Annotated in this window: 51 protein-coding genes (1 of these 51 cut by a window edge); 32 read left to right on the top strand and 19 right to left on the bottom strand. The window is 44.1% G+C overall.

Annotated features, from left to right (window positions below; genetic code table 11):
* Positions 1–16: 16 nt before the first annotated feature.
* Positions 17–1,261: a family 20 glycosylhydrolase gene (locus NBH07_RS00965; protein WP_010184305.1), complete on the bottom strand. Its 1,245-nt coding sequence runs from the start codon at positions 1,259–1,261 to the stop codon at positions 17–19.
* A gap of 100 nt (positions 1,262–1,361) precedes the next feature.
* Between NBH07_RS00965 and NBH07_RS00970 the strand changes: the two genes are divergently transcribed.
* The 3 genes from NBH07_RS00970 to NBH07_RS00980 all read left to right on the top strand — a co-directional run bounded on the left by NBH07_RS00970 (position 1,362) and on the right by NBH07_RS00980 (position 5,544).
* Positions 1,362–1,859, top strand: a complete 498-nt coding sequence (locus NBH07_RS00970; RefSeq protein WP_009017861.1) for a hypothetical protein — start codon at positions 1,362–1,364, stop codon at positions 1,857–1,859.
* Positions 1,856–2,767: a ThuA domain-containing protein gene (locus tag NBH07_RS00975; protein ID WP_036630952.1), complete on the top strand. Its 912-nt coding sequence runs from the start codon at positions 1,856–1,858 to the stop codon at positions 2,765–2,767. Before NBH07_RS00970 ends, NBH07_RS00975 begins: the two co-directional genes overlap by 4 nt.
* Before the next feature lie 533 nt (positions 2,768–3,300).
* The gene (locus NBH07_RS00980) at positions 3,301–5,544 is read left to right on the top strand and encodes an ATP-binding cassette domain-containing protein (RefSeq protein ID WP_009276768.1); all 2,244 of its coding nucleotides are present in this window, start codon (positions 3,301–3,303) and stop codon (positions 5,542–5,544) included.
* A gap of 75 nt (positions 5,545–5,619) precedes the next feature.
* Here NBH07_RS00980 and NBH07_RS00985 read toward each other — a convergent pair whose 3' ends face one another.
* The gene (locus NBH07_RS00985; protein ID WP_008780437.1) at positions 5,620–8,442 is read right to left on the bottom strand and encodes a DUF8487 domain-containing protein; all 2,823 of its coding nucleotides are present in this window, start codon (positions 8,440–8,442) and stop codon (positions 5,620–5,622) included.
* A 110-nt stretch (positions 8,443–8,552) separates the two neighbouring features.
* Between NBH07_RS00985 and NBH07_RS00990 the strand changes: the two genes are divergently transcribed.
* From NBH07_RS00990 to NBH07_RS01080, 19 genes are all read left to right on the top strand, one after another.
* Positions 8,553–9,464, top strand: a complete 912-nt coding sequence (locus tag NBH07_RS00990; protein ID WP_250833452.1) for a tyrosine-type recombinase/integrase — start codon at positions 8,553–8,555, stop codon at positions 9,462–9,464.
* Positions 9,465–9,988: 524 nt separating this feature from the next.
* Entirely contained in the window at positions 9,989–11,101 is a 1,113-nt protein-coding gene (gene nusG, locus NBH07_RS00995) for a transcription termination/antitermination protein NusG (protein WP_009017865.1), read from the top strand.
* A 54-nt stretch (positions 11,102–11,155) separates the two neighbouring features.
* The gene (locus NBH07_RS01000; RefSeq protein WP_009017866.1) at positions 11,156–11,545 is read left to right on the top strand and encodes a hypothetical protein; all 390 of its coding nucleotides are present in this window, start codon (positions 11,156–11,158) and stop codon (positions 11,543–11,545) included.
* Positions 11,542–12,684, top strand: a complete 1,143-nt coding sequence (locus NBH07_RS01005; protein ID WP_005856244.1) for an MraY family glycosyltransferase — start codon at positions 11,542–11,544, stop codon at positions 12,682–12,684. Before NBH07_RS01000 ends, NBH07_RS01005 begins: the two co-directional genes overlap by 4 nt.
* A 51-nt stretch (positions 12,685–12,735) precedes the next feature.
* Positions 12,736–13,497: a DNA-binding domain-containing protein gene (locus NBH07_RS01010; RefSeq protein WP_005856246.1), complete on the top strand. Its 762-nt coding sequence runs from the start codon at positions 12,736–12,738 to the stop codon at positions 13,495–13,497.
* Between the two features lie 328 nt (positions 13,498–13,825).
* The gene (locus tag NBH07_RS01015; RefSeq protein WP_009017867.1) at positions 13,826–14,347 is read left to right on the top strand and encodes an acyltransferase family protein; all 522 of its coding nucleotides are present in this window, start codon (positions 13,826–13,828) and stop codon (positions 14,345–14,347) included.
* An 87-nt stretch (positions 14,348–14,434) separates the two neighbouring features.
* A complete protein-coding gene (locus tag NBH07_RS01020; RefSeq protein WP_008778277.1) occupies positions 14,435–15,964 on the top strand; it encodes a polysaccharide biosynthesis protein in 1,530 nt (509 codons plus the stop codon).
* Positions 15,965–16,075: 111 nt separating this feature from the next.
* Complete coding sequence (locus NBH07_RS01025) at positions 16,076–17,227, top strand: glycosyltransferase (protein WP_005868195.1); 1,152 nt, start codon at positions 16,076–16,078, stop codon at positions 17,225–17,227.
* The gene (locus tag NBH07_RS01030) at positions 17,224–18,285 is read left to right on the top strand and encodes a hypothetical protein (protein ID WP_005856270.1); all 1,062 of its coding nucleotides are present in this window, start codon (positions 17,224–17,226) and stop codon (positions 18,283–18,285) included. Before NBH07_RS01025 ends, NBH07_RS01030 begins: the two co-directional genes overlap by 4 nt.
* Before the next feature lie 8 nt (positions 18,286–18,293).
* Entirely contained in the window at positions 18,294–19,196 is a 903-nt protein-coding gene (locus NBH07_RS01035) for a glucosamine inositolphosphorylceramide transferase family protein (RefSeq protein ID WP_005856272.1), read from the top strand.
* Positions 19,193–20,368: a glycosyltransferase gene (locus NBH07_RS01040; RefSeq protein WP_156682637.1), complete on the top strand. Its 1,176-nt coding sequence runs from the start codon at positions 19,193–19,195 to the stop codon at positions 20,366–20,368. Before NBH07_RS01035 ends, NBH07_RS01040 begins: the two co-directional genes overlap by 4 nt.
* Before the next feature lie 9 nt (positions 20,369–20,377).
* Complete coding sequence (locus tag NBH07_RS01045; RefSeq protein WP_005856277.1) at positions 20,378–20,797, top strand: FAD synthase family protein; 420 nt, start codon at positions 20,378–20,380, stop codon at positions 20,795–20,797.
* Positions 20,798–20,806: 9 nt separating this feature from the next.
* On the top strand, positions 20,807–21,637 hold the full coding sequence (locus NBH07_RS01050) for a LicD family protein (RefSeq protein ID WP_005856279.1): 831 nt from the start codon (positions 20,807–20,809) through the stop codon (positions 21,635–21,637).
* A 48-nt stretch (positions 21,638–21,685) separates the two neighbouring features.
* Positions 21,686–22,501, top strand: a complete 816-nt coding sequence (gene rfbF, locus NBH07_RS01055; protein ID WP_005856281.1) for a glucose-1-phosphate cytidylyltransferase — start codon at positions 21,686–21,688, stop codon at positions 22,499–22,501.
* Positions 22,502–22,516: 15 nt separating this feature from the next.
* On the top strand, positions 22,517–23,584 hold the full coding sequence (gene rfbG, locus NBH07_RS01060) for a CDP-glucose 4,6-dehydratase (protein WP_005856283.1): 1,068 nt from the start codon (positions 22,517–22,519) through the stop codon (positions 23,582–23,584).
* Positions 23,585–23,591: 7 nt separating this feature from the next.
* Positions 23,592–24,500 carry an NAD-dependent epimerase/dehydratase family protein gene (locus NBH07_RS01065; RefSeq protein WP_005856286.1) on the top strand — a complete coding sequence of 303 codons (909 nt, stop codon included), beginning with the start codon at positions 23,592–23,594 and terminating at the stop codon, positions 24,498–24,500.
* Between the two features lie 11 nt (positions 24,501–24,511).
* Positions 24,512–25,081, top strand: coding sequence for a dTDP-4-dehydrorhamnose 3,5-epimerase (gene rfbC / locus NBH07_RS01070; protein ID WP_005856288.1), 570 nt, complete (start codon positions 24,512–24,514; stop codon positions 25,079–25,081).
* Between the two features lie 3 nt (positions 25,082–25,084).
* A complete protein-coding gene (locus NBH07_RS01075) occupies positions 25,085–25,882 on the top strand; it encodes a hypothetical protein (protein ID WP_005856290.1) in 798 nt (265 codons plus the stop codon).
* Positions 25,883–26,104: 222 nt separating this feature from the next.
* The gene (locus NBH07_RS01080) at positions 26,105–26,917 is read left to right on the top strand and encodes a glycosyltransferase family 2 protein (RefSeq protein ID WP_005868212.1); all 813 of its coding nucleotides are present in this window, start codon (positions 26,105–26,107) and stop codon (positions 26,915–26,917) included.
* A gap of 44 nt (positions 26,918–26,961) precedes the next feature.
* Here the strand turns inward: NBH07_RS01080 and NBH07_RS01085 are convergent, their stop codons facing one another.
* Positions 26,962–27,099: a HepT-like ribonuclease domain-containing protein gene (locus NBH07_RS01085; RefSeq protein ID WP_095231483.1), complete on the bottom strand. Its 138-nt coding sequence runs from the start codon at positions 27,097–27,099 to the stop codon at positions 26,962–26,964.
* 86 nt (positions 27,100–27,185) lie between these two features.
* Here NBH07_RS01085 and NBH07_RS01090 point away from each other — a divergent pair, with 86 nt between their 5' ends.
* The 6 genes from NBH07_RS01090 to rho all read left to right on the top strand — a co-directional run bounded on the left by NBH07_RS01090 (position 27,186) and on the right by rho (position 34,786).
* On the top strand, positions 27,186–27,359 hold the full coding sequence (locus NBH07_RS01090) for a hypothetical protein (protein WP_005856296.1): 174 nt from the start codon (positions 27,186–27,188) through the stop codon (positions 27,357–27,359).
* A gap of 120 nt (positions 27,360–27,479) precedes the next feature.
* Positions 27,480–29,237, top strand: coding sequence for an aspartate--tRNA ligase (gene aspS / locus NBH07_RS01095; protein ID WP_005856298.1), 1,758 nt, complete (start codon positions 27,480–27,482; stop codon positions 29,235–29,237).
* A gap of 111 nt (positions 29,238–29,348) precedes the next feature.
* Positions 29,349–30,446 carry a Nif3-like dinuclear metal center hexameric protein gene (locus NBH07_RS01100; protein WP_009017869.1) on the top strand — a complete coding sequence of 366 codons (1,098 nt, stop codon included), beginning with the start codon at positions 29,349–29,351 and terminating at the stop codon, positions 30,444–30,446.
* A gap of 1 nt (position 30,447) precedes the next feature.
* Positions 30,448–31,212 carry a zinc ribbon domain-containing protein gene (locus NBH07_RS01105; RefSeq protein ID WP_005856302.1) on the top strand — a complete coding sequence of 255 codons (765 nt, stop codon included), beginning with the start codon at positions 30,448–30,450 and terminating at the stop codon, positions 31,210–31,212.
* A 73-nt stretch (positions 31,213–31,285) separates the two neighbouring features.
* A complete protein-coding gene (gene tilS / locus NBH07_RS01110) occupies positions 31,286–32,602 on the top strand; it encodes a tRNA lysidine(34) synthetase TilS (protein ID WP_005856304.1) in 1,317 nt (438 codons plus the stop codon).
* A 201-nt stretch (positions 32,603–32,803) separates the two neighbouring features.
* Positions 32,804–34,786: a transcription termination factor Rho gene (rho, locus tag NBH07_RS01115; RefSeq protein ID WP_005856306.1), complete on the top strand. Its 1,983-nt coding sequence runs from the start codon at positions 32,804–32,806 to the stop codon at positions 34,784–34,786.
* Positions 34,787–34,882: 96 nt separating this feature from the next.
* Here the strand turns inward: rho and NBH07_RS01120 are convergent, their stop codons facing one another.
* Positions 34,883–36,163, bottom strand: a complete 1,281-nt coding sequence (locus tag NBH07_RS01120) for a DEAD/DEAH box helicase (RefSeq protein WP_156682504.1) — start codon at positions 36,161–36,163, stop codon at positions 34,883–34,885.
* A gap of 136 nt (positions 36,164–36,299) precedes the next feature.
* Between NBH07_RS01120 and NBH07_RS01125 the strand changes: the two genes are divergently transcribed.
* Positions 36,300–38,168 (top strand): PAS domain-containing sensor histidine kinase, encoded by a 1,869-nt coding sequence (locus NBH07_RS01125; RefSeq protein ID WP_005856310.1) that lies wholly within the window; start codon positions 36,300–36,302, stop codon positions 38,166–38,168.
* A 2-nt stretch (positions 38,169–38,170) separates the two neighbouring features.
* Here the strand turns inward: NBH07_RS01125 and NBH07_RS01130 are convergent, their stop codons facing one another.
* From NBH07_RS01130 to NBH07_RS01195, 14 genes are all read right to left on the bottom strand, one after another.
* On the bottom strand, positions 38,171–38,995 hold the full coding sequence (locus tag NBH07_RS01130; protein WP_005856312.1) for a transporter substrate-binding domain-containing protein: 825 nt from the start codon (positions 38,993–38,995) through the stop codon (positions 38,171–38,173).
* Positions 38,996–39,004: 9 nt separating this feature from the next.
* The gene (locus NBH07_RS01135; RefSeq protein WP_036628696.1) at positions 39,005–41,086 is read right to left on the bottom strand and encodes a putative porin; all 2,082 of its coding nucleotides are present in this window, start codon (positions 41,084–41,086) and stop codon (positions 39,005–39,007) included.
* Positions 41,087–41,190: 104 nt separating this feature from the next.
* On the bottom strand, positions 41,191–41,733 hold the full coding sequence (locus NBH07_RS01140) for a 2-oxoacid:ferredoxin oxidoreductase subunit gamma family protein (protein WP_005856316.1): 543 nt from the start codon (positions 41,731–41,733) through the stop codon (positions 41,191–41,193).
* An 18-nt stretch (positions 41,734–41,751) separates the two neighbouring features.
* Positions 41,752–42,516 carry a thiamine pyrophosphate-dependent enzyme gene (locus NBH07_RS01145; RefSeq protein ID WP_005856318.1) on the bottom strand — a complete coding sequence of 255 codons (765 nt, stop codon included), beginning with the start codon at positions 42,514–42,516 and terminating at the stop codon, positions 41,752–41,754.
* Positions 42,517–42,528: 12 nt separating this feature from the next.
* On the bottom strand, positions 42,529–42,699 hold the full coding sequence (locus tag NBH07_RS01150; RefSeq protein WP_005856320.1) for a hypothetical protein: 171 nt from the start codon (positions 42,697–42,699) through the stop codon (positions 42,529–42,531).
* A gap of 5 nt (positions 42,700–42,704) precedes the next feature.
* Entirely contained in the window at positions 42,705–43,784 is a 1,080-nt protein-coding gene (locus NBH07_RS01155; RefSeq protein WP_005856322.1) for a 3-methyl-2-oxobutanoate dehydrogenase subunit VorB, read from the bottom strand.
* 14 nt (positions 43,785–43,798) lie between these two features.
* Entirely contained in the window at positions 43,799–44,026 is a 228-nt protein-coding gene (locus NBH07_RS01160) for a 4Fe-4S dicluster domain-containing protein (RefSeq protein WP_005856324.1), read from the bottom strand.
* 65 nt (positions 44,027–44,091) lie between these two features.
* The gene (locus NBH07_RS01165; protein ID WP_226766767.1) at positions 44,092–44,193 is read right to left on the bottom strand and encodes a helix-turn-helix domain-containing protein; all 102 of its coding nucleotides are present in this window, start codon (positions 44,191–44,193) and stop codon (positions 44,092–44,094) included.
* A gap of 174 nt (positions 44,194–44,367) precedes the next feature.
* Entirely contained in the window at positions 44,368–45,285 is a 918-nt protein-coding gene (locus tag NBH07_RS01170; protein WP_005856327.1) for a DUF368 domain-containing protein, read from the bottom strand.
* 17 nt (positions 45,286–45,302) lie between these two features.
* Positions 45,303–46,760: a tetratricopeptide repeat protein gene (locus NBH07_RS01175; RefSeq protein WP_005856329.1), complete on the bottom strand. Its 1,458-nt coding sequence runs from the start codon at positions 46,758–46,760 to the stop codon at positions 45,303–45,305.
* Positions 46,761–46,770: 10 nt separating this feature from the next.
* On the bottom strand, positions 46,771–48,510 hold the full coding sequence (locus NBH07_RS01180; RefSeq protein WP_008778287.1) for a glutamine--tRNA ligase/YqeY domain fusion protein: 1,740 nt from the start codon (positions 48,508–48,510) through the stop codon (positions 46,771–46,773).
* Positions 48,511–48,562: 52 nt separating this feature from the next.
* Positions 48,563–49,816, bottom strand: coding sequence for an Nramp family divalent metal transporter (locus NBH07_RS01185; protein ID WP_005856333.1), 1,254 nt, complete (start codon positions 49,814–49,816; stop codon positions 48,563–48,565).
* 348 nt (positions 49,817–50,164) lie between these two features.
* Positions 50,165–51,484 (bottom strand): sensor histidine kinase, encoded by a 1,320-nt coding sequence (locus NBH07_RS01190; RefSeq protein ID WP_005856335.1) that lies wholly within the window; start codon positions 51,482–51,484, stop codon positions 50,165–50,167.
* The gene (locus NBH07_RS01195; protein ID WP_005856337.1) at positions 51,474–52,823 is read right to left on the bottom strand and encodes a sigma-54-dependent transcriptional regulator; all 1,350 of its coding nucleotides are present in this window, start codon (positions 52,821–52,823) and stop codon (positions 51,474–51,476) included. Before NBH07_RS01195 ends, NBH07_RS01190 begins: the two co-directional genes overlap by 11 nt.
* An 86-nt stretch (positions 52,824–52,909) precedes the next feature.
* On the opposite strand from NBH07_RS01195, the gene NBH07_RS01200 reads away from it, so the two are divergent.
* Complete coding sequence (locus NBH07_RS01200) at positions 52,910–54,307, top strand: MFS transporter (protein ID WP_005856339.1); 1,398 nt, start codon at positions 52,910–52,912, stop codon at positions 54,305–54,307.
* A gap of 5 nt (positions 54,308–54,312) precedes the next feature.
* On the opposite strand, the gene NBH07_RS01205 is transcribed toward NBH07_RS01200, so the two are convergent.
* Positions 54,313–55,659 (bottom strand): MATE family efflux transporter, encoded by a 1,347-nt coding sequence (locus NBH07_RS01205; protein WP_005856341.1) that lies wholly within the window; start codon positions 55,657–55,659, stop codon positions 54,313–54,315.
* Between the two features lie 319 nt (positions 55,660–55,978).
* On the opposite strand from NBH07_RS01205, the gene NBH07_RS01210 reads away from it, so the two are divergent.
* Together NBH07_RS01210 and NBH07_RS01215 are read left to right on the top strand one after the other, a co-directional pair.
* Positions 55,979–56,542 carry a Crp/Fnr family transcriptional regulator gene (locus tag NBH07_RS01210; RefSeq protein ID WP_008780459.1) on the top strand — a complete coding sequence of 188 codons (564 nt, stop codon included), beginning with the start codon at positions 55,979–55,981 and terminating at the stop codon, positions 56,540–56,542.
* A gap of 85 nt (positions 56,543–56,627) precedes the next feature.
* On the top strand, positions 56,628–57,671 hold the 5' portion of the coding sequence (locus NBH07_RS01215; protein WP_039848689.1) for an MATE family efflux transporter. The gene runs 336 nt beyond the window's last position; only the first 1,044 of its 1,380 coding nucleotides appear in the window; its start codon is at positions 56,628–56,630; its stop codon lies beyond the right edge, outside the window.

Raw genomic sequence — 57,671 nt, forward strand, 5'->3', positions numbered from 1 at the left:
ATGACCTAAATTACATTCACCGATTCTCCAAGGTCTTATATTTCTCGATTAGTTTCTTGACCGTGACAGCGTCTGAGACCTCTTGCTTATAGGTAGTCGGGTTATAATAGGCCTCAAGGAAACTGTCTGCACCGGACCAGACTGTCTCGATAATTCCTTGGAAATGGCGAGACATTTCCGGATTTGAATGCTGGCGGAAATGGATCATATCATCTACCTGTTGAAGCGCTATCTGAGGTTTACGCCAAGGGCAAGTAGCAACGTCGAAGCCTTTCATGGCAAAGTAAACAGCGGTTTGCTCGGCACGCTCATAATGCCAGTCGCAGATAAAAACATCTTTCGGGATCAAGTCGATCGCACGGTAGGTATTGTTCATGCTGGCTTCCCAAGCGCCGATCCCGGTAGTTTTGCCATCGATCAGGCGGTCTCCCCATATCATCAATCGTTTGCCTTGTGAGGCTAAGTGGTTTTGTATTTTAGTGACCTCACCGGCATATAACTCAGCCTTGTCATGTCCGCCGCAACGGACGCAACTATCATGTCCGATATAAAAGACCTCGTCCATTCCGGCATGGAATAATTGAGTTTCGAAAACATCCGTCAACTCGTCTACTAAAGCGAATACGATTTTATGTACTTCCGGATGAAGCGGGCAGTAACTTTTACAATAAAGTCCGTCTGAGTTGGGCCAACCCGTATAGTTCTTGGTATCCACGTGTGGCGTCTCGTCGAACTCCGGATACTCACGTAATAAAGCGTAGGTAGTCTCAGCCCATGATTGATGCCCCAAGAGATTGATCTGGGGAGCGATACGTATTCCGTTATCCCGGCAAACCTTTACGATCTTTTTCACATCCTCTCGTGTGAGTGGGGTCGGATCCCTCAGTTCTGGATGGGACTCATAGGCATAATTCCAGTCTACCCGTAGAATCAACAAGTTGAAATGACTGGGAGCCAGTTCCTCTTGGACGAACTTCAAGAATAGATCCAACTTCTGTGCGGATGGAGCGGCGATGGCCAAGCCTCGTACGGGCATGATACTATCTAAACGGTTTGTCTCTGATTGGGCGGAAACTTGGGCTGAACCTATAGCCCATATAAGCAAGAATAGTCCGATAATCTTTTTCATATAGCGATATGTTTTAATGTTTAAATTTTTAATTTGATGTACGCTTTCGAAGATCATCACGCACATCGTGACGGCCCGGAGGATGTCGATGGCTATGTTACGTTGCGTAAAATCTATTGGTTGATCGCTCATAATATATTTAGACTAAAGGTGAATTTAATACAAGACAAATATAATCAATAAGAGACATATCATTACATTTGTGCCTTATAAATATGAATAATAATTAAAAATGATAGACATGATAAGACGATTGATTTATTGGGTTCTCCTACTTTTCGTTTGTATGGGCGCCCATGCCCAATTCCGGGTGACAGCCCATCAAGAGGGTTGGGACCGGATTCCTCCGCAAGCGCAAAAAGACGGCTTTTGGTTTCAACAATCCGTTTTAGCGAATATGGATGATGATGCCGCTATGGAAGAGGTCATGCTTTTCGGGCGGGATAATGGGCATTACCCTACTTTCGACCTGTTTAAGTTTTATTACGTGATCGTGGATAATTATACGAAAGAGATCCAATATATATCGGATGAGATCTATGTGACGGATAAATATGCGCTTACGGTGGAGGATCGCAATAATGACGGGATCTCCGAGTTATATATCGATTATTTCAAGGATGGGAAGTTTACGGTTGATGAGCGAGGATATAATTTGCGGACCACCCGTTGCTACGACCGTATCGAATGGAGCCCCGAGAGTAAAAACATTAAACCCCAACAACCATGAGAAAGTATATCTATTTTATAGCGCTTATCTGTTGCGCCTTATCAGCCTCAACCTCTTACGCCCAGAAAAAGGTGATAAAAACGATGATGATCGCCGGGCAAGATGGCAGTCATTATTGGCGAGGTGCTTGCGAGGCCATGAAGCAGATCTTAGAGAACAGTGGAATGTTTAAGGTGGATTTCGTCTTTACCCCGGATTTCGGAGGAGATATAAATACCTTTAAGCCCGATTTCGCTAAATATAACTTGGTTGTTGTTAATTACGGAGGTGAAGTCTGGCCCGAGCCTGTCCAAAAAGCTTTCGAGAACTATGTAGCGGATGGTGGTGGGGTCGTGATTATCCATTCCTCCGTGGTACCTATGGCCGGTTGGAAAGCGTACAACGAGATAATCGGCATGGGAGCTTGGGAGGGTCGGAACGAGAAAGACGGCCCTTACCTGTATTGGAAAGAGGGCAAATATGTATACGATTATACACCCGGTCATGCGGGTTATCATGGCTTGCAGCATGAGACGATCCTAGAGCATCGTGCGCCGGAGCACCCTATTTTGAAAGGTCTGCCTATAAGATGGAAACATTTCAAGGACGAGATTTATACCCGCTTGCGTGGTCCGGTACGGAATGTGGAGATATTGGCTACCGCTTATGAGCGTGGACGCCATGAACCGTTGATGTGGACGGTGAAGTGGGGGAAGGGGCGTGTCTTTGTCGATCTGTTGGGGCATTGCGGCAATGACCCGAATATGATTTACTCGATGGAGTGTACGGGTTTTCAGGTAACCTTACTAAGAGGGGCTGAATGGGCAGCCACCGGGGAAGTGACGCAAGAGGCCCCTCGGGATTTCCCATTGGAAGATACCTGTACGCTCCGTCCGGAATTCAAGGCTCCTTTCCATGCGACGAATTAAATGCCTTAATAAGATGGTGTCTTTCGACAGAATAATCAAATTGACAAATTGTAAAGTTAAGTCCCGGAGAATCGATTTTTCCGGGACAAAGTACGGCTCGCTCCTAAATACGCAAGAAAAAATCAGTAATCGTCTGTTAAATAGATAGATGTCAAAAAACAGCCTTTCATTCTAGCGAAATTAGTTCATCGTAATTCATATCTTATGGGTTGTTTGGGCTATCTCATAGGGGTACGATGGGGAAATGATAGGGTTATGATGCCTATTCATGACAGTTCATAACCCTATTCATGACTGCTTTCGATGCCCAACGTGACTATTGGCGTTGCCTAACACGACTAGTTGCGTAGGCTTTCATGACCTATCGTGTATAAAAAGCGGCCTTTTTGAGTAAAAAGCGCCATATATAGCTATCCTCTTTCCTCTACTTGGTAACCTCTCTCAAAAGGTAGTGTTACAAGATACGCTTTATATCTATTAAAAAGACAGGATTAGATCGTATCTTTGTCATTCGTTCATTAAAGTCATTGGTTATGTCAAATCAAGAATATATCAAGATCGAGGGAGCTTATGAGAATAACTTGAAACATATCTCTCTGGATATTCCGAAGAAGCAAATCACTATATTCACCGGGGTCTCGGGTTCCGGAAAGTCTTCGTTGGTATTGGATACCATCGCCGCCAGTTCACGCCGGGAGTTGAATGAGACGTTCCCCAGTTTCGTGCAGCAATACCTGCCCAAATATGGCCGTCCGCATGTAGACCGGATCGGGAATCTGCCGGTCGCTATCGTGATAGACCAGCGGAAGCCCGCTCCCAACGCCCGTTCTACGGTGGGGACTTATACGGATATCTATTCGTTGCTCCGTCTGTTGTTCTCACGGGTGGGTAAACCCTTTGTCGGATATTCGGATACATTCTCCTTTAATCATCCGCAAGGCCGTTGTACCCGTTGTGACGGATTGGGGGAGATTCGTGAGCTGGACGTGCATAAGCTGGTTGATTTTGATAAATGCCTGAACGATGAGGACGTGATCCATTACGTCACCTTCCAGCCCGGCCAATGGCGATGGATACGTTATGCTTGCAGCGGCCTTTTCGATCTGGATAAGAAGATCCGGGATTATACGCCGGAGGAGTTGCGCTTATTCCTTTATTCCCCGCAAATCCGTTTGAAGAATCCTCCTGCCGACTGGCCGAAGACGGCGAAATATGAGGGCTTGGTAACCCGTATGTATCGCAGCATCATCAATTCCGAGGAAGGGAAGATCCATCAAAAGGTCTTGGAACCGATGGTTACGATGGGAATCTGCCCGGATTGCGGTGGGACCCGCTTGAACGATAAGGTACTTTCTTGCCGGATCAACGGGAGAAATATAGCCGAAGTAACTCATATGGCGATCCCCGAGATAATCGCTTGGCTTCGGGAGATTGATGACCCGTTGGCGAAAGACATGAAGCAGGCGATCGGAGGCCGGTTATCCGCCTTATTGGAGATCGGTTTGGGGTATTTGACGCTGGATCGCTCCATGGAAACCCTTTCCGGCGGGGAGGCGCAACGCTGTAAGATCGCTAAATATATCAACTCATCTCTTTCCGATATGCTTTATGTGTTGGATGAGCCGAGCGTGGGCTTGCATAGCCACGATATCCATTTATTGAAAGCCTCGGTCCGAAAGTTGCGGGATCATGGGAATACGGTCTTGCTGGTGGAACATCATAAGGAAATGATACAGATCGCCGATCATATCGTGGATATGGGGCCGGGTTCGGGTATGGAGGGCGGCCGTATCTTGTACGAGGGAGATTATGCGGGCTTACTCCGTAGCGATACCTTGACCGGCCGTATGCTAGGAGAAAATACCCCTCTGAAGGAAAGCCTCCGGATCCCGTCCGGTTGGTTTACGGTAAAGCATGCCCGTCTTCATAACTTGAAGGACGTGACGGTAGATCTTCCTATGGGAGTACTGGCGGTGATCGCCGGTGTAGCCGGTTCAGGGAAAAGCTCGTTGATGGAATGCTTCCGCCGGGATTTCCCCGAGGAGGTGATTTATATCAGCCAAAAGAATATCGGGATCAGCTTGCGTTCCACTCCGGCCACTTATCTGGGAGTTGCGGATGATATTCGTAAACTTTTCGCTAAGGAAAGTAAGGCTGGGCTTAGTATGTTCACGTTTAACGGAAAAGGCGGTTGCCCGGTTTGTGGGGGAAAAGGCGTGATCGTGTCTGATATGGCTTTTATGGATTCGATCGAGACCGTTTGTGAGGCTTGTGGAGGATTGCGTTATTCCCCGGAAGCCTTGCGGTATACAGTGGATGGTCTTACGATCGCCGAGGTGATGGACTTGACAGTCCGCAAGGCTTCCCTTCGTTTTGCGGGAACGGTGATAGCGGAGAAACTCCGTCCGCTTATGCTGGTTGGTCTGGGGTATTTGCATTTGAACCAAGCCTTATCCACATTATCGGGAGGTGAGTTGCAACGGGTGAAACTGGCGTCTTATCTAGGAACCCAAAGCAAGGTCTTTGTCTTGGATGAGCCGACGGATGGCTTGCACGTGAAAGATGTCAGGCATATTATCTCCTTATTCGATTCTATGGTAGATCAAGGCAATAGTGTCTTTTTGATCGAACATAATCTGGATGTCTTGAAAGCGGCGGACTATGTGATCGAGATAGGTCCTGGAGGCGGACTAATGGGGGGTGAGATCTTGTTTAGTGGTACTCCCAAGGAGTTACTATCCTGCGAGCGTTCCGTTACGAAAGACTATCTTGTTTGATGATTATGAATATTATAGGGAAAGAGACGCAGCACGCTGCGTCTCTATGTGAATATACGTCAAAAGTGAGGTCGCTTACTCATCATACGAGATATTCCCTAATTCCTTAATCTTCGAATCTCCGACTTGATGCGTGAATAACTCAATCAATTGAGCGGGCGTTAATGTCATCTGAGGCGAGAACTCGGAGGAATCCATATAACTTAATAAGCTATGGTATAATTGGCGGACTTCCGGGTATTCTTGTTGGGTTTCCAAGTCTGTCATACAGATTAATAACTTGCCCGGGCCGACATTGAATTCTTGGATCATCCCTAATTTATGATTACGCTCCACGTTATCGATCACCTGTACGATTGGCCTGTAATTATCCGGAAGCTGGTCCAGTATCAACGGATGGCTATTCTTTATCATCGTGAACCATTGCCAGTTTGTATGGAAATCCGTCGGGAAATGAGCGAAAACCGGATGAGAGGGATTCATTAATAATCCGAGGGTACCCGGAGAGACCGGTTTCTTTACCCATTCGCAGATGGACTTAAACATCCGGTAATTCCAGTAATCTGTCTGGAATAATCCTTCTACCGTCACGTTCTTGTAAGTCTTGGCATCCGGGAACCACAATACTTTCGCCCCGTTCGCCAATAAGTTCTCGGCCTGTTTATCCCATTTCTTAATAACATTGATATCCGTAGGGATTTGCACGTTATTATGTTCCGGATAAATCCATAACGGATAATGATTGTGATAATCCGTGCCCTCGATCGCCAGCCGTAAAGTATAGGTCTCAGCCTCTTGAATGGCAGGTAAAGCGATATTTAATGGGCCTACCTCGGCCAACGTACCTTGATTGATTTGCAGCGGTATGTTGTTTTGGGCGATTACTTGATCTTGACTATTCGTCAAGGTCCAAGTTAGATGTTTCCCTTTTAAAGTGGTAGGTGTATAGTTCGCTACCTTGATGGAGCCTTTGAGCGCCTCATTCCCAGAGTAACAGAATTTAGGTAGGAGAGCCAGTAATACGACATCATCGCAAGACTCTTTCCATTCCTTGGCGGTTATCAAGCCCTTATTATCCATAAAAGCGTCCAAGATACCGACTAACGCCGTGCCCTGTCCCGGATAATCCTGTAAATCCAATAATTGGAAGCCGGCCATTCCCGGAGTACGGAACGCCATTTCCATCTCGGCCCGGTAAAGTTGCGCCATCCATTTACCGGAAGCCTTGAAGAAATCATCCGCTTGTCCGGCCATACCGGACTCGCCCAGTCGTTTGCGGAATATCTCCAGATTCCAAGGTTTTAGTGCCCCGGTATATTTCTTGATTTCCTCATAATTCGGATAACATTGGAATTGCCCGGTCTCATGTCCGATGATAGGCAATGAACATTGTTCGATAGCGGATTCGAAATTCATGACCGAGTTTGGATAGGTATGGTTGATATAACCGCCATCCTCCGCATCTGCGAAAGAGAAGGAACCCCGGGTATGGTTGCTGAATACGTTAGCGCCGGGGACTCGACAGGTCGTGAAGTAATCGTCACCCGCCGCAGGGCCGTTGAAGCCTAGATAGTCATTCGATCCAGATGCGTATAAATGCCGTCCGTCCTCACTACGGAAACGGGCGATCATGTCTACCATCGCTTCTTGATCCCCGGAAAGCTCGTTGCCGATCGCCATCATGACGAAAGAGGCGTGATTCCCGTAAGCCTCCTGTATTTGTAATCCTTCTTTGGTGAGGAAATGGATCAAAGTGGTATCGCCCTTTTCCATCTTTCCCCAGAAAGGTAGTTCCGGTTGGAGGTAAAAACCTTCGATATCGGCCGCCTCGAAACAAGCTTTAGGAGGACACCATGAATGGAAACGGCAATGATTGATACCGTATTCCTTGGCGATGCGGAAATAGCGTCTCCATGCTGCGGTATCCATCGGTACATGGCCTGTAAGCGGAAATACGCAAGCATCGTGTTTTCCACGAAGGAAGGTGGTCAATCCGTTGATGTTGAATTGTGTTCCTTCTGCTTTGAAATCTCTTAATCCGAAAGTAGTACTTTGGCTATCTTGGATATTCTCTCCTTGGATGTTCGCGGTCAAGCGATACAGGGTAGGGGAGAACTCGCTCCATTCCAAGGCGTCATCACCCATCGGTATTTGGAATATGATCTCGTCTTGTTGAACTACGATATTCTTATTGAATTTGATATGGTGCTCTAAGCCTGTGTTGAAAGCCTCCATCTCTATTTGAACGGCGGCTACGATCATTTGCTCGAATGGATTTGAAAGCTTTATTTTTACGTCCACCGTTTTTTGATCCGCATGTGGATATACTTGTATCCGGCGGATATGGAATTGTGGACGGGCTTCCAATTTCAGGTCTCCGATAATACCGTTCCAGTTTGTCTGCGTGGATTCCGTATAAGCGTGTGAATTGTCCAATAATTGGGGCGGAACGCTCAAACCGTTATCGACTAGAATAGTCAAGTGATGCTTCCCAGCCCGGAGATATGCGGACAGATCGTATTCTTGAGGGGTGGAAATATGGTCGGATGAACCGACATATATGCTATCTACCCATATTTGGGTCGGTTTTGTTCGCTCCAAGATTAACCAAATGCTCTTGCCTTCCCAATTCTCTGGAATCGTGATCTCTTTCTGATACCAAGCCTTACCTTGATAGCGGAAGGGCCTAGACAAATGAGTTGTCTCCTCCTTATCATTGTTAGGGTATCCTTTTTGGTTGGTGTCCGTGGTACCCGGTAATTGAACTTGCTCGGTGACATCTGTTGAATCCAATCGTAATTCCCAGCAACCGGCAAGCGATAATTCCTCTCTACTCTCTTTGGGAGTTTGGCATGCGAATAGCATGAGCATAAGTGGAATACTCCAAAATCTCTTCATGGTAATGTTTTTACTCTAAATATGGTTTACTTAATTAATAGTGTACAAAGGTAGTATTTTTGGCCTTTTTATTAAGGAGAAGATATGAAAAAAGAAGAAGATTTTGTTTTATGGGCCTGTCCATCTACATGGCTTGTCTGCGTGAGAAAAAACGGTATTCCACGGCGAAGAGTTATCAAGATGCCTTGAACTCGTTCAAGTGCTTTTGCGGTATGGAGGCGATTCCTTATGCCTATATTAATAGGAACAGGCTTTTGTGCTATCAGTCATGGTTGTTGGACAAGGGCCGTTCGTTGAATACGGTGTCCACCTATATGCGTCGGATTCGTCACATTTATAACTTGGCCGTGGAGGCGAACGAGGCTCCCTTTGTACCCAACCTGTTCAAAGATGTCTTCACGGGCGTTGAAAGCAAGCGGAAGAAGGCGTTGCCGCGAGAGATGCTGGAGCGTATGTTTAACGCCCCGTTGGAGGATCCGTCCTTGCGGCGTGTACAGTTGACCGTTCGGTTGATGTTCGCGTTCAGCGGGATAGCGTTTGTGGATCTCACGCATTTGAAATGGGAGAATATCCGGGATGGGATATTGCAGTATCACCGACAAAAGAGCGGGTCTCTCATACAGCTGGAGATTCCCTCCGGGGCGTTGCGGCTGTTGGATGAGTTGTCCGCTTGTACGGCAAAGGAATCCCTTTATTTATTTCCTTTTTTGAGTGGAAGGAGAACCGGTGAGGCGGCCTACAAAGAATATAACAGGACCCTGTCCCGCTTTAACCGTGACTTGAAGTTGTTGGCGAGATCGACAGGCGTTACGCTTCCGGTCACCTCATATACGATCCGTCATTCATTCGCCTCGTTCTTGAAGGAACAAGATGTATCGATCGAGGTTATCAGTGAGTTGTTGGGGCATAAGTCTATTAAGACAACACAGATCTATTTGAAGAGCTTCTCGTTGGAACGTTTGTCGACAGTGAACCGGAATTGTTTTGAGAGCGTGTGTAAACCGATACCCAAAGTGGGGTAAGAGGCTTGCTACTCGGGAAGTAGCGTATTCTTTCACGGCGCAAAAGTAATAAAAAATAACAAATAACAAGCAATCATAAGGCTTAGTTTGTTCATTAGTTTGTGCTCCGACCTTGATTCTCCTTAAATCTTCGTTCTTATTCCTAGTGCATAGACATGGCAATAGAGACGAAATGATCTCGTATTTCCTACATCATCACGTCCCTCCTAAAAATCGAACATACATTCTTGTAGAGACGGGGCGTGCCCCGTCTCATCCCCTCAAAATGGTATTCTAAATTACTGTCAGACGGTGGGAGACGGAGCACGCTCCGTCTCTACAACTGGGTAATAACCATTTTCCAACCTTTTAAGCTACTTCCCGAGTAGCTTAATATTTCAAGCGATGGTGATTTTCAGAAAAGCCATTTTTAAAGACATAAAGTGTTGTTTATCAGGAGTAAATATGGTTCTCTTGGTAGGGCTTTGAATTGTCGTGAGGCTTGAGTGGAGATCCTGCTATAATCTTAGGAAAAGATAATCATAATGATGAATGTTTTGAGAGACGGTCGCTCGGAGAGGGGTACGGCGCGGGTTGGCAAGCGTCATGACCTGAAGACTGTACGCTGGTACGTGCTCACGCTTCCTACTACGGGTGTGGCACGACGCGACAGGATCAGCCCCGCTAAAAGCTTGGATGCCGAGCTTTCCCGGCGCAAGCGTCGTGGGGAGACGTTGTTCGAGTATTTCGCCCCCTCCTATGTGGAGGTGAGGAAGGTGGACGGAAAGATGGTCAACACGAAACGACCCCTGCTGTTCAACTACGTGTTTGTCCGGTCCTCGGTTGAGGAGATCTTCCAGATGAAGCGCACGCTTCCCCTATACAATTTCCTTCCCCGGGTCTCTTCCGGAGGCATGACTCATTTCCCTTATCTGTCGGATGACGAGATGGGGAATTTACGTTGGGTGGCGGAATCTTATTCCAACGAGCTTCCGGTGTACGTACCGGACAGCGACCGCTTGCTGAAGGGCGACCGTGTGCGTATCACGTCCGGTTATTTTACCGGTATGGAGGCGGAGGTGGTGATCCAGCCGGGTGGCGGTCATAAAGATGTGATGGCTCGTATCCTCGATTGCATGTGGGTCCCCTTGTTGGAGGTGAAGCCGGGCGAGTACGAGCTGATCGAGCTGAACACCAAGGGCAAGCACGTCTATACCCATCTGGACAACGACCGCCTGCGGGAAGGCTTGCACGATGCCTTGGGACGTTACCATGCCTCCGGCAACGTATCAGAGGAGGATACTCGTTTGGCCCGTGAGGTGTTGAGATCCTACGGTTCGCTCCGTGCGGAGACGGACGTGATGCGTTGCAAGATCTACTCATTGCTTCTTTCTGCCTACAAGTTGTTGGGCGATGAGGAGGAGTTCACACGTTTGCATGACACGATGCGTGGTATGCTCCCGGTGGTGAAAGCTCCGCAATCCCGTGCCTTGTTGCTGGTGACGCTCTACGGTTGCACGGACAGCGCCCTTTACCGGCAGATGGCGCATGAGGTGGTGGATCCGTGGCGGGGTGAGTCCTCGCCCAAGAAAAGCAAGTTATCCTTGATCCGCCGGTTGGACGATTACGACGGGTGGCTCAACCATGAAATAAGTTAACAGTAGACAAGTGACAGTTGACAGTTTAAATCATAAATCATAAATCAAAAAGAAATGTCTTCCCTTCCTTCCGGCGTTCGTTTGGTGCGGTTGCTGAACGAGCATTTAAATGATATCATGAACCGCGAGCGTGCGAACCAAAACTCGATTCACCTGTATTGCACGGGTCCTTACTGGGTGGCATTTGAGCGCTCGGCCTATCAGTTGCGCCATGTGTTCCCGGACAGCGAGATTACGCCAATGCGTTTGCTCGGCTACCCTTTTCCTGTGGTGATGGTGTCCGTTACGGATCGTTCGCTCCGCTCGTATGCCCGCAAGCACATCTTGCGAAGAGACGACATAGATTACAAATTATTAACAGCATCCCAACTCTCCCATGAGGACTACCAAGCGTGGCATGCCGGCGAGGTGAAGGGGTTGCCTTCATTAAGTGAGATCGTATGAGTGAGGTGCAAATTCTATTATTGTTATTACTGTCCGGATATCTGATCTCCGTGTCTTTGGGCATGGTGATCATCCCGAGGATCTTGGTGATCTCCCACAAGAAAAGACTGTATGATGTCCCGGATTCTCGAAAGGTACACACGACCCCGGTTCCCCGCTTGGGTGGCCTGTCGTTTTTTCCCGTGGTCTTGATGTCGTTTGCCTTGGTGATAGGCTTTCGCCTTTATCTGTGGCCCTCGGATCTGTCTAGCTTCTCGATCGAGATGCTCCATGAGTATCTTTTCTTGTTCGTGGGCATGACACTTCTTTATCTGGTGGGTGTCTGCGATGACTTGGTCGGGGTGGGTTACCGCTACAAGTTCATCGTACAAGTCGTGTCGGCCCTCCTGCTGGTGTTGTCCGGCAATTGGCTCGATACGCTGGGAGGCCTATTCGGGATCTATTCGGTCCCGGCCTTGCTGGGTGTGCCAGTCACGGTTTTCGCCGTGGTTTATGTGACAAACGCTATCAACCTGATTGACGGGATCGATGGTCTGGCCTCCGGTTTGTGCTGTATCGCCTTATCGGTCTTGAGCGTGTTCTTTTTCATTCAAGATCAATGTGTTTATGCCTTGCTCGCTATCTGTACGCTGGGAATCCTCATGCCTTTCTGGTGCTACAATGTCTTTGGCAATGCCAACTGCGGGCATAAGCTCTTCATGGGCGATGCTGGGAGTTTGACGTTGGGCTACGTGATCAGTTTCCTGATCATTCATTTATGCGTATCGAATAGTACCTCTACGGAGCGTTCGAATCCTTATTTGGTGATTGCCTTTTCCACGGTCTTGGTACCGTTGCTGGACGTGGTACGTGTGGTGCTGCGCCGCCTTCGTGAGCACAAGAACCCGTTCTTGCCGGACAAGAACCATTTCCATCATAAGTTGTTGCGCACGGGTATGCGGGTGCGGATGGTGATGGTGACGATCATTTGCGTGTCCGTTTTCTTTATCGCATTGAATATTGTATTGGCTAATCATTTGAATGTCAATTGTATATTATTTTTAAACCTGTCTCTATGGACGGTTCTTCACTTGGTGATCGATTGGCTGATCGCCCGGAATCGGCAGAAGAGGGAATCGGCATTCGACAAGAGGTTCTAGACAAGGAAAGCCGGGAAGGGCAATTCCGTCCTTCCTATAAATCAAAATACCATGAAGAAAGTATTGAAAGGCTGGCTCATCGATAATGCGGTGACCACCGACAACAAGACGGACAAGATCTTGTTACTGGCCTCGGCCGGAAGTTTAACTTTGGATGACGTGTTGGAGGAGATGTACAAGCAAGACACCGGTCTACGCCCGGAGACGATGCGTCACTCTGTGACCCTCTACCATCGGATAGTAATGGACTTGATCTTAAACGGCTATAGCGTGAACACGGGTCTGTTCCGTGCCGTCCCCCAGTTGAAAGGCGTGGTTGAGGGCGGCGCTTGGAACAAGGAGAATAATTCCATCTACGTCTCTTTCACGCAAGACAAGGCTCTGCGCGAGGCGATCGCCAAGACCGTGGTGGAGATCCTCGGCGAGAAGTCTAACATCATGTACATCTTGGAGACCGAGGATCGTAAGACGGGCTTGAAAGACGGCAGCGCCACTGCGGGTCACAACTTCTTCGTCCGTGGGGCGATGTTGAAAGTGGTTGGCGACCACGAGTCGGTAGGTGTTACGCTGACCGACTCCAAAGGTGCCACCACGAAACTGACGGACGACCAGATCACCATCAACAACCCTTCTTCGCTCACGTTGCTCCTGCCGGCTGATTTGGCGGAAGGTGAGTACACGCTGACTGTGACGACGCAGTATGGTAGTGCGGGTCACATACTGAAAACGCCTCGTAGCGTAAGTACGCAAATTTGGGTGGGCGGAAAGCCTGCTGATGGCGGTGGCGATAGCGAGAGCCCGGATGAGATCTGACATATTTGGTAAATCGCTATTACCAGTACAGATAAATCACTATTACCTGTACTGGTAAACCACCTTTACATGATAAGGTAACAGGGATTTCTCGGTTGAGTATGCTTTGGAAATAGCTTGTACATTGGTGAGACCACGGTGTGATCTGATAATGGGTGTAGGAATTATGTGAATAAAGTTCCTAATAACATTACATTGGACACAGATAATGTTAAAATCAAAATTGATTGTTAATATGACTAGGTTTAGGGTACTGCAAAGAGCCTCCCCTAGAGTGTACGCCTTGTATTGAGTTTGCATAATATTTAAATGATTTATTAATAGAGAGATGAGAGAACGTATTGTTGCCTTCGACTATTTAAGGGCTCTTGCTATTACCGGTATATTGCTATGCCATTTTTGTCATAATTATAATTCAATTTCATTTTTAGGACATTATTTCGGAGGTGTCTTTGTAACATTGTTTATCGCAATGTCTGGTATGCTATTTGGTATTGTATGGAATAATAATAGCCGGATGGAATATGATATGTCTTTTCTGAAACAAAGATTTTTTAAACTTTCAGTTACATATTATCCATTTCTGATTTTAATGTTTGCATTCCTTTATTTTGTGGATGATTATCATTTCAATGTAAAAAATCTGTTCCTAATAAATATGTTTCATTTTTGTTTTTTTATTAGTTTTGAGATATATTTGATGTTTGAGGTTGTTAGTGAAGGACGTTATTCCTTAATGCGTATTATAGATAATCCTTTTTTTGCTTTTGTAGTGTATGTGATTTCTAGTGTATTATTGGGTTGTATATTGCATTTTGTTGTAAAATACATAAAAAAATATGTGCTTTAATTGCTCTTAAGTCATGAAATATTATTCTCTGCATTGTCTGGTGTGTCTTAATAAAGTGTGTGCTTTGGATTGTTCGATTACGATTTTATGTCTGCAAATTCCGAAAACAATAAGCGAATAGCTAAGAACACGTTGTTCCTCTACATGCGCATGCTTCTGATTATGGGGGTGACGCTGTACACCAGTCGGGTCGTGTTGAGGGTTTTGGGTGTAGAGGATTTCGGCATTTATAATGTGGTGGGAGGGGTAGTTTCCATCATGAGCTTTTTTATTTCTAGTTTATCTAATGTTACCCAACGATATATGAATATAGGTTTGGGAAAACAAGACTTAATGGAGACAGGATGTGCTTTTAGACAGAGCCTAACCCTCATGTGGCTGTTATCCGTATTATTATTGCTGTTTGGTGAAACATTGGGACTTTGGTTTGTATACAATAAGTTAGTGATACCTCCAGAGAGGTTAGGTGCTGCCGTTTGGGTATATCATTTTTCATTGATCTCCATACTTTCCGCTATTAATCAAGTCCCATTAATGGGGGCTATAGTTGCGCATGAGCGAATGAATATATATGCCTATCTTGGTCTTTTTGAGGCTTGTGCTCGATTATTCATAGTCTATTTGCTTGAAGCTTTTGGAACAATCGATTCGTTGATATTGTATGGTTTGCTTATGGCTATAGTTTCTGTCTTCGTCTGGCTAATTTATGCGATATATAGTGTAAGGTCATTTACCGAATGTAAATTTAGGTTTTATTGGAATTATAGTTTGGTCGCAGAGATGTCAAAGTTTATAGGTCAAAATTTATTTGGCTGTTTCGCTTGGTCTGCAGGTGTACAAGGAACAAATATCCTTTTAAATATATTCTTTGGTCCCGCTGTAAATGCGGCACGAGCGGTTTCTGTGCAAGTAAGCGCAGTTGTTACACGTTTTACTGAGAATATGATGACAGCGGTTAAACCTCAAATAATTAAATCATATGCTTCCGGTGATTGTGAATACATGGTGACACTAATTGAGAAAAGCTCTAAATATGCTTATTTCTTAGCGGCCTTGATAGCTATACCTGTAATGGTTGAGATAGAGTTTATACTGGAGGTTTGGTTAGGTGAGGTTCCAAGCCATACTATATCATTCACTCGTCTTGTTCTGTGTGAATCCTTGATAGGAGTATTTATACCACCTCTATGGATGGCGGCAAATGCAACTGGACATATAAAAAACAGTCAAGTATATGGTAGAATGTTCACGTTGGCGATATTACCTATAAGCTATCTTTTGTTAAGATTGAATGCTAATCCGCTTGTCCCATTTATTGTTGCGGTTTTAGCAAATGTAGGATATTGGTTTTATAGTTTGTGTGATATTCATAGGCAAATACAGTTGAATATGAGAAAATACTTTCGAGATGTTGTTAGGCCTATATTAATTTTTACATTCTCATTGGTGTTAGTCGGTTCTATATTGATGTTAATCGAACCTAATGATTCAGTTTTTCGTTTCTTGATAGTTTTTTCGCTTTCCGTATTTATTGGCTTTAGTGTTATTTATAGTTTGTTGCAATCAAGTGAGCGTATGATATTGCATGCGGCTCTAAAACGATTTGTTGTTAAATAGTTGTTTTTGTTATTAATAGAGTAAAAATAGTATATAAGCAATGTAGGGTTATTGAATCATGTTAAGTAACTAGAATATATTTGATGTAATTTGAATTTAAATTATTTATATATGACTTGTGGCAATAAAAAAAGAATTCTGTTCGTGATGCAAAGCCTTTATGATGGTGGAGCGGAAAAATTATTGGTGGATATGCTTAATAATTTTGATTATAGTAAATATGATATAGATCTTTTGTTAGAACATGATTTTGGAAATTATGCAAATCTAGTGCCTTTAGAAGTGAGAAAAATAATATTATTCTATAATATTAATAGACCCTTATTAGAAAGAATGATAGGAAAAATAATGTCCTATTTTGGTTTATATTATTTTTATATATTATTTTTTAGAAGACAGATAATAATTGATAAGATGAAAGGTGAAAAGTATGATACGATAATATCTTTTTTAGAAGGACGGAGTTTGGTGTATCATAGCTTTATATTGAAGCAAGGAATTAGGCATTTATCTTGGGTGCACGTAGATCTGTTTAATTTCCATTGGACAAAAAGGTATTTCAAAAGTAATAAGCATGAGAAGAAATGTTATGAATTAATGGATGATGTGATCTTTGTGTCTAATGATGCGAAAAATAAATTTCAACAACTTTTTAATGTGACTACATCCACAAAAGTAATATATAATTTGATAGATTGTAAGACAATTGTCTTGCGGGCAAATGAGTTTAAAGTTGAGAAAAGGAAATTTACGGTTTGTCTAGTAGGAAGATTGGTTAGACAAAAACAATTTGATAGTATTATAAGAGTTGCTAGAATTTTTGTAGATAATGGATATGATATAGATTTTTGGATTGTTGGTGCAGGTTGTTTGGAGTCAGATCTTAGTAAAATGATCCATGATTTACATTTGGATGATAATGTACACCTTTTAGGTTATAAGCCTAATCCTTATGTCTATATAAAGTGTGCGGATTTATTTGTGAGTTGTTCTTTGGCAGAGGGATTTTCTTTAGTTGTGGCGGAAGCATTATGTCTGGGAAAAGCAATTGTGTCTACAAAAACAGTTGGTCCAGTAGAGCTTTTAGGGTCAAATTCCGAGTATGGGGTTTTGGCAGACAATGATGATGAATCTCTGTATAATGCAATTAAATTATTTGTCAATGATTATAATAAGGTCTTTGTCTATCAAGATAAAGCAGCAAAACGTTCTTTGATGTTTGATGTTGAAAAAACAATGAATGAAATATATAGTATTTTATGACTGGCTCATTTGTTATTAAGAAGAATAGAATTTTAGAGATATTGTTCTTTATTATAATATTTCTTGTTAATCTTAAAATGACACTAAATATATCAGACTTTGCTACAGCTAATTTATCTATACTTATTATTGGTATTTCTTTTATTTCGTTGCTTTTTACAAAGATAGATGATAATATTTATTGGATAGTTCTATTTTTTATACTTTCATTGTTTCGTGTGGAAGCATCTAAAATGTTGTTTGTGTCATTGCTGGTATCAATATCTAGGAATCTTTATATTGATAAAATGGCTAAATATTCTTTTTGTCTAACTGTATTATTCTTAATTATAAATTACGGTTTATTGATTTTAGGAGTGTTGCATGAAGAATATTCTGATTTTTTCTATAAGTCTGGAGGCGTTGTTAGTGATATGGGATATGGAAATCCTAACCTGTTTTCATTGTATTTGTTTTTCTTGGTTATTTTTCTTGTGGTTTTAAAGAAAGAAATTAATACATTTCTTGTCGCTTTTATAGTCTTTGTTATATATGAATCATTTTATTCTCGTACGGTTCTGTTCTCTGGCTGTATTCTGCTTGTTTTATCTTTTGTTCAAAAAACAAATTTAAAAAAATGTTTCTTTAATAAATATATATTGTTGTCTTATCCATTTGTGATACTATTCTTTTTTATTGTTGTTTTGTTTAATGAATCAGAGTATTCTTTTATTCATGAAATTAGTTCTGGTAGATTAAGGTATTCTTTGCTCGTATTTGGCGAATTAACTCCGAATAATTTGTTGATTGGTGCAACTAATATTGATGAGTCTATTATAATAGATGTTGCGTATATATCATTGCTGCTGTCTTCTGGAATTTTTTCTTTAGCATATTTGTATAATCTATATTGTAAGGCTGTTTCTAAGTTTGATTATAATTTGATTCTCATTCCTGTAATGCTTCAATATTTATTTTTGAGTTTGTCCGAAAGTGCTATTATTAATACATATCTTTGGGGAGGTCTGTTTTTTTGGATAGTAATGTCGGGTAAGTATTCTTGTGGTAAAACCAATTAATTATTTATATGTTTTTTGATTTAAAGAAAAAAATATCTTATAAAGAATGGAATGTGGGATTTTTTAATGCTATTCCAGAAGATTTAGTCAGTGATAATATTGATTTGTCTAATATCACTTGGTTAAGGAGAGACTCTAAATTTCATTGTTATGCAGATCCATTCATTTTAAATGTATCTGACTGCACTATTGATTTGCTTGTAGAAGATATCTTGTTAGGTAGTAAAAATGTAGCAACAATATGTCATTTGTCTGTCGATAAATGTACAGGTGAAATAATTGAAAAATATACGTTGATAGATGATAATATACATAACTCTTATCCCTTGATTATTAGAGGTGATACTCTTGATGAGGTTTATATTGTTCCTGAAAATTCGTATTCTACAGAACTTAATGTTTATAAGTATAATACTTTGTTACATTCTTGTGAACATTTCAGTACTATGCTTCCTGTTGCAGTTGCGGATGCTACAATCTTGCCTTATAATGGAGCCTTTTATCTTTTTGCAACTTCAAGAAATGCATATAATAAGGATTTGTATATGTGGACTTCAAATAATAGATTATATGGATACGATTTGTCTCCAATATTAATAAAATCTAATTTGTTTGGGAGCAGAATGGCTGGTGATTTCATGTACGTAAATAATACTGTATACAGACCAGCTCAGGATTGTTTACAAGGGTATGGTAAAGGTATTATTCTGTATAAAGTTGAGGATATTTCAGATAAGTCCTATAATGAAACAAAAGTAATATCCCTTTATCCTGATTCCTCGTCATATTACTCGGATGGTTTGCACACGATAAATTTTTATAAAAGCATATGTGTTATAGATGGTTATAAGAATCACTATATTCCTTTTCAGAAAATATATCGTAAATTATTTGATAAGTATAGATCATGAATATCTTGTTTATTAGTTTATTAGATCCTTCTGAATCAGGTAGTGGCAATCAAAAAGTCACTTTGTTGTCTGCCAAATATTTGTCTAGTGTTGGAATTCATTGTTTTATAGCTTATTTTAAAGATTCTGAATATAGTTCCTCTCAATTAGTCTTTGATGCGAAATTTAAAATTGATTATAATGATTTAGATGGTTTCCGTTCTTTTCTTATTGATAATGAGATTTCTATTATTCATAATCAGGCATCAAGAGCTGTTAATATGAAATTCCTTGGTCAAGCTGTTGCGGGATTAAAAGTGAAAATTATATCAGTTTTGCATAATCTTCCAGGAACAGAGAATATTAGATATAATAAGCAATCTCTTTTGTTTCAAGTTCTTAATAGGCGGATTTCTTTTAAGTGGCTTATTTATCTTTTATTGTTATTCTTCTACCCTATTACTCGTTTTCTAGTTAAATATACTACCAAAAGGAAGTATAAATCTATCTATAAATACTCAGATGCTTTAGTTCTCCTATCTGATGCTTATATACCCATTTATAGATCTATTGCTAATTTGAAGGATTCTTCTAAGATGGTCTCAATTCCCAATTTTCTCTCATTTGATTATGTTGAGCGTAACTATTCTAAAACAAATGAATTGCTAATTGTGGCTCGATTTGATGAAATATCTAAGCGTATATTACTAGCATTAAAAATTTGGAAACATTTTTTATCTACTTATGACGTGAGAGATTGGTGTTTAACTATAGTTGGTTATGGAGAGTGGGAATCTGTTTATAAAGACTTTATAAATAAAAATGATATTGTAAATGTGAAATTGGTTGGGCGTGATGATTCAAAGAAATATTTTGAACGTTCGTCAATACTAATGTTTACCTCTTTATTAGAAGGTGCTCCACTAAGTCTGCTTGAAGCTATGCAGATGAAAGTAGTCCCTATTGCTTTTGATGATTGTATGGCTATTCGAGGTTTCTTAATTAATGATGTTAATTCAAAAGTTATTAAGTCTTTGGACATATCTGAATATTCTCGCTCGATTTATGACTTAATTACTAATGAAAAATTGCGTTGTAAACTTTCAGATAATGCTTTTAATTGTCTCCATTATTTTACTGTAAAAAATGTTATGCTAAGGTGGGTGGATTTGTATAATAGTTTGTTGAAATAATATATAATTATGTGTCACGAAAATTTTATTATTGGATACACTTCTGGAGTGTTTGATATGTTTCATATTGGTCATTTAAACATACTAAAACGAGCTAAGGAATTGTGTGATTTTTTAATTGTTGGTGTTAGTACCGATGAATTGGTAAGAGAGTATAAGCATAAAAGTCCTATAATCTCTTATGATAATCGTAAGGCAATTGTTGAGGCTTGCAAATATGTAGATAAAGTAGTTCCTCAAGTTAATCGAGATAAAATGTCTGCTTATCATCGTTTGCATTTCGATGTGATGTTTGTTGGTGATGACTGGAAAGGTAATTCTTTGTTTCAGGAAGTAGAAGCTGAGTTGAATAAGAATGGAGCTAAAGTTGTTTATTTTCCTTATACTAAAGGTATTTCTTCTACTATATTGCGTGATAAACTAGTTTAAATTACTACTATGAATGTTGATATTAAAGATTTTCAATATAAAATATTAGAAATAGCGTTTTATTTTGATGAGTTTTGTAAGAAATATGATATAGAATATTATTTAATGGGTGGAAGTGCTTTAGGTGCTGTTAGGCATCATGGCTTTATTCCATGGGATGATGATTTTGACGTTTTTATGACTTTTAATAATTATCATAAGTTCCTTCATTATGCTTCTATACATCTTGATACAGAAAAATTTCATCTTCAAAGAGAAAATTCTACTGAGTGGCCTTTGTTTTTTTCTAAGTTAAGAATGAATGGAACAACTTGTATTGAAAAAGGATATAATAAAATGCATCAAGGTATTTATATTGATATAATGTGTTTGTATAATGTATCACCTAATAAGTTTGTTCGTTATATTCAATATTTATCCGCTCAAATTTTAAAAGCTACATCTCTTTATTTGGTAGATTACGATTCTGATAGCTTTTTCAAGAAAGTATTTATTAATTCTTGTCATTTTGTTGTAGGTACTACAGCAAAAAACTTTTTATTCAAAATATTGAATCACTTTTCAACTAAAAATACGTTACTTGTTGGCCATTTTTTTGGAAAGGCTCCGTTTCCCAAAACGAGTTTTCCTCGTAAATGGTTAGGAATTCAGCGCTATGTGAATTTTGAGAATCTCCTTTTACCTATTCCTTTTGAAGCGGAAAAATATCTTTCTCTTAGGTATGGTAGCGATTTTATGAAAATCCCTAATTCTGATATTTTTACAGAATATCCTATTCATGCAGTTTTTGTTGATATACATAATGATTATACAATTTATAAAGACAAGTTTAATTCTTAATTATCTTAGCTTTAGCTGATTACTTAACTGAAAAATCTTTTCTTTATCATGAAAGTAGTACTTCTTGCAGGAGGTTTCGGTTCTCGTATATCTGAGGAATCTCAGTTCAAGCCGAAGCCAATGATTGAGATTGGTGGTATGCCAATCTTGTGGCACATTATGAAAGAGTATGCCTATTATGGTTATACCGAGTTTATCATTTGCGCCGGTTATAAACAGGAATATATTAAGGAGTGGTTCGCCAACTATTTCCTTCATAACTCTGATGTGACTTTCGACTATCGTGGTGGCAACAACGAAATGACCGTTCATCAAACTAATATGGAGCCTTGGAAAGTCACAGTCGTTGATACGGGCTACAACACTATGACTGGAGGTCGTATTAAGCGTATCCAGAGATATATAGAGAATGAGACTTTCTTGATGACATACGGCGATGGTGTTTGTGATGTAGAAATTGATAAATTGGTGGAGTTTCATAAGAGCCATGGCAAGCTTGCGACCCTTACGGCCGTCAAGATAGCACAAGATAAAGGAGTCTTAGATATTACTAAAGATCAAGCCGTAAGGGCTTTTCGGGAAAAGAACGCCTCTGATGGCGCTCCTATTAATGCCGGCTACATGGTGTTGGAACCCGAGGTTTTTGATATGCTGGAAGGGGGTGACTCTTGTGTCTTCGAAAAGACCGCACTAGTCAAGTTGGCGCAAGAGGGTCAGTTGATGTCTTACATCCATACTGGTTTTTGGCAGTGCATGGATAATATACGTGAGAAATCTATGCTTGAAAAACTGCTTGCCGAGGATAAAGCTCCTTGGAAGCGTTGGGAGCGCTCTGTTCCGGAAATACCAGATTACGCAAAATAATAAGTTATCATACGAATGGGAAATATATTGGATTTTTATAAAGGCAAGAGGATTTTCCTTACAGGCCATACCGGCTTTAAGGGCTCTTGGATGTGTAGGATGCTCGCTAATGCCGGAGCGATCGTTACAGGATATTCACTGAAAGCCCCAACAGAACCATCGCTATTTCGAATTGCCAATATTGAAGATGACATACATTCCGTGATTGGCGATATACGAGATTATACCTCTCTAAAGAAGGCTTTTGATGAGTCTCAACCAGAAATTGTACTGCATCTTGCCGCTCAGCCCATTGTTAGAGATTCTTATAAAGATCCTGCCTATACCTACGAGACAAACGTGATGGGTACCGTGAATATTCTTGAGTGTGTTCGCAATAATTGTTGTGTGAAGTCTTTCTTGAATGTCACTACGGATAAAGTGTATTTGAATAGGGAGTGGAGTTGGGGCTATAGGGAGAATGAGGAATTGGATGGGTATGATCCTTATTCAAATTCCAAATCCTGTTCGGAGCTGGTGACTCATAGCTACAAGCGTTCTTTCTTCACAAATATTGATGGTCTGCCTATTATTCCTATTTCTACTGCTAGAGCGGGTAATGTGATAGGTGGTGGAGATTTCGCCAATGATAGAATAGTACCTGATTGTATCCGTGCGGCTGTAAAACATGAGGATATTGTTGTGCGTAATCCATACTCTACCCGTCCTTATCAACATGTTCTAGAACCTTTGTATGCTTACCTGCTGATAGCGATGAAGCAATATGAGGATATCGGTTTTGCGGATTATTATAATGTAGGTCCCGATGATGTGGATTGTTTTCAAACAGGCGCTCTTGTTGAGCTATTTGTGAACAAGTGGGGCGAAGGTATGAGGTGGGTGAACAAGTATGACGGTGGTCCTCACGAGGCTAATTTCTTGAAGCTTGATTGCTCTAAATTGAAAAAGACTTTTGGATGGAGCCCTCGATGGAATCTGGATGAGGCAATGGAAAAGATTGTTGAATGGAGTAAGGTTTGGCTAGCAGGTGGGGATGTTCGTGTTTGTATGGATAAACAGATAAATGAATTTTTAAACGTATAACGATAATATGAAGAACGTAATCGTCACAGGGGGCAATGGTTTTATAGGTAGTTCACTTATAAAGAAATTGATAGAAAAAGGTACTAGGGTTGTTGCTGTTGATATTACCTTTCATGGCAATCGTTTGCCTGATTCAAATCTTATTACGAGGATAGAATCAGGGGTGAATACATCTCTAGTCGAAAGACTGCCAGTAATTGAATATGACTCTTTCTATCATTTTGCGTGGAAAGGTGTAAATGGGGCTGATAAAGCAGATCCTACGGTTCAATTATCAAATATTCAGATGGCAGTAGATTGCGCTAATATTTGCAAGAGGCTAAATGTGAAAAAATTTCTTTGTGCGGGTACTGTAGCGGAGAATGTAGCATTTAGTTTGTCGCATCTGAAAAAAACGACTGGTGGAATGATGTATGGTGTGGCTAAGCATGCTTGCAGAATAATTTTGGAAGATTATTGCAAGAATATCGCTCAACAGTTTGTGTGGATGCAGTTCTCAAATATATACGGTGTAGGTAATAAAACGGGCAATTTGGTTAGTTATACGTTAGGTGAGTTGATGGCTGGTAAAGAAGCAGCATTTGGTCCTGCTTTACAACCATATGATTTTATTTATGTGGATGATCTTATAGAAGCTGTATATCGTCTAGGCTTTAAGGAAACTAATAAGCCATTCTATTATATAGGCTCTGGCAATCCTAAAGTCTTGAAAGATTATCTTATTCGTATAGGAGAACTAGTTGGTTGCGCAGATAAGGTAGGGATAGGAGTCCGTGAAGATGATGGTGTAAAGTATACAATGGATATGTTTGACAATAGTAACTTGGTTAGTACTATTGGAGAATATGCGTCTATAGACTTTGATAAAGGCATTAATAAAACTATTAATTGGCTTAAAAACTCTTTGATGTTATAGCGGAATTAGTCATGATACAGAAATTTGAATTCAAGGGACTTGATATGAAGGGGGCATATGAGATAACTCCCTTCTATGCCACAGACGAACGTGGTGGCTTTATAAAGGATTACAATATTGATGCATTTAAGCAAAATGGTATAGATCATGAACTTAAAGAGGTGTTCTATACCATTAGTAAAAAGGGTGTAATTCGTGCGATGCACTTCCAGCTTGTTAAACAGCAAGCCAAGCTTGTTCGTTGTATAAGTGGCCATGTGTATGACGTAATCATAGATCTTCGCCCTGATTCGCCAACATTTGGTAAATGGCAAGGTTTTGATCTGACCGGAGAGAATCAGAAGGCTCTATACATACCTCAGTATTTTGGCCACGGCTATTTGGTGCTGGAGGATTCTGTCGTTAGCTATAAATGTGGTGAGGTGTTTTATGGTGAAGGTGATGCCGGCATAATGTATAATGATCCGGATATGGCTATAGAGTGGCCTTTCGATAAGATTGGCGGTATTGAGAAATTGATCATTTCTGACAAGGATAAAAACTTGATGAGTTTGAAGGAATATATAGAAAAAGTACAATAGCTGATGGATAAGCGACTTTCTATTTATGTTAGTTCTCCTGATTCGTATTCTGATGTGCTTGCCGTATTTTTAAAAGGGTATCGGAGATATTGGAGTGATTGTCCCTATGAGTTTATTCTAACCACCAATACCAAATCGTATGAAGGTATTACTTGTATATGCAATAATAAGCAAAATGATACTTGGGTTGAGCGTACTATAGCGGCTTTGCCAGTTATAAAATCGAAGTATGTAATGTTGATGTGTGATGACATTATCTTGAGTGACAATGTTGACAATTCATTAATAGAGCGGTTACTTGACTATATGGATAGCCACGAGATAAGGTATTGTAATTTAGGCCCTACTCCTAAAGGATCTAAAATTAAATCTTTTCCTTTATTGCGTAGTGTCAATAAGCAAATCCCCTATGCTATCAATCTTCAATTTGGAATATTTCGAAAGGATCTTTTTGTTGAGCTGTTAGGCGATGGCTCTCTTAGTGCATGGGATATTGAAAACTCAATAAATGAACAAGCCGCTGTTGCTCCATCAGAGGATTATAAAGATGTGGTGGCAGTTTCAGAATATATCTTGCCATATATACATGGAGTATATAAAGGTAAATGGATTAGGCATGCTGTTGAAAATTTGAGTAGATTGAGCTTGTATATAGATTCTGGTAGAGGCATTGTTCCTCTCTCTCAACAGATAAAGATTGATATGACTAATTGGCTTCAGTGGAAAATATCACCTAAGCAACGGAGAGCGCTAAAAAATGTCTTAAGTAGAGTGGGTATGAAATTTGCAACGAAGAGATGAGCTGGTGTAATGTGGTTATGAAGAATGTTTATGTTTTTTAATTCTGTAAATCAGAGAGTTGTTTTTTTTATGAGGCAGATTAGGATCATGAGAATGAGAAAGATAGATTTGAGACGGTTCTTTACGTACAGACTCTGTAAAGAGTCAATCTTCAAGTGTTCCGGATACATCTTATATGTACATATAGAAATTTTTCTTATATAATACTTTTCCTGAAAGTCTATGTTATTTTCCGTATTACTTTCTTTATATCATAAAGAGAGCCCACTATTTTTACGTCAAAGTCTGACCAGTATCTTCACGCAAACGCTATTGCCTATAGAAGTTGTCTTGGTGGAAGATGGTCCTTTGACGGATGAGCTGTATGCGGTCATAAAAGAATTCACAAGCCAGCATCCTGAGTTAAAAGTGATTTCTTTGCCCACCAACCGAGGTCTCGGCAAGGCTCTTAACGAGGGGCTGAAGCATTGTTCGTATGACCTTGTGGCTCGTATGGACACGGATGATATCGCTAAGCCGGATCGTTTTGAGAAGCAATTGGCGATATTTTTGGAACATCCGGAAATTGATGTAGTGGGGGCTTGGATCGATGAGTTTGAAGGGGAGGTATCAAATGTACTTTCCATGCGGAAAGTGCCGGAGCAGCATGAAAATATCTTGAGGTTTGCCAAGGGAAGGTGTCCGGTGAACCATCCGGTGGTGATGTTTCGGAAGTCGGCCGTGCTAAAGGCTGGAGGATATAAGCATTTTCCTTTGTTCGAGGATTATTATCTGTGGGTACGGATGCTGATGAATGGTGCCCGGTTCTATAATATACAAGAGAGCCTGCTCTTTTTCCGCTTCTCGCCGGATATGTTTCGGCGGCGGGGAGGATGGCGGTATGCCGTAACGGAAGTGAGGTTGCAGACGCTGTTTTACAAGATGGGTTTTATCGGCTTTTTCTCCTTGCTAAAGAATGTCTGTATTCGCTTAGTGACCCGTCTTCTCCCTAATGGCTTGCGTTCGTTGCTCTATAAGAGGCTCATCCGGGGGTAAATAGCTTTTTGTCCTCATCCACAGTATCGCTCACGGAAGGTGTCTCAAATATCAAATAACATTTTATCAATAGTCATTTTTATGGCTGGCAGATTATTTTTCATCACATCAAACACTATAACAGCGTCTATATCGAAATAATGATGTGCTATAATGTCTCGCATTCCCATAACTCCTTCCATGTTCACGGACAATGTCGCTATCGCTATAAACCATTGGCAGTACTTGCTTGTTTAATAGCCATTATTACGTTAATAAAATAGAGAATATGAGAACAAATGATTCAAAAACATCCGTAGACTCTAAATTGGAGGAGATGGAGGAAAAGTATCCTGTAGAGCAAATCGCTGTTAAAAATGAGAAGAAAATAACGGCCAAGGATGTAAAGGAGGCTGTGAAAGAGATTAATCCCGATACGGACAGCTTGGGTAGCAGAGGGTAAAACGTATTTTAATTTGCTTAAAAGAATAATTATTAAGATTTATAGTATTATCTTTGTGGTTGCGGTTTGTAATAAACCGAGGTATAAAGATTGGTAAATCTAGCAAATTAAATAATAAAGATGTATAGAACAAGAACTTGTGGCGACTTGCGCCTTGCGGATGAAGGTCTGGTGGTTACACTGGCCGGTTGGGTGCAGAAAACCCGCAAAATGGGAGGAATGACATTTGTCGATATCCGCGACCGTTATGGTATTACTCAGTTGGTATTTAATCAGGAGGTTGATGCAGCTCTTTGCGAAAAGGCGAATAAACTGGGCCGTGAATTCGTGATTCAGGTTACGGGTACGGTTCGTGAGCGTTCCAGCAAGAATGCGCATATCCCGACAGGTGATATTGAGTTGATCGTTTCTGAATTAAATGTCCTGAACACTGCGCTTACCCCTCCGTTCACGATCGAGGAGGAGACAGATGGTGGTGATGACTTGCGTATGAAATATCGTTATCTGGACTTGCGTCGTGCTTGCGTTCGTAAGAATCTGGAACTTCGTCATAGAATGGCGTTCGAGGTTCGCCGCTATTTGGATGAGCAAGGTTTCTTGGAGGTAGAGACTCCGGTTCTTGTAAATTCTACCCCGGAGGGTGCCCGTGACTTCGTGGTTCCTTCCCGTATGAACCCGGGACAGTTCTACGCTTTGCCTCAGTCTCCACAGACCTTGAAGCAATTGTTGATGGTTTCCGGTTTCGACCGTTATTTCCAGATCGTAAAATGTTTCCGTGACGAGGATTTGCGTGCGGATCGCCAGCCGGAGTTCACGCAGATCGACTGTGAGATGAGCTTCGTGGAGCAAGAGGATGTCTTGAATATGTTCGAGGGCATGGCGAAACATTTGTTTAAGGTAATCCGTGGTGTCGAGTTCAAGGAGTCGTTTATGCGTATGACTTGGCAAGATGCTATGAAACAATATGGTAGCGATAAACCGGATTTGCGTTTCGGCATGAAGTTCGTCGAGTTGATGGACATCATGAAAGGCCATGGTTTCTCCGTATTCGATAACGCTGCTTACATAGGGGGTATCTGTGCGGAAGGTGCTGCAAGCTATACCCGTAAACAACTGGATGCGCTGACTGAATTCGTGAAACGTCCGCAGGTAGGTGCTAAAGGTTTGGTTTACGCCCGTGTGGAAGCGGATGGTAACGTGAAATCAAGCGTAGATAAATTCTATAGCCAAGAGGTTCTTCAAGAAATGAAGAATGCGTTCGGCGCTAAGCCGGGTGATTTGATTTTGATCCTTTCCGGCGACGATGCGATGAAGACTCGTAAGCAACTTTGCGAGTTGCGTTTAGAGATGGGTAATCAATTAGGCCTTCGTGACAAGGATAAGTTCGTTTGCTTGTGGGTAATCGACTTCCCGCTGTTCGAATGGAACGAGGACGATCAACGTTTCTACGCTATGCACCATCCGTTTACCTCTCCGAATCCGGATGATATACCGTTGTTGGACACGGATCCGGGCGCTGTTCGTGCGAATGCGTATGATATGGTTATCAATGGCGTTGAAGTGGGTGGTGGTTCTATCCGTATCCACGACAGCCAATTACAGGATAAGATGTTCAAGCTGTTAGGATTCACCGAAGAAAGAGCGCAAGAGCAATTCGGTTTCTTGATGAATGCGTTCAAGTACGGAGCGCCTCCTCATGGAGGTTTGGCTTATGGCTTGGATCGTTTCGTGTCTTTGTTCGCCGGTTTGGATTCTATCCGCGACTGTATCGCTTTCCCGAAGAACAATTCTGGACGAGATGTTATGCTCGATGCTCCGGGTGTCTTGGATCCGGCCCAGTTGGACGAACTGAATTTGATCGTTGATATCAAGAAATAATCCAATCTGAAATTCCATTCGAATGGGAATCTTATTCCATCTGAATGGAATTTTCTTTTCTTCCGAAAGGAATTACTTTTTCTCCCGAACATAAATCAAAAGATATTTAGCATGGTAAAGGTTAAAGATATATTGAGAGAAATCGAGCATTACGCCCCGCTGCCGCTTCAAGAAGGTTTTGACAATGCGGGTGTGCAAGTTGGCGACGTGAACCAGTATGCGACGGGTGTGTTGCTATGCCTAGATGTTACCGAGGAGGTGCTTGATGAAGCGATCGAGATGGGATACAACCTGATCATCTCTCATCATCCTTTGGCCTTTAAGTCGTTTAAGTCGTTGACTGGCTCCAATTATATCGAGCGTTGCATGATGAAGGCGTGTAAGTATGATTTGGTGGTTTATGCCGCCCATACCAATCTTGATAATGCCGTAGGAGGCGTGAATTACCGTTTGGCAGAGTTGATCGGCTTGCAAAATGTACGGATCTTGAGCCCCCAAAAAGGCGCTTTGCTGAAGTTGGTGACGTTTGTCCCCGAGGCTTATGCCGAGATCATGCGGAATACCTTGTTCAATGCCGGTGCGGGAAGTATCGGGAACTATGATGCTTGCAGTTATAATTTACATGGCGAGGGAACATTCCGTGCCAATGCGGGATGCAATCCGTTTTGTGGTGAGATCGGCGAGTTGCATGTAGAGAAAGAGGTGCGTATCGAGATGATCCTTCCGGCATTCAAGAAGACGGCGGTGACCCGTGCCCTGTTATCCGTTCATCCGTATGAGGAGCCGGCTTTTGATTTTTATTCGTTATCAAACACATGGGAACAGGCAGGTTCCGGTGTAGTGGGAGAGTTGCCTGCCGAGGAAGATGAGTTGAGTTTCTTGTTGCGGATCAAGGCCCTGTTTAACGTCGGTTGCGTGAAGCATTCCCCATTTACTGGTAAGCCTATCCGAGAGGTCGCTATCTGCGGAGGCAGCGGCGCTTTCTTGATCAAGGACGCTATCGCGTATGGTGCCGATGTCTTTATAACGGGGGAGGCGAAGTACAACGATTTTTACGATGTGGAGGACCGGATTCTACTGGCGGTTATCGGTCATTATGAATCGGAAATCTGTACAAAAGACATATTTTATAACATAATATCGAAAAAATTCCCTACCTTTGCGGTACATTTTTCGAATGTTAATTCAAACCCAGTAAAATATTTATAGAATGGCTACAGATAAACAATCAGCTGAAAAGGAATATACGGTTGAAGAAAAGCTTTCTACGCTGTATCAACTTCAGACGATGATGACTGAAATTGATAAGATCAAGACCCTTCGTGGTGAGCTTCCTCTGGAGGTTCAAGACTTGGAGGACGAGATCGCAGGACTGGAAACACGTCTCCAGAACTATCAGGCGGAGATCAAGGAGTTTGAGGCTTCTGTTGTTGAGCAAAAGCATAAGATCACGGAATCTACCACATTGATAGATCGCTATAAGGCACAATTAGATAATGTGCGTAATAACCGGGAGTTTGATAACCTGTCCAAGGAGATCGAGTTCCAAGGTTTGGAAATTGAGTTCTCAGAGAAGAAAATCCGTGAGTTCGGAGAGGCGGTAGACGCTAAGAAAAAAGATATCGCTGAACTGACTGAGAAGCTGGAAGGCCGTAAGGCTGACTTGGTTCAGAAAAAGAGCGAGTTGGAGCAGATCATTTCCGAGACAAAGCAGGATGAGGAGAAACTTCGTGAGAAAGCGAAGAAGCTGGAAGCCACTATCGAACCTCGTTTGTTGACCGCTTTCAAGCGTATCCGTAAAGGTGCTCGTAACGGTTTGGCTGTTGTTTATGTGCAACGTGGCGCTTGCGGTGGTTGCTTTAACAAGATCCCGCCTCAGAAGCAATTGGATATCAAGTTGCGTAAGAAAATTATTGTTTGCGAATACTGTGGTCGTATTATGATCGACCCGGAATTAGCAGGTGTAGAAGATTAATTCAAAAGATCTATAAGTAATGGCTCTAGCTAAAACCGGCTAGGGCCATTATTGTTTTTAATACAAAGATGTTATGATACATACGATACGTTTATATATAGAGAAGTACCGGCTGTTATCCGAGGATCGTCCGGTTTTGGTCGGATTGAGCGGTGGTGCCGATTCTGTGGCTTTGTTGGGCGTATTGGTGCGTTTGGGATATCCGTGTATAGCGCTTCATTGTAACTTTCATTTGCGTGGGGAGGAGTCGGATCGGGATGAGGCATTTGCCTGTGAGTTCGCGGAATCTTTGGAAGTACCCTTTCATAAGATAGATTTCGATACGATCTCTTATGCCGGAGAGAGGCATCTCTCGATAGAGATGGCTGCCCGTGAATTGCGCTATGCTTGGTTTGAGGAGATGCGGGAGCGGCTGGGAGGGCAGGCGACCGCCGTCGCCCATCACCGGGACGATAATGTGGAGACGGTCTTGATGAATTTGATACGGGGCACGGGAATCCGGGGGATGAGCGGGATCCGTCCGAGGAATGGTTTCATCGTCCGTCCTTTGCTGTGCGTAAGCCGTGAGGATATCTTGGCTTGGCTGGCGGATCAAGGCTACGCCTATATGGTGGATAGCACGAATTTATCGGATGCTTATACCCGTAATTTCATCCGCTTGAATGTGTTGCCGCTTTTGGAGGAGATAAATCCATCGGCCCGGAATACCATCGCACGTTCCGCCGAGCATCTTTCTGCCGCAGAGACTATATATATATATGTATTGGAACAAGCCCGGAAAGAGGTTGTCGTATCGGATGATCGTCTTTCTATCGGGGCGTTGATGCGGTTTCCGGCTCCGGAGACGATTTTGTATGAGTTATTAAAAGAATATGGTTTTACCCGTCTGGTCTCGGACGATATTTTCGCTGCCTTGACCAAGGAGCCTGGTAAGCTGTTTTACTCTTCCACCCATCGTTTGCTGAAGGATCGGGATTATTTATGGATCACTTCTTTAGAGAAGAAGGAAAAGCGAACCTTCGTTTTAGATCCAGAAAAGGGCATTAATCATGAACCTATTGAACTATCTTTCCAAAAACTTGTTATAACTATAGATTTCCCTATCGAGAAGAATAAGCGGATCGCTTATTTGGATTATGATAAACTCGATTTCCCTTTAACATTGCGGACTTGGAAAGAAGGCGATTGGTTTATTCCCTTCGGAATGAAAGGACGTAAGAAGTTGAGTGACTATTTCTCCGATCATAAATTTAGCCGGATTGAGAAGGAGCGCACATGGCTTCTTTGTAGTGGCGACGCTATCGTTTGGGTGGTAGGAGAAAGGACTGATAATCGTTTTCGTATAGACGAATCAACAAAGCGTGTGCTAATTGTGAATTTTTTGGGCTAAATCCTCGTTTATTGTAAAAATATTCTTACATTTGCGAAGATTTACTCCGCAGATATGTTACTAATGGTTCAAATTAGCTGAACAATCCGGTTATTACATGAAAATTATAATTTAATAAAGATACAATGATACCATTGGGCGTACGTCGTGTTTGCATATGTGATCCGTGTGTATGTGCCATTTATATTATTACTTCGCAATATGCAGAAATATAACATTCTAGAACTAAATGAAAAACTTCTTCCCGAACTTCAAAGTATCGCGGAAGAGTTGGGAATAAAAAAAGTTAGCAGCTTAAAGAAAGAAGAGTTGGTTTATCGGATTCTTGATGAGCAAGCGATCTCCTATGCCGGCATTCAGGCTGAAAAGATGAAAGAGAAAGAGGCTAAGAAGCCTGTAGAGGGCCGTAAGAGAGGCCGTCCGGCTAAAGCCGCTTCTCCTAAAGTGGCGAAGGCTGAGACTGCCGAAGCTGCAGAGAGTGCCCAACAGGCTTCGGAAAAGCCAGTGGCTGCTCCGGCTGACAAGAAAGAGCAAAAAGAGCAGCCTGAACGTAAGAAAAGAGTCCGTATCGAGAAAAAGGAAAAGGTAGCGGGCGCTATCGCTCCTTCCGAGGATAACAAGGAAGTGGTGGTTTCGAAAGAGCCGCAAACGATCTCTATGGTAACGGAAATCTCGGCCGTGGAAACTCCGGCGGTAGTAGAGAGCCCGGTGGAGAAACCGTTGTTGCCTCCTGTTGTGGCGGAACTTGAAACGGAAGAAGAAGCCGCTTTGCCGGAAAATACGACTCCGGTAGAGGTAGCGGAAGAAACCACTTCACCACAAGCGACGGAAGAAGAGCCTAAGCGCATCGTATTTCGCCATCCGGACGCTAAATCCGTATTGGATCAGATTTTCCCGTTCTCCGCTCCGAAACCCGAGGCTAACAAACCTCAACCCGAGGCCGCTCCCCAGCAGAATAATCCTCGACAGAACAATCGACAGAATAATCATAATAACAACCGTAATAACAATAACGCTAATAACAACCAGCAGGCTCAAGAGAAAATGTATGAGTTTGACGGCATCCTTACAGGAACCGGCGTGTTGGAGATGATGCAAGATGGTTACGGTTTCCTTCGTTCTTCAGATTATAACTATTTGACTTCACCGGACGATATTTATGTCTCTCAATCCCAGATCAAGTTATTTGGCTTGAAAACGGGTGACGTGGTAGAAGGCTCGATTCGTCCGCCGAAGGAAGGTGAGAAGTATTTCCCGTTGGTGAAAGTGGACAAGATCAATGGCCGTACGCCGGAAGAGGTTCGCGACCGGGTTCCTTTCGATCATTTGACCCCGTTATTCCCGGATGAGAAATTCATGCTTACGGCACGTAAATCACCGAAAGTATACGATAATATCGCCGTACGTGTGGTTGATTTATTCTCCCCGATCGGAAAAGGGCAACGTGGTTTGATCGTCGCTCAACCGAAAACCGGTAAGACGATGTTGTTGAAAGATATTGCGAACGCTATCGCTTACAACCATCCCGAGGTTTATATGATTATATTATTGATCGACGAACGTCCGGAGGAGGTTACGGATATGGCTCGTAGCGTAGATGCGGAAGTGATCGCTTCTACATTCGACGAACCGGCTGAACGTCACGTGAAAATCGCTGAGATCGTATTGAACAAGGCGAAACGAATGGTAGAATGTGGTCATGATGTCGTGATTCTTCTGGACTCGATCACTCGTTTGGCTCGTGCTTATAATACGGTACAACCGGCTTCCGGTAAGGTGCTTTCCGGTGGTGTGGACGCAAATGCGTTGCAGAAGCCGAAGCGTTTCTTCGGTGCCGCCCGTAATATTGAGAATGGCGGTAGCCTTACGATTCTAGCCACCGCCCTTACGGAGACTGGCTCTAAGATGGACGACGTGATCTTCGAGGAATTCAAGGGTACGGGTAATATGGAGTTACAATTGGATCGTAAATTATCCAATAAACGTATCTATCCGGCTGTGGATATCACGGCTTCCAGCACTCGCCGTGATGATTTATTGCAGGATGAGAGCACGTTGAACCGTATGTGGGTCTTACGCAAATATCTATCAGACATGAACTCTATGGAGGCTATGGAATTTGTTAAGCAACGGATGGAACAAACCGTTGATAATATGGAATTCTTGGCATCCATGAACGGTTGATAATATCCCATAAAAAAACACTATACTTTTGAGTTCAAAGCAATATTGTTTTAGCTCCAAAAGTATAGTGTTTTTCAAATAAAAAGTATAGTGCTTTTATTGCGCCTTTTTAGGCCTTCCACGATGTCCCATATTTCGTTTTTGTGGGCTCGAGGATGATCCTTTATCCTCACTTTTACGAGACCGTCCTCTGCCTCTTTTATTCATACCGTATTTTTCCGGCTCATACAAGGGCACTTCACCGAATTCCGGGCTGACCGGTATCTTATAAACCTCTTTTTCCAAGAAATCCTCTATGCGCTTGAATTGTGCTTGTTCGTCGATCGATACGAAAGTAATCGCCAATCCTTCGCCGTTCGTGCCCCGTGCCGTACGTCCGATTCGGTGTACGTAATCCTCCGGATCATGCGGGATATCGAAGTTCACGACCAACTTGATGTCATTGATATCAATTCCACGTGCTACGACATCCGTAGCCACAAGGATATCGATATGTCCGCTCTTGAATTCTTTCATGACCTCCTCCCTTTGGGATTGCTCTAGATCCGAGTGCATGGCGGCTACATTGAACTTTAATCTTTTTAAGGTAGACGCTAATTCTTTCACCTTCATTTTAGAAGAGGAGAAGATAATTACTCGTTGAGGGCGGCTTTGAGTGAAGAGATCTTGTAGAATCTTGAGCTTTTGTGGATCGTAGCAGATATATGCGGTTTGCATGATAGATTCGGGCGGGCGTGAGATAGCGATCTTGACTTCTTCCGGATCTTTTAGGATGGTTTTAGCCAACGTTCGTATCTTAGGCGGCATGGTAGCCGAGAACATGATCGTCTGGCAGTAGGGGGGCAGCTGTTTATGAACCTGCATGATGTCGTCATAAAAACCCATATCCAGCATGCGATCCGCCTCGTCTAAGACGAAGAACGACACTTTAGACAAATCGACAGTACCTAACTTAATATGGGACAATAAACGTCCCGGGGTAGCGATCACGATATCCGCACCCATCTCTAAACCTCTCTTTTGTTGTTCCCAAGCGATTCCGTCGGTACCTCCATACACGGCTACTGCAGATACGGAAGGTATAAAATAAGTGAATCCTTGAATTTGTTGGTCTATTTGTTGAGCCAATTCCCGGGTCGGTGCCATAATGACCGCATTCACCGCATCTGTCGGATGACAACCTTTGCTTAGTTCATTAATAACTGGCAAAACATACGCCGCCGTTTTACCGGTTCCGGTCTGTGCGCAAGCGATGATGTCTTTACCTTCTAAAATGACAGGAATCGTTAACTCTTGGACTGGAGTCGTTTCGTCAAAATTCATGTCATAAAGCCCGTCTAATACGGCATCTTCCAAATCTAATTCATCAAATCTCATCTTTTTACATTCAAATTCCCGGTAAAGATAAAGATTATTTAGAAATATTATGCAATAGGTAGGTTTCTCTTTGGTGATAAATAGAAAAATAAATACCTTTATCCCCGAGTTATACCCCAAAAACGAAAGAATTAATATGAATAGTCTAGAAAGCGGAAGTAACGTTCAGTCTGGATTAGAGATGATCATGGAGAAGAGTCCCGATACGATCGTATTAGTAGATCGAAATCTTACTCTTGTCAAGGTTATTTCTGCAAAAGACGATTATTATCATTATTTAGCGAATAACTGTATCGGAAAGCAACCTCAAGCGTTGTTCCCGGACGGGAAGAACTACGATCAATATGAGATCTATAGAGCTGCGGTTAAACGTGTTTTCGAGGAGCAAGTGAAAGTGGATTTCTCTTTTGAGGTCTCTTTTGAGGGAAAGAACTATTATTATCTATCGCAAGCAAGCCTTTTTAATGAGGAGCTTGTGATCGTTTATACACGCAATGTATCTTCTCTGAAAACAGAAAAAAATCTACAAGAACTGATCAATACGATATTAGATCGGTTACCGTTGGGTGTTTTCGTGAAAGATGGGGATAACCATTTTAATTACCTGTATTGGAATCATTTTATGGAGGAAATAACGGGTATTGAAACCCGGGAGATCGAGGGACATGATGATTTCGAGGTGAATTATAATGCCTTGATGACCGCCGAGGAGCGTCTGGAAACCGATATGAATGTGATCAAGACAGGACTGACCGCTAGATTTAAGGGCAAGGTAAAATCGGCCTCCGGCGATTACCGGGATATAGAGGTCGCTAAATATCCTATTTCCCTAAATAATGGCAAGCCGCTTGTCTTGGCTTTATGGAGAGATATAACTTCCGAGTTGGCTACGGAGAATACTTTGAGAAGAACCCGGATCTTGACGAAAATGGCATTGCGGATAAGTGATATACGTACATGCTCGATCTTCATCGATCCGGACAGTACCCATAATTTCAAGGATTCCGTTGTGACCTTGAACGATTGGAATACCATGTCGGAAGATATGATAGAGGTGTCATGGGGGCAGTTTATCAGCCGGGCGCATCCGGATGATCAAGAACATTATCATAATATGTTTACCCGTCTTTGCCGAGGGGAAATCTCTGAGGCAAGGATCGAGGCACGTATGCTATTTCCCGGCAAGAAGGAATATGTTTGGAGAGAGGTATTCGCTACCGTGTATGAACGGGACGATAAAGGAAGACCTTCGGTTATCCTTGGATGTTCAACGAATATTCAGGAACGGAAGAATCAAGAATTAAGCCTTGAGGAGGCGAAGGTGAAGGCTGAGGCCGCTGATAAGATGAAATCGAAATATCTGGCGGATATGAGCCATGAGATCCGGACTCCTTTGAATGCGATTACCGGTTTCTCTGAATTGATGGCTTTTGCTGATACGGATGAGGAACGTATGTCGTACTACGATGTGATCAAGATGAATAACCAATTGTTGATGCAATTGATCAATGACATCTTGGATATCTCGAAGATCGAGGCGGATGCGATAAAGATCACATATGAGCAATTAGATGTCAGTGAATTGATGGATACGATTTATGCTTCCGCCAAGTTACGGGTTCCGGGAGGAGTCAAGTTGGTTTTGGAGAAAGAGGCTGACCACCATATGTTCGGTACGGATAGCATGCGTCTGTTGCAGTTGATTAATAATTTGGTGAACAACGCTATCAAGAACACGAAAGAAGGTAGCATCACGATGGGATATGCCATTCAACCGGATGATCAATTACGTTTTTACGTAAGGGATACGGGAATCGGCATCGATAAGGAAAAATTGAAAGATGTCTTCGACCGTTTCGTGAAAATAAACGACTATATGGAAGGAATCGGATTAGGACTGGCTATCTGCAAAGGATTGGTTGTGAAGATGGGAGGTTCGATACATGTTACGTCTGAATTAGGGGTGGGTTCGGAGTTCTCCTTTATTTTGCCGTCTCATGAATAGCCCTATTTGTAATAGCGCTTATAAATCTGGTCGTATAATCCACTGTCTTTGATTTGCTGGAGCCAACTATTTAGGCTATCCAGTAGGACAGGAGAGTCTTTACGGACCGCCCACGATTGCAATTGGGTAAAACTGACATCCGTTAGGATATCGACTTCCGGCAGTTTTTTCTGGGTCATGCGGGCGATTTGTTGGTCGCATACGGCATAATCGATATCGCCTTTGGCTACCATGATCATAAGCTGCTCGGTAGAATATAACTCATCTTCCACCACGTAGATCGTATCGCCTATCTCGTGTCCCAGATTTTGCAGACGCAATAAGGCCGGGGAATCTTTCGGTATGTATAAAGTCTTTTGGGCTAAATCCAATTGGTTACGGATAGGGGCTTGTCCGTTGTTCGCCTCTGCCGTACGTTGTACCAAGACTTGCTTGTTGAGAACGATCGGTTCGGTGAACAGGTAGTTTTCCCGCATCTCGGAGGTGATGGGTATGTTTCTTGCGATTACGTCGCATTTGTTGTCCGATAATTCCTCGAAGCTTTTCGCTAAACTCATTTCCAAATGCGTCTGAACCTCCAATCCGGATAATTTAGCGATCGCTTGGCTAAGCTCGTATTGAAAACCTTGCACCGTATCGCCGGATACGAAATATCCGGATTGATTGTACTCGGTTATCATCCGAAGAATTCCTTCTTCCTTGATTTCCGGATAATCACGAGGTCCGATCTCTTGGGGACGTTGGTTAAGTCTCCAAAGCTGTACCATTGTCACTACAGCGACAATCAGTAGAAAAGCGTATAGGATAAGCAACTTCTTAGATCTCATGGCAATCGATTAATTATTGAAAGTCACGGAGATACCCATTTTCAAGACCATCGGGTCCAACGGATAATGCGCAAGAGAGAAGTAATTCGGGTCAACGAACTTAGAGCCTAGATTGTATGCCATGATGAAGAAGCGAGCTTGCTTCAAATGGAAATTCGCATAAGCGTTGATCAACGGATAATTACCGACCTTCACTTTCTTGTCTTCTTCCTGTACTTGGAACTGCTGGGTAGCCGGCTCGTAATAAGGAGCGTAATAAGCGGTGTTGTAGTATACGTTCGCGCCAATCTGTACGGTTAATACTTTCGCCAACTTAAACGCTAGATATATATTCGAGTATGCGCTGATATCCGGCAACGGAAGTTGAGACTTCTCGCTAGAAAGCTGATAGGCCACCTCATTCTCCCATCCGAACGCACGATACATGATATCTTGCTTGATACGGGCTGAGACAACTTGGATGTTCTTACTGCTTTGCTCCGGCAAACCTTTGCCGTTGAAGAATACATAATTCTGGATACTTTCCACTCCTCCGGATAACTGGGTACGGGTGGATTCCAAGTTGATTTTCGCTCCGGCGTAAATCCTTTGCACATTTTTCAATGATAGATCCCACCAATAGTAACGCCCATGATGGTGACGTTGGTAGAACGCCGGGGTGATGTTCTTGATGTATCCTTCCGCCTTGATCGTAGCGTCTTTCTTAAAAAGTTTGAATTTTGTTTGCAGGTCTCCGCTCACTCGGACCTCTCCGGCGTCACTTCCCGCAAGTCCTAATTCTCCACGGACATTGTAGGTAAGAAGGCTACCACGGCGTTTGGATAATTCGCCGCCGATGTAGGTAGTAAACTCATCATATACTTCGGAAGTAGGGAAATTTAATGTGCTTGGCTCAGAGCTTCCATGACCATCCGGACCGTAGTCCAGTCCGGGAACTTGGGATGCCAATCTAAACCGGCGTTTCTCGAAAGTAACGAAGGCGGTCAGCCCGAACTTAGCCCAATCTTGGAAACCTTCCCGCAAGGCCAACGCAAAGGTATTCTTTAAATTCCAAGAGGAAGTCTGGTCATTCAAAGATGCGTCCATACCATAAAGATGAGTGTAGCAGGTATCGATCCCGGCATCATTAGAGATAAAGCGTCTGCGGTTATCTTCGTAATCGATGGTATGGATGATACTGGAAACCGGAATGAATACCTCTTTTACGTTCCCTTCCTCATCGGTTTCTTCCAATTCCTTAGTAAAACCGAGATTGTATCTCTGTGTCAGGAAATATTGTTTTCCACGGACACGGTTCCATGTGTCCGTGTAACGGACAGGGTATGATTTACTATCGATATTTCTTTGATTCTCGGCCAAGTCATCGGGATTCGTGATATACTGGTCATTTGTAAGTCCACCGTTCTCGTAGTTTACGAAATTGAAATTACTTAAATAAGCGTTTAACTCGTAACGGTCGGTGATATAACTTCCGAAAAAACGATAACTTAATAATTTATTACCGTTGGAGTTATAATATCCGCGGCTATAGATATAATCCATCTCGCCACCGACATTGATCTTTTTGCCAAAGTTCATGGTCAATACCCCTTTCAGTCGGTCCATCTTATTCTGGCTGGCTCCTCCTGTCGTATAAGTCACTTGGGTATAGGGTACTTTGGTATCGTAGAAATAAGCGTTTGTTGGGGTTGTGATATAATAATCATAGGCATCGGCGAAGATGAAATCACGTTCCTCCTTACGTTCGTTAAAAATACGGGTTTGCGCCGGCGATCCCACATTCGCCAGATAACCTACGGCCAATGAGTTCGCTTCCACCAACGTACTATTCCCGAAATTTAATCGATTGGTATCCATAGGAGCGATATAACGTTCTCCCAAAAGAGGCGTGAGCCGATAACCGATGATTCGTTTTGATTTCAGCGCCGCGCTATCTGTTTGCAGCAAGCTATCCGGTATTTCCTTGTTTGAGGATGATAAATTAGATAACGAGAATCCACCTCGTCCTCCCCGGCTCCCGGAACGTCCTTGCGCATGCGCGGAAGCCGCCGTTCCTATCAGAAAAAGTAATATGTATAGATAATACTTCATGGGTTGCAAATATATAACAAAAAATAATGTGCCAATTATAAAATATGCCAATATGCCAATCAGAAAACTTAATTGGCATATCGGCACATCAATGAATGAGCTTCTTATATTTTCTGTATAATCTCCATTCCTTTCTTAATGGCAGCCTCGTTCATCGGCAACAAATGATGGTGACGCTCGGGCAAGGATTTCTTCAATCCTAGCATGACGTTCTCCAATTGAACCATCGGGACGATATTAAGCAACCCGCCTAAGATCAACATATTGAATGCCTTCTCGTTCTTCATCTCGGTAGCGGCGTCCATGGCATCTACCCGATATACGTTAATATCCGTACGTTTCGCTGGCGTATGGATGCCATAACCATCGTAAATCAAGATACCGCCCGGTTTCACCTTGCTCTCGAACTTATCCATGGAAGGTTGGTTCAAGATAATAGCGATATCATATTCATTCAATACGGGTGAGCTGATACGCTCGTCGCTCAAGATAACGGTTACGTTGGCCGTACCGCCACGTTGCTCAGGTCCGTATGAAGGCATCCAGCTAACCTCCTTGCCTTCCATCAAACCGGAATAGGCCAAGATCTTACCCATAGACAATACACCTTGTCCACCGAAGCCTGCTATAATTATTTCTTGTTTCATTGTCGTTTACCGTATTACTTATTCAACATTCTTTAAGTCGCCCAGCGGGTAGAAAGGGAACATGTTCGCTTCCATCCATTTATTGGCTTTTTCCGGAGTCATCTTCCAGCCGGATGAGCAAGTGGAGACGAACTCTACCACAGAAGTACCCTTACCGGCCATAGCGTTCTCGAAAGCCTTACGAAGCATCTTCTTCGCTTTCCGTACGGCTGCGGCCGTCTGTACGCTTTGGCGTGTTACCAAGCAAGTTCCTTCCAATTGGGCTAATAAATCACCGATCTTCAGCGGGTAACCGTTCAAGGCGATGTTGCGTCCGTAAGGACAGGTAGCCGTGGGCATACCTTCCAGTGTAGTCGGAGCCATCTGTCCGCCGGTCATACCATAGATCGCGTTATTTACGAATACGATCACGATATTCTCGCCACGGTTGGCTGCATGAATCGTCTCGGCCGTACCGATAGCCGCCAAGTCACCATCTCCTTGATACGTGAATACCATCTTCTCCGGATTCAAGCGTTTAACAGCAGAAGCTATGGCTGGCGCACGTCCGTGGGCTGCCTCGATCCAATCGATATCCAAGTAGTTATATGCGAATACGGCACATCCCACGGGGGAGATACCGATTGTCTTATCTTCCAGACCCATATCGGCTATAACCTCGGCGATTAACTTATGTATCACACCGTGGCTGCAACCGGGGCAGTAGTGCATGGGATTTTCATTCATCAATCTGGGCTTTTCATACACCAGATTTTCCGGTTTAATTATATCGTTGAGTTCCATAATCTTTAATTATTAATGTATATATCTTAAGACATATTGCACCAGCCGCAATACGATCGCCGCCCCGCCACAATACAAGAATACGGCCTTATCGCTAACAGCGAAGTAACATACCACGGCAGCTATGGCCAGTAGCATAAAAACCAGCGTCAATATCTCGTCAGCTTTACTTCCTCGTGTCATACGGATCAGAATAATTTTTCCTTCAGCGCGTTCAATACCTCATCCGGGGTGAATACGATTCCACCCAATCGGCCAAAGTGCTCTACCTTCACCTTACCATTTACGGCTAGGCGAACGTCCTCTACCATCTGTCCGGCGTTCAACTCAACCGATAACATACCTTTTACCTTATCCGCATAAGCGGCGATCACTTTTGTCGGGAACGGCCATAACGTGATCGGGCGTAACAAGCCAAGCTTGATACCTTCCGCACGGGCGATCTCGACTACCTTCTGGCAAATACGGGCGGAAGAACCGAACGCGATCAATAGATAATCAGCGTCCTCACATTGGAACTCCTCGTAACGAACCTCGTTTTCCTCGATCTTGCGATATTTCGCTTGGAAACGAATATTGTTCTCTTCCATCTTCGCCGGGTCTAGCTCCAAGGAAGTGATGACGTTACCTTTGCGTCCGCCCTTCTTTCCTTGTACGGCCCAAGGACATTGAGCGATAATCTCTTCCTCGGTACGGCGGGGTTGATAGGGAGGCAATACCACCTTCTCCATCATCTGTCCGATGATACCGTCCGCCAAGATAATAGCGGGGTTATTGTATTTGAAAGCCAGATCAAAACCAAGACCGACGAAATCAGCCATCTCCTGTACGGAAGATGGAGCCAAGGTTATCAAGCGATAATCGCCATGACCACCGCCTTTCACGGTCTGGAAATAATCAGCCTGACTCGGCTGGATCGTTCCTAATCCGGGACCGCCACGCATAACGTTCACGATCAGACAAGGAAGCTCCGCTCCCGCGATATAAGAAATACCTTCTTGTTTCAAGCTCACGCCCGGACTGGAAGAAGAGGTCATCACTTTCTTTCCAGTGCCAGCTCCGCCGTATACCATATTAATAGCGGCTACCTCGCTCTCCGCTTGTAAGACTACCATGCCGGTCTTTTCCCACGGCATCTCTGCCATAAGGGTTTCCAATATCTCCGACTGCGGAGTGATCGGATAGCCGAAGTAACCGTCCACGCCATAGCGGATAGCCGCATGGGCGATGGCCTCGTTACCCTTCATTAATTTTATATCTTCTGCCATATCTTGATATAACTTTATATTTTTACTTTGTAGATCGTTAGACAACCGTCCGGACAAACTAACCCGCAACTAGCGCAACCGATACATGCGTCCGGGTTCTTCATGTACACATAGTGATACCCCTTGTTGTTTACTTCTCGTGGGTGCAACTCCAGTACATCCGACGGGCAGGCTACTACACAAAGGTTACATCCCTTGCAGCGCTCTGTGTTTACAACAACAGCTCCTTTTATTTTCGCCATAATACTTGTTTATTTAAAATCTAAATGTAACACATTTCTATTGAGGCATCAAAGTTAGTAAAAAATTACTCGTTGCCAAGATTATAACGTTTCATTTTGTTGAATAGCGTCTTTCTACTGATATTTAACACCTCGGCGACTAGGGTACGGTTATAGTTACTTTTGATACTTCTTTATCACTTTATTGGTATAGAGAGGATTTCGCTTATTGGAAAAGTACGATGTGCGATGATAAAATGTAGGCAAATAAGAATGGGCATCGTAAGCTCTTTACAATGCCCATTCTTACCATCTTATAATGGGCATTGTAATCTCCTTATAATGCCCATTGTAATATTGGGTTACGCCTTAGCGCTTTTTTGTGAGAGCTTTTCTAGGAAATATACGATCCCGAAACCTAAGATCATCAATCCGACGGCCTCCCAAACAAACTGATTCGGAGCGATATTCGCCTCAACCAACGGCTTGGTCATGCCATGGCTATCCACATAGGTCTCGATCGTTTCTTTCCAAGGCCATACCTTGTTAAGCGAACCCAACATGAATCCGGCCAATACGGCGATCGTTATATCATGGAATTTACGAAGGGCGAATGACAACACGCGGGAGAACGTCGTGATACCAATAGCCGCACCCCCTATAAACACCAACATAACGGGAACGTTAAACGTCTTGACCGCCTCCATGATATAGAAGTATTTTCCGAGCAACACTAAGATAAAGCTACCCGAGATACCCGGCAAGATCATGGCGCAAATAGCGATCGCCCCACAGAGGAAGATAAAGAGTAAATTACTCGGAGTCTCGGCGGGAGTCGCCACGGTGATATAAAAAGCGATCATCGCCCCGACAACGAAACTCAAGATCGTCTTCCAGTTCCATTGCTTGATATCCTTAGAGACGAACCAAGTAGAGGCCAGCACCAAGCCAAAGAAAAAAGACCATACCAAGATCGGGTGATACACCAAGAGATACGTAATGATCTTCGCCAGCGAGAATATGCTGATACCGATACCGGCCACGATAGAAAGCAAGAAATTAGCGTTGATCCCTTTCCAGAAGGCCGCTATTTTCCCCGTGAATAATTGTTTCAATGTCGTCCCGTTAATACTTTTGATAGAGTCGATCAGTTCCTCGTAGATACCTACGATAAAGGCGATCGTTCCTCCCGACACACCGGGAACGACATCCGCCGCTCCCATACCCATACCTTTTAATACTAAAAAACCGTAGTCCTTGAGATTTCGTTTGTTAGGCATATTACATTATTAATTGTCTAATTACTGTTATCTTTATTCTTTAAAAACTCTTTTACCAGATCCTCGGGTTGGATATGTTTCTTCTCTTTATCGGGATCGATGGTAAAGTCAGCGAACATGTCCGATCCAAATTTGCGAAACAAGCGGAAAAGATCATCTTCGGATATTTGGCTGACATGATCTGTGAAATTCTCCAGATCCTTGTTATGCAGATAAGCCATAGCCAAATGGATATGAATCAGCGGGGTCTTCGGGTTGATTTGAAGGACTTTCTTGTAATAAGAGATCGCCTTGTCTACCTCTCCCTTAGAAAGCAAATATTCCCCGGCATGAATCAAGCTGTTGCATTCCTCTTGAGTTTCCGGATCGATACTATTGCTATCGATGATCTTGAATATCTTATTCGTAATTTCGATAGCCTCCTCCTTTTTCCCGCTATCAAGCAAGCAAAGCGCTAAAAGAGAAAGGAGACGGACATTGTTCGGATACAATTGCGCCGCCTTGAATAACTTGTTGGAAGCCTCGTTGTCACGTCCGGTCTCGGTACAACAACGGATATAATTGATATAATTGGTCGGCCCATCCTCCATATCCGGATCGTTTATGATCGTGGAAAACAGTTGGTAAGCCTTCTCATATTGCTCCAGCTTCATATAACATTCCGCCATGAGTGGAGAGATACGGCGCATCACCTCCTCATCACCCTCGATTTCTTGATATTCCTCGATCGCCTTCTCATAGCTCTCGTTCATATACAGGCAGTACGCTTTCAATATTTTCAGTTCCGTATCGGAATCATCACACGTCAAGGCGAAGTCGAAAGCCTCGATCGCTTTCTCGTAATCGCCAACCATGGAATGTAGCCTTCCCAGCGTAAACCAATACTCGTATGAGAAAGGATTCTTATCGATTAGCTCATTACATAACTCGATCGCCCGGGGAACGTCTCCTTCCGTCTCGAGGATGTAGCAAAGCTCATTCTTAAGGATCAAGTTATCCGGAAATAAAGCCAAGCCACGGTCCACGAAATCGCGGGCCTCTTTGTTCATGTCTAAATCATTCAGGATGGGGGAGATGTACTCGAAGACTTCCTCCAAATAGTCACAATCCCTAGTGATCAACTCTTCCGTGATCTCCAGAACCTTGGGATATTGGTTGAGCGAGCAATAGCATTCCATTTTTAACATATCCAGATCTTGGTTATCAGTCTCCGCTATATTCTCGAGCAGAGCGAGAGCGCTCTCATAATCCTCGTTATACGCGAATTGCCTGCCTTTCTTGATTTGCAAGGCGGAATTACCGGGATGAAGCTTTAGCCCGAGGGCTAAGACTTCATCAAAGTAAGTATAATCGTTCGAATCTTCAAAGCTGTCCAACATTTCATCGATTTGATCAGCGTCGAAATAAGGCTCCTTACCCTCTTCCTTCGCTGAAAGATAATGTTGTAACAAGCGTGAGATATCGTCTTTTTTCATTTACTATTCTTTATTTATTAATCTTGCTCCACGTGTCCTTTAGCCCTACGGTACGGTTGAATACCAAGTTGTCGGGGGTGGATTCGCTATCTATGTTGAAATAGCCGATACGCTGGAATTGAAGGTAGGAAAGCTTGGGCAAGGTAGCCACGAACTTCTCTACGTAACAGTTTTTCCGGATCTCCAAGGAGTTCGGGTTGATGATTTCCTTCATCGCCTCTAGCGGGGAGCAATTCTTCTCCTCACGGATAGCGGCCAGTTCGTCTCTGGGGTTCTCCACCTTCCAAAGGCGGTCGTATAAGCGTACTTCCGCTTTTTGGCAATGGGCGCAGCTTACCCAGTGCAAGGTACCTTTTACTTTACGGTTAGCGTCCGGCATACCGCTGCGGGTATTCGGATCGTATTCGCAATATACCTCGGTAATCTCACCGTTCTCGTCTTTCTTACAGCCCGTACATTTTACGATATAGGCGTTCTTCAGACGAACTTCCTGTCCCGGTGTCATCCGGAAATATTTCTTGGGAGCGTCTTCCATGAAATCCTCACGCTCCATCCACAACTCACGGCTGAACTCGATCGTATGGCTGCCGGCTTCCGGATCTTCCGGGTTGTTGATCGCTTCCAGCTCCTCCACCTGTCCTTCCGGATAGTTGGTGATAATCAGTTTCACCGGATTGATCACGGCGGATACACGGATGGCGCGGGCATTCAGATCCTCGCGTACGGCGCTTTCCAGCAAGGCGAACTCGTTCAGGGCGTCGTAAGTCGTATAACCGATCTTGTCGATGAACTTACGGATAGACTCCGGAGAGTAACCCCGGCGGCGGAAACCGCAGATGGTCGGCATACGGGGGTCATCCCAGCCGTTTACCAAGTTCTCTTTTACCAATGTAAGCAGGTTACGCTTGCTCATCAGCGTGTAGCTTAGGTTCAATTTGTTGAACTCAGTCTGTCGGGGGCGGTTGTCGTTCAAGTCCTCGCCTTCCTTCAGCCAGTCGATAAACAAATCATACAGAGGACGGTGTACGACAAACTCCAAGGTACACAAGGAATGCGTCACGCCCTCGAAGAAATCGCTCTGTCCGTGGGCGAAGTCGTACATCGGATACGCTTTCCACGTCGTACCCGTACGATGGTGCGGATGGTTAACCACCCGATAGATGATCGGATCGCGGAAGTGCATGTTCGGGTTTGCCATGTCGATCTTCGCGCGAAGTACCATGGCACCTTCCGCTATCTCACCCGTGTTCATCTTCTTGAAGAGAGCTAAGCTTTCCTCGATCGGACGGTTGCGATACGGGCTCTCGATGCCCGGTTGTGTAGGCGTGCCCTTTTGCTGGGCTATTTGTTCGGATGTCTGCTCGTCAATATATGCTTTACCTTCCTCGATGAGGCGGATCGCGAAATCCCACAATTGCTGGAAGTAGTCGGACGCGTAATAAATATTTCCCCACTGATATCCCAGCCATTGGATATCCTCCTTGATCGCCTCCACGTATTCCTCATCCTCCTTCGTCGGGTTCGTGTCGTCGAAACGGAGGTTGCAGATACCGCCATGGCGTTCAGCGATGCCGAAATCTAGGCAAATGGCCTTCGCGTGGCCGATGTGAAGGTATCCGTTGGGCTCGGGCGGGAAACGGGTTTGTACACGTCCTCCGTTCTTGCCTTCCGCTAAATCTTTCTCTACGGCTGCCTCAATGAAATTCAGGTTCTTCTTGCCTTCTTCTTCGTTTGTATTGATATCGCTCATACTTAAAAATTGATAGTTTTTCTTCGAATGGGGCAAAGGTAGCGATTTCTTTTTAAAATAGGCTGATGAGCAGGGCTATATTTAGGACGGTTACCATCGTTCCCAGCAGCAAGAGGATGATGGTCGTAGAGCGGCTGTTCGCGTAGACACCCATGACCTTCTTGCTGGAAGTGAGGTACACTTGCGTGAAGACCGTGATCGGCAATTGCACGCTCAACAACATCTGCGACAGGATCAATCCCTTGAACGGATCGCCGATCAGGAAGATGATGGCCAAGGCGGGGACGAACGATAGCAGGACTCCCAGCTTGGAGTGGAGGTCGGTATGATTGTATGCCTCGCCATAGAATCCGGCGAAGATGGAAGCCCCGGCGATACCGGATGTGATGGTCGAGGATATGCCCGCCAGTAATAGGGCGGCGGCGAAAATCACCCCGGCGTTATTTCCTACGAGGGGTACCAATAACTGTTGCGCTTGGTCCAGCTCGTCTACGGCGATGTTTTGCTTGAAGAAGGTAGAGGCGGCCAAGATGATCATCGCCGAGTTGATCGCCCAGCCGATCACCATGGACAGGAGCGTGTCGTAGAACTCGTACTTCAGTTGTTTCTTGATGACCGACTCGTCCTCTAGGTTCCATTCCCGGCTCTGTATCACCTCCGAGTGCAGGAACAGGTTGTGAGGCATCACGACGGCTCCCAGTACGCTCATGATGATCAGCATGGAGTTCTCGGGGAAGGTGGGTTTCACCCAGCCTACCACGGCCTGCCCCCAGTCTACGTCGACCAACGCTAGCTCGTATAGGAACGAGAGCCCGATAATGGACACGAACGTGATGATCCAGCGTTCGGTCTTACTATATGTATTACTGAATAGCATGGCGAGGCATACGATGGTGACGATCACCGCTCCCGCCTTGATCGGCATACCGAACAACATCCGGAGGGCGATGGCTCCACCGAGTATCTCGGCGAGGGAGGTGGATATGCTGGCGAGCATGGCCGATCCTAGGATCGGGCGGCTTAGCACGCGCGGCATGTATTTGTTGGTCGCCTCCGAGAGGCAGAGGCCGGTCACGATGCCGAGGTGGGCCACGTTGTGCTGGATAATGATCAGCATGACGGACGAGAAGGTGACGACCCACAGGAGGGCGTAGCCGAACTCGGAGCCTGCCGCGAGATTCGTCGCCCAGTTTCCGGGATCGATAAAGCCTACGGTGACAAGTAATCCGGGGCCGATATATTTTAGCAAATCCAATGCCCCGGAGCGGGGGCGGTGGTTGATCTTCAGTTTGTCTAGTAAGTTCATGTTTGTATAGATACTTTTAAATTTAAAAAACAGTGTAAAGATACGAATAGTTTCGTTGTTACCCAACGGTGGCCGGAAATACGTTCGTACGGCCGATGGCGGGTATCCGTACGGCTGTCCTCTTGTAGCTGCCCGGCTGTCCGTCCGTATCCGTACGGCTGCAAAGATGTAACTACTCGGCTACAAAGATGTAGCTGCCCGGATACAAAGATGTAGATACTCGGATACGGATGGGTAGCTGTACGGATACGCGGGTGTACCCATACGGTCGCGCCCGTGTATCCGGGCTTGTGTGTCCGCGTATCTGCCCGGCCGCGTGTCCGCGTTTATGCGGATACGGTAAACGAGCTACGGGAATGTCAACACGAAGGTAGTCTGCCGTTGGGCCGGATTGCTTCTCAACGCGATGCTGCCGCCGGACAGGCGCATGATCTGTCGTGAGATGGACAGCCCGATACCGCTTCCACCTTCTTTCGTGGTGAAGAACGGCACGAATATATGCTCGGCTTCCTCGGGGGGGATGATGGGGCCGTTGTTCGTCACTTCTAGGATAACGGCCTCGTTGGGGTCGCAATACGCCTTGAACAAGATAAGGCCGTTTTCTTGCTCGTGCCCGATCGCTTGCATGGCGTTCTTCAAGAGGTTCAAGACTACTTGCGTGATCAGGTTCTCGTCGGCGTAGACGATCAAGTCCTCCGGTTCCACGTCGATACGGATGGTTATGTTCGGGTAGTTATTGTGATGGCGGGCCAACCGCGTGAGCCGTTCGGCGAACTTATTGACGTAGAATAAAGAGGGCTGAGGCGTCGGTATATGCGTAAACTTACGGTACGACTCGACGAACGCGATCAAGCTCTTTCCGGTAGAGCTGATTACCTCCAAGCCGCCCCGTATCTCCTCGTCGACATTCTGGTGGAGGGAAAGCAAGGTGTCGCTCAAGGAGGTGATAGGGGTGACGGAGTTCATGATCTCATGGGTCAAGACCCGTGTCAGTCGTATCCATGACTCGATCTCCTTATCGTCCAGCTCGCTGTTGATATCATTGATCGCAATGATGCGGACGTGTTTCTCTTGGAGCGTCATCTCGGAGACACGGACCGAGAGATGTACCGTGCCCCGCTCGTTGATAAAAGAGATCTGATGTTTCTCGCCGGGACGAACGTCGCTGATGAGGCGCTCTAGATTCTCGTCGATACGTCCGAGCTGGCGGGCATGGGTAAAGACCGTCAATCCCAGCAGTCGCAAGGCCTCGTTGTTTGTCTGGAAAATATTGCCCTTATCATCTTCTACGATGATACCCGTATTCACTTGGTTCATGATCAACTCGTAATATTTCTCTTTCTGGATCGCCTCGGCTTTCGCTTGAAAAAGTATCTGGGTGATGCGGTTTAAGGAGTCGCTAACCAGCTTGTCGTTGGAGGAGCGCCCACGGGTAGCGTATTTGAAAGCGTAATCGCTATTGTCGATCGCGTCGAACATGAAGGCTACCTTTTGCGCGTTCCGCTTGAACAAAAGGCTGATGCCCCGCAAGGCAGCCAGCCATCCGATGCCTAAGAACAGGAACCATCCCCATTCTTTCTCCAAGGCCTGGTAGGTGAGTGCCGCCGTCAGCCCGATAGCGAGGGCGAGGCGGAAGGTGAGGCTGTAATAAATGCCTTTAAAGTTCATACCGCTTGATCTTATTGTAAAGCGTTTGCCGTGAGATTCCCAACTGGTTCGCTACGAGCGAGAGATTACCGCCGAATTTATCCATGGCGGCCTTGATCATTGTATACTCCATTTCCTCGAGCGTAGTGATGTCATTCTTGACGGGCGCCTCCCGCTTACGAGGGAAATCGAAATTGCTACCATCTAAAGTATCACCATCGGCGATGATAATCGCTTTCTCCACGGTATGTTCCAGTTCGCGGATATTACCCAGCCAAGGTTGGGCTTTCAGCTTTTCCTTGGCGTCGTCGGTAAGGGCCATGGGCTTTTTACCGTAGATATTGGTATATTTCGTGATGAATATCTCGGTAAGCGGTACGATATCCTCCGGCCGCTCCCTCAAGGGCGGGATCTCTACGTGTATCGTATTGATACGATACAGCAAGTCCTCGCGGAATTGCTCTTTCTGTACCATCTCCTGCAAGTCCCGGTTCGTGGCGCAGATCAGGCGGATATTGATGGGGATCGGGGTATTGCTACCTACCCGTACGATGCTCCGGCGTTGCAAGGCGGTCAGTAATTTGGCTTGCAAATGATAAGATAGGTTCCCGATCTCGTCGAGGAACAAGCTTCCGTTGTTCGCTACCTCGAACTTACCGGGGCGATCCGTCCGGGCGTCGGTGAAGGCCCCTTTTACGTGGCCGAATAACTCGCTCTCGAACAGCGTCTCCGTGATAGCGCCCATATCCACCGGTACCATGGCTTCATCCTTGCGGGGGGATAGCAGGTGTATTTCCCGGGCCAGCATTTCCTTACCGGTTCCGTTCTCTCCCGTGATTAATAGATTGGCGTCTGTCTTGGCTACTTTCTCTATCAGCATCCGTAGTTGCTGCATGGCGTTGCTGTCTCCCCAGAACATACCGCTTTCCTTGGATACCAACTGCTTGTTGCCGGCACCGCCTTTATGATTGGCCGAGCGGATTTGGTAAGCGGCTTGCAAGGTTTCCAATAATTTCGCGTTGTCCCAAGGCTTTACCACGAAATCGGTGGCTCCTTCCTTGATTCCTCGTACCGCCAGATCGATGTCGGCGTAGGCGGTAAAGAGAACGACTTGTATCGAGGGATAAGCCTTCTTGATCTCGGAGAGCCAGAACAGCCCCTCGTTGCCGCTGTTTATACCGGCGCTGAAATTCATGTCGAGCAATACGACATCCACGTTCTCGTCGTGCAGCGTGTTTTTTATCTTGTTCGGGGTAGAGATGGTGATAACCTTCTCGAAGCAAGTTCCTAACAGCATTTGTACGGCGGTCAGGATACCTTTATTATCATCCACAACTAGTATAGTGCCTTGTTTTGCCATGTCATGTCCATTTATACGGGCAAAGATACTCGATCTGGTCGATACTTCCTAAACCAGATACACCCTATTTCTGTTTCATATACCGTATGGATAAAGAAATAACGAATATAAATGGTCAGACGGGAGGGAATATCCCGGATGGCTTGCCAATCCCTAGCCGTTATTGGGCGATCCTAGCGATTGGGCTTGGTGTTACCGTGTCGGTGTTGGATGGGGCGATCGCAAACGTGGCTTTACCTACGATTGCCGGCGATCTCCATACGAGTCCGTCTGCTTCTATATGGGTGGTGAACGCTTATCAGTTGGCGATCACGATTTCTTTGCTGTCGTTATCGTCGATGGGAGAGATCTGGGGGTATCGGAAGGTGTATACGATCGGGTTGCTGTTATTTAGCTGTACCTCTTTGGCCTGCGCTTTATCCGATTCTTTGTTTACGCTGATTATCGCCCGTACGCTACAAGGTTTTGGCGCCGCTGCCATAGCGAGCGTGAATACGGCCTTGATCCGTATTATTTATCCCAAACGTTTTCTGGGGCGAGGTATGGGGATTAATGCCTTGGTGGTATCCGTATCGGCCGCCGCTGGTCCTACGATAGCCGCCGGTATATTGTCCGTGGGGAACTGGCCTTGGTTGTTCGCTATAAATATCCCGATAGGTATTACCGCTTTGATATTGAGCTTTAAGTTCTTGCCGCAAAATCCGGTGAAGGCTGTCGGACGTAAGTTTGATGTTACGGCGGCACTCATGAACGCATTGACATTCGGTTTGGTGATAGCGATTATCGAGGCGTTCACGCATGATGTACATATCTCATTGATAATAGCGGCGATTGTTATCGTATTGTTCTGTGGGTATTTCTATATCCGGAGAGAGGAACGGCAGGCATATCCATTATTGCCGATAGACTTGCTGCGTATTCCTCTTTTTACCCTTTCTATCATTACGTCTGTGTTTTCTTTCATCGCTCAGATGCTGGCTATGGTCTCTTTCCCGTTTTTCTTGCAGCGGGTACTGGGACGCGATGAGGTGGCGACCGGCTTATTATTGACTCCTTGGCCTTTGGCGACAATGGTGTGCGCCCCTTTGGCCGGGATCTTGTCGGAGAAAATGAATGCCGGGGTCTTGAGTGGTATCGGGTTGATTATCTTCTCGGGAGGGTTGTTCTCGTTGGCGGAATTACCGGCGCATCCTTCCGATCTGGATATTATCTGGCGCATGGCGCTTTGCGGTTGTGGCTTCGGGTTGTTCCAGACTCCTAACAATAGCCTCATGATCGGGGCCGCTCCGGAAAGTAGGAGTGGAGGGGCTAGTGGCATGTTGGGTACGGCCCGTTTGCTGGGACAAACTTGCGGGGCTTCGCTGGTAGCCTTGATGTTTAAGTTATTTCCCGGCCATAGCATGCCCGCGGCGTTATGGCTGGGAAGTGTGTTGGCCTTGATCGGGGCGGTTATTAGTTTCTCCCGGATCAATCGTAAGGCTTGATCGGATTAGGCGAGATGCGATTTTACCTGCATTTTCGCCCGGTATCCCAGCAGGCATACAGAGCATAAGAAGCCTAATGGGTAAGCCATCCAAATCCCGGCGATACCCCAATGGAATGTGAATCCCAATAGATATCCGGCAGGTATGGCTATGATGAAATAAGCGAGAAACGAGATCCACATAATCGCTTTCACGTCGGCTAGCCCTCGTAAGGAGTTCGCTAAAATGATTTGTGCGCTGTCTCCTATTTGATAGAGCATCAATATGGGGAGTAGTGTCTTCACGATTGCGTTGACATGAAGATTATCCGTAAATATTAATCCAAGCCAGGATTGGGTCATGAATAAGGTGGTGCAGACAATACAAACGACAATAAGCCCTAGATGAAGCCCGGCAATGGTGATCTTACGCACCATATACCAGTCGTTCGCCCCTTTATAATAACTGGTACGAATCGCTACGGCGGCTCCAAGACCTAAATAGATGGTAAAACTGATCGTTGATATGGTAATGGCTATTTGATGGGCGGCAAGCTCAAGGCTACCCAGCCAACCCACCATGATGGCGGTGACGCAGAATGTTCCCGCTTCCAAGCCTTGTTGCAGACTGATCGGCCAGCCTATGGAATTCAGCCTTCTCCAACTTTGCTTATTGATACGAATATGGGTGAAACCTTTCCGGTAAGGCTTATAGTCGGTTCGCAGCATGAATACGGCGATGAAAAGCAATAGCATGATGATACGCGAGATAAAGGTGCTTATACCTGCCCCGAGTAGTCCGAGTTCCGGCATTCCGCATTTTCCGTAAATGAGGATATAGTTGCCGATAATATTCAGCAGATTCCCTGTCAATAGGACCCACATGGATATGGATGGGTTGGCTATGCCTTCCACGAATTGACGGAATGAATTATAAAGCATTACGAATAGGATCGAGACTAATGAGACCGCGAAATAAGGTCTTATCAATGGCAAGAGTTCTTCGGGTTGGCCTAAAGAGTCTAGGTTTAGGTAAATCCCCAGTAAGACGGCTATCAATAATAAGGTGGTAGTCATATTGGCAACCAGACTGTTTTTGAGCCAGCCTCCGATCACGATCTTTTTATTCATCGCTAAATTCTGTCCGATCAGCGGGGTAAGATTATAGGAGAATCCGGTTCCCATTATGATAAATGCGTTTATTACATTATTGACGAACGATGCCGCCGCTAGTTCCTCCGTACTGTGTTGTCCCACCATGATGGTGTCTGCCAATCCGGTGATGATAGCCCCCAATTGTCCAATGATGATAGGTACCCCTAGCATTACTAAGGATTTATAATATTGTTTGTAACCCGCTATTCTATTGTACATATGTATTGTTCTGTTATTAATGATGGTGTAAAAATCCTTGATCGTATATGCCGGATATACGATAGAGTTGTTTTAAATGAAAATGTAAAGATAAATTAGAAGGAATAGGGTGCGGATACGGTAGAACCTCTCGTAGTCCAATGGACGAACAAGATGCTTTTAGTCGTAAAAAAATAATATTCGAATTTACAGCTCATACCTCTTCTTTGATTTAGCGGCGCAAAATTACGTAAAATCACTGGAATCCGCAAACCTTCAAAATTACCTTTGTTTTTGGGATCGCACTTTTTTTATATCTTTACGGATATAAGATAAATGAATGATTATGGATCAGTTCGTAGAACAATTAAGGCAGGTGTCTCCTTTATCAGATGAGATCGTGGGGCAGCTGTTGGAAGAAATGAAAGAGGTTTCTTTTGCTAAGGGAGAATTATCGATTCGGGAGGGAGAAAGAGATCCGTTTGTTTGGTTCGTGAAAACCGGATTGGTCCGGGCTTTCGTGGAGCGTGAGGGGAAAGATATCTCGTTATGGTTCGCCTCAGATAGCGAGGTGATCAATTTTGTTTATCGGAATATCTCCGCCTATAATGTTCAAATGGTGGAGAATACGACATTATTGAGAATACCGAAAACGAAATTGGATTACCTATGCCGGAGCTCCCTTGAGTTGGCCAATTGGGGGTTGAAAATACAAGATTACTATCTTCGGGAATATGAGAACTATTTTATAAACGATAGTTGGATGGAAGCTCGTGAACAATATGAGTCATTGCTGAAAACCCGTCCGGACTTGATCTTGAAACTGCCCTTGAAACATATCGCCTCCTATTTACAGATAACCCCACAGTCATTGAGCCGTATCCGTGCTTCCGTAAAAAAATAGGGAAAAGTCATTATTTATCATAGGGTAATTTTTCTTGTTTTCAATAGCCATATCTTCGCGTCGTTAAAAACGTGAAGTGGATAATATGAAAATGAGTGGAGAAAAGGCGATCCATCGCCAAGAGTTGGAGCGTGGTTTACTAACCCAAAAGATTTCAAGACTATTTCTGAAATATACGATACCGGGAGTAGCCGGCCTATTATTCCTCGGGATTCAGTCGGTGATCGATGGTGTGATATTAGGGCGGTTTGTCGGGGCGAACGCTTTGGCCAGCGTGAATCTGATCTTACCTTGCTATAGTTTGATGACGGCTTTGTCTATCGTGATAGGAGTAGGGTGCCAGACCTTGATCGGTATAAACCTCGGACGTTCGGATCGGCAAGAGGCGAATAACGCTATAACTACCTCGTTCTTGTTTCTTGGAGGAATATCCGTTTTGATTAGCGGGTTGATTTATATATTCGCCGGAGATATCGCCCGTATGTTAGGTGCGAATGACGTATTGGTTACGGGAGCCGTGGACTATATTTGTTCCCTTGTCCCGTTTTTCCCTTTATTATCATTGATGTTCTTAGGAGATTATATGATTAAGGCGATGGGGCATCCGCTTTATGCCATGATCGTAATGGGAAGTACGGTGTTGATTAATATCGGTCTGGATCTTTTGTTTATCCCGGTAATGGGTTTAGGGATTAAGGGGGCGGGATTGGCTACAGGTTTGGCCTTTACCTTGGGAGCGCTGTTCAATATTCCCCGGATGTTCCAGCGAGGGCAAGTCGTAGCGGTACAAAGAGGACGTTTTCGTTGGCCTTTGGTCTGGAATGCGTTATACAATGGCTCTTCGGAAGGAATATCCGAGCTATCTGCCGGAATCACGATTTTTTTGTTCAATATAACGATGATGCGATATTTAGGAGAGGATGGAGTCGCCGCCTTTACGGCGATTAACTATATCTTGTTTATCGCCACCACGGTATTCTTAGGGATATCCGATGGAATTATACCGATTATCAGTTATAATTTCGGGGCGGGAAGATTGGACCGGATCGAGAAAGTGCTGAGATTAGCAGGGCGTGTTAATTTTATGATAGGTATAACGTTATTCGCCATCTTATTCTTTTTCGGGCAA

This window comes from Parabacteroides sp. B2-S-102, assembly GCF_023656665.1.
Lineage (GTDB): Bacteria > Bacteroidota > Bacteroidia > Bacteroidales > Tannerellaceae > Parabacteroides > Parabacteroides distasonis.

Bases quoted from the DNA above. Each gene is read 5' to 3' on its own strand.
- NBH07_RS00965 (WP_010184305.1), bottom strand. From the start codon at position 1,261: ATGAGCGATCAACCAATAGATTTTACGCAACGTAACATAGCCATCGAC.
- NBH07_RS00970 (WP_009017861.1), top strand. From the start codon at position 1,362: ATGATAGACATGATAAGACGATTGATTTATTGGGTTCTCCTACTTTTC.
- NBH07_RS00975 (WP_036630952.1), top strand. From the start codon at position 1,856: ATGAGAAAGTATATCTATTTTATAGCGCTTATCTGTTGCGCCTTATCA.
- NBH07_RS00980 (WP_009276768.1), top strand. From the start codon at position 3,301: ATGTCAAATCAAGAATATATCAAGATCGAGGGAGCTTATGAGAATAAC.
- NBH07_RS00985 (WP_008780437.1), bottom strand. From the start codon at position 8,442: ATGAAGAGATTTTGGAGTATTCCACTTATGCTCATGCTATTCGCATGC.
- NBH07_RS00990 (WP_250833452.1), top strand. From the start codon at position 8,553: ATGGGCCTGTCCATCTACATGGCTTGTCTGCGTGAGAAAAAACGGTAT.
- nusG (WP_009017865.1), top strand. From the start codon at position 9,989: ATGATGAATGTTTTGAGAGACGGTCGCTCGGAGAGGGGTACGGCGCGG.
- NBH07_RS01000 (WP_009017866.1), top strand. From the start codon at position 11,156: ATGTCTTCCCTTCCTTCCGGCGTTCGTTTGGTGCGGTTGCTGAACGAG.
- NBH07_RS01005 (WP_005856244.1), top strand. From the start codon at position 11,542: ATGAGTGAGGTGCAAATTCTATTATTGTTATTACTGTCCGGATATCTG.
- NBH07_RS01010 (WP_005856246.1), top strand. From the start codon at position 12,736: ATGAAGAAAGTATTGAAAGGCTGGCTCATCGATAATGCGGTGACCACC.
- NBH07_RS01015 (WP_009017867.1), top strand. From the start codon at position 13,826: ATGAGAGAACGTATTGTTGCCTTCGACTATTTAAGGGCTCTTGCTATT.
- NBH07_RS01020 (WP_008778277.1), top strand. From the start codon at position 14,435: ATGTCTGCAAATTCCGAAAACAATAAGCGAATAGCTAAGAACACGTTG.
- NBH07_RS01025 (WP_005868195.1), top strand. From the start codon at position 16,076: ATGACTTGTGGCAATAAAAAAAGAATTCTGTTCGTGATGCAAAGCCTT.
- NBH07_RS01030 (WP_005856270.1), top strand. From the start codon at position 17,224: ATGACTGGCTCATTTGTTATTAAGAAGAATAGAATTTTAGAGATATTG.
- NBH07_RS01035 (WP_005856272.1), top strand. From the start codon at position 18,294: ATGTTTTTTGATTTAAAGAAAAAAATATCTTATAAAGAATGGAATGTG.
- NBH07_RS01040 (WP_156682637.1), top strand. From the start codon at position 19,193: ATGAATATCTTGTTTATTAGTTTATTAGATCCTTCTGAATCAGGTAGT.
- NBH07_RS01045 (WP_005856277.1), top strand. From the start codon at position 20,378: ATGTGTCACGAAAATTTTATTATTGGATACACTTCTGGAGTGTTTGAT.
- NBH07_RS01050 (WP_005856279.1), top strand. From the start codon at position 20,807: ATGAATGTTGATATTAAAGATTTTCAATATAAAATATTAGAAATAGCG.
- rfbF (WP_005856281.1), top strand. From the start codon at position 21,686: ATGAAAGTAGTACTTCTTGCAGGAGGTTTCGGTTCTCGTATATCTGAG.
- rfbG (WP_005856283.1), top strand. From the start codon at position 22,517: ATGGGAAATATATTGGATTTTTATAAAGGCAAGAGGATTTTCCTTACA.
- NBH07_RS01065 (WP_005856286.1), top strand. From the start codon at position 23,592: ATGAAGAACGTAATCGTCACAGGGGGCAATGGTTTTATAGGTAGTTCA.
- rfbC (WP_005856288.1), top strand. From the start codon at position 24,512: ATGATACAGAAATTTGAATTCAAGGGACTTGATATGAAGGGGGCATAT.
- NBH07_RS01075 (WP_005856290.1), top strand. From the start codon at position 25,085: ATGGATAAGCGACTTTCTATTTATGTTAGTTCTCCTGATTCGTATTCT.
- NBH07_RS01080 (WP_005868212.1), top strand. From the start codon at position 26,105: ATGTTATTTTCCGTATTACTTTCTTTATATCATAAAGAGAGCCCACTA.
- NBH07_RS01085 (WP_095231483.1), bottom strand. From the start codon at position 27,099: ATGGAAGGAGTTATGGGAATGCGAGACATTATAGCACATCATTATTTC.
- NBH07_RS01090 (WP_005856296.1), top strand. From the start codon at position 27,186: ATGAGAACAAATGATTCAAAAACATCCGTAGACTCTAAATTGGAGGAG.
- aspS (WP_005856298.1), top strand. From the start codon at position 27,480: ATGTATAGAACAAGAACTTGTGGCGACTTGCGCCTTGCGGATGAAGGT.
- NBH07_RS01100 (WP_009017869.1), top strand. From the start codon at position 29,349: ATGGTAAAGGTTAAAGATATATTGAGAGAAATCGAGCATTACGCCCCG.
- NBH07_RS01105 (WP_005856302.1), top strand. From the start codon at position 30,448: ATGGCTACAGATAAACAATCAGCTGAAAAGGAATATACGGTTGAAGAA.
- tilS (WP_005856304.1), top strand. From the start codon at position 31,286: ATGATACATACGATACGTTTATATATAGAGAAGTACCGGCTGTTATCC.
- rho (WP_005856306.1), top strand. From the start codon at position 32,804: ATGCAGAAATATAACATTCTAGAACTAAATGAAAAACTTCTTCCCGAA.
- NBH07_RS01120 (WP_156682504.1), bottom strand. From the start codon at position 36,163: ATGAGATTTGATGAATTAGATTTGGAAGATGCCGTATTAGACGGGCTT.
- NBH07_RS01125 (WP_005856310.1), top strand. From the start codon at position 36,300: ATGAATAGTCTAGAAAGCGGAAGTAACGTTCAGTCTGGATTAGAGATG.
- NBH07_RS01130 (WP_005856312.1), bottom strand. From the start codon at position 38,995: ATGAGATCTAAGAAGTTGCTTATCCTATACGCTTTTCTACTGATTGTC.
- NBH07_RS01135 (WP_036628696.1), bottom strand. From the start codon at position 41,086: ATGAAGTATTATCTATACATATTACTTTTTCTGATAGGAACGGCGGCT.
- NBH07_RS01140 (WP_005856316.1), bottom strand. From the start codon at position 41,733: ATGAAACAAGAAATAATTATAGCAGGCTTCGGTGGACAAGGTGTATTG.
- NBH07_RS01145 (WP_005856318.1), bottom strand. From the start codon at position 42,516: ATGGAACTCAACGATATAATTAAACCGGAAAATCTGGTGTATGAAAAG.
- NBH07_RS01150 (WP_005856320.1), bottom strand. From the start codon at position 42,699: ATGACACGAGGAAGTAAAGCTGACGAGATATTGACGCTGGTTTTTATG.
- NBH07_RS01155 (WP_005856322.1), bottom strand. From the start codon at position 43,784: ATGGCAGAAGATATAAAATTAATGAAGGGTAACGAGGCCATCGCCCAT.
- NBH07_RS01160 (WP_005856324.1), bottom strand. From the start codon at position 44,026: ATGGCGAAAATAAAAGGAGCTGTTGTTGTAAACACAGAGCGCTGCAAG.
- NBH07_RS01170 (WP_005856327.1), bottom strand. From the start codon at position 45,285: ATGCCTAACAAACGAAATCTCAAGGACTACGGTTTTTTAGTATTAAAA.
- NBH07_RS01175 (WP_005856329.1), bottom strand. From the start codon at position 46,760: ATGAAAAAAGACGATATCTCACGCTTGTTACAACATTATCTTTCAGCG.
- NBH07_RS01180 (WP_008778287.1), bottom strand. From the start codon at position 48,510: ATGAGCGATATCAATACAAACGAAGAAGAAGGCAAGAAGAACCTGAAT.
- NBH07_RS01185 (WP_005856333.1), bottom strand. From the start codon at position 49,816: ATGAACTTACTAGACAAACTGAAGATCAACCACCGCCCCCGCTCCGGG.
- NBH07_RS01190 (WP_005856335.1), bottom strand. From the start codon at position 51,484: ATGAACTTTAAAGGCATTTATTACAGCCTCACCTTCCGCCTCGCCCTC.
- NBH07_RS01195 (WP_005856337.1), bottom strand. From the start codon at position 52,823: ATGGCAAAACAAGGCACTATACTAGTTGTGGATGATAATAAAGGTATC.
- NBH07_RS01200 (WP_005856339.1), top strand. From the start codon at position 52,910: ATGGATAAAGAAATAACGAATATAAATGGTCAGACGGGAGGGAATATC.
- NBH07_RS01205 (WP_005856341.1), bottom strand. From the start codon at position 55,659: ATGTACAATAGAATAGCGGGTTACAAACAATATTATAAATCCTTAGTA.
- NBH07_RS01210 (WP_008780459.1), top strand. From the start codon at position 55,979: ATGATTATGGATCAGTTCGTAGAACAATTAAGGCAGGTGTCTCCTTTA.